Genomic DNA, 56851 nt, shown 5'->3' with positions numbered 1-56851 from the left:
CGCCTTCTGAACCGGGGCATGCGCGTCGGCGGCGGCGCCCGGCCGACGCCGCCGCTCCCTCGTCGTCGAGCGGGTCTGCCCATTGACACCACCGCTCACCCGTGCGTACAACTGATGTCTATATATGCGAACGCTGATTATGTATGAGGACGGTGGCATGGCGGGCATCTCCGAGCGCATCGTCGACGTAGCCGTGACACCCGTGGACGTTCCGCGACCTGCCCCTGCTCAACTCGGTCGGCGTGCACGAGCCCTGAGCGCTGCGCACCATCGTGGACTGCGCGACCGCGACGACACGGGATACATGCGCCGCTTCGACCCGTCCTTCTCGCTCAAGACCCCCCGGTGGTGACCTCCTCGTGCGCATCATGCTCAATCACCGCATCCTGAGCCGGTTCCACGAGCCGCTCAAGGCGCGTACGGAAGGCAGCCACGACTGGCTCGACGCCTGCGGCTGGGACGCGGCGCGCATCTCCGAGGCTCTCCCGGACATCGAGGTCTACGTCGGCTCGACACTGCGGGCCGAGGACGCCCGACGGGCCGCGCGGCTACGGCTCGTCCACGTCGTCGGCGCCGGCTACGACGGCATCCCGCTGGCCGCGCTCGGCCCCGGAGTCACGGTGACCACCACCCACCACCACGGCCGCTCCATCGCCGAGTACGTGCTCATGTCCGTCCTCATGCTCTCCCGCGACGTGCTGGGCGCCGACCGCGCCCTGCGCGAGGGGCGATGGCGCAACGTGGCCCTGGATCCCGGCCTCCCCTTCGGGACGACGCTGCAAGACCGACGTGTGGGGATCATCGGGTTCGGCGAGACCGGCACCGAGGTCGCCCGGCTGTGTCAGGCGGTCGGTCTGCGGGTGCGCGCCGTGCGGCGCGACCCCTCCGCCCCGTTCCCGGCCGACCTGCGGCCCGACTGGGTCGGCGGGATGGACCGGCTGCTCGAACTCCTCACCGAGTCCGACGTCGTGGTGGTCACGGTCCCACTGAGCCCCGCCACCCGCGGACTGATCGGTCCGCCCGAACTGGCGGCCCTGGGGCCCGAGTCACTGCTGGTCAACGTGGCGCGGGGGCCGGTGGTGCAGGAGGAGGCACTGTACGAGGCACTGCGCTCCGGCACCATCGGCGGCGCCGCGCTGGACGTGTGGTGGTGCGGCCCGCCCCAGGCACCGAGCGGGCTGCCCTTCCACGAGCTGCCCAACGTACTCATGACTCCGCACCACTCGGGTCACACCACCGACACCTTCGCCGCGCGTGCGGCGGAGATCTCCGACAACATCGGACGCCTGCGACGCGGAGATCCGCTCGTCAACGTAGTGCACGCCGGTGATCACCAAGCCGTGGACGACGGCCGTTCCACAGCCACCCCCGCCATCTCTGAGACCCGTTAGGAATCCACTCGTGCTCGAAGGCGTTCTCTTCTTCCCCGTCACCCCCTTCACCACCACCGGTGACGTCGACCTCGATGCCCTGCACCAGCACGTCACGGCGGGGGTCGACGCCGGACCGGGCGCCGTGTTCATCGCCTGCGGCACCGGCGAGTTCCACGCCCTGGACCGCGAGGAGTACGCCGCGGTCGTGCGTACCGCCGTCGACGCGGCGGCGGGACGGGTCCCGGTGTACGCCGGAGCCGGGGGCGCGCTGGGCCTGGCCCGGCAGTTCGCCCGTGCCGCAGCCCAGGCCGGCGCGGACGGCCTCCTGCTCATGCCGCCCTACCTCGTCGAGTCACCCGCCGCGGGGCTCGTCGCCTACGCCCGTGCGGTCGGCCAGGAGACGGACCTGCCAATGATCGTCTACAGCCGGGCGAACGCCCGCTTCGACGAGGCTTCGGCGTCGGAGGTGGCCCAGCTGCCGACCGTGACGGGTCTGAAGGACGGCACCGGCGACCTCGACCTCGTCGCGCGGATCGTCCCCGCCGTACGTGACACGCTGAGCGCGTCCGGCAAGAGCTTCCAGTTCTTCAACGGCATGCCCACGGCCGAGGCGAGCCAACTGGCCTACCGGGCACTGGGCGTCGAGCTGTACTCCTCGGCCGCCTTCGCCTTCGCGCCGGACATCTCCCTCGCCTTCCACCGCGCGATCGAGGAGGCCGACCAAGCACGGATCGACGCGCTGCAGCGGACCTTCTTCCACCCCCTGGTCCGACTGCGCCGGCGGGTGCCGGGATACGCCGTGTCGCTGGTGAAGGCGGGCGTGACCCTCTCCGGTGTCAAGGCCGGGCCGGTCCGTCCGCCGCTGACGCCCCTCACCGAAGCGGAGGTAGAGGAACTCGCGGCCATCATTGCCGAGGGACGTGCAGTACTCGACTGACCGGCCGCTACCAGCGGCCGCGCCCGGTGTCGTGGTGGATGCGGTAGGCCACCGCCCGGTTGGCGGTGACCCGGTCACGCCACTCCGCGCCCCGGTGCTGGAACCGTACGACCGCGTCGAGGAGGTAGCGGCCGTGCGGGGCGTTGGCCAGGTGGGCCAGCGGGGCCGGGAGCTTGACCGAGAGCCGGCCGGTGTCGGTGACGCGGATCGTCTCGTTGCCGAACCGCTTACCCGACTCCCCGTCGGCGGCCAGGAACATCCGCTCCGCCCGCCACCGCTGCCGCCACGCCGCTGTATCCAGTCCGGCCGCCTCAAGGTGGTGGCGGGTGTTCGCGAGGCGCCTGCCGCCGCGCACCACCCGCACCCGGCCCGCCACCCGGTCCGCCTCCACCACCACCAGCCGGTCCTTCAAGGTCTGCAGGCGGCGGGACTTGGCATGCCACTCACCCCGCGAGGCATACCCGCGAACCAGCCCCTTGCGCCTGTCGGCCTTGGCACCCAGCGGCCGGGCCAGCCGCGCCTCGATGGAGGCGATCTGCCCGCGCAGCCAGGTGAGGTGGGCGGCCTGGCCGCGGCGGGCCAGCGCCCACTGGTCGTGGGTGGCCTTGGTGATACTGCCCGCCCAGCGCGCCGACGACCTCCCCGTCAGCGCGCGCTTGCGCACCGCCCACGAGGCCGCATCATGCGCCAGCCCCTGCCGGGAACGTACGGCGAGATCACCCGCGGCCAGCGAACCCAGGAACACCCCGACCTCGGCCAGTACGGCCGCGTCCGCCTCCGACACCCGCAGCCGGTCCCGCACCGCCACCCCGGCCGGACCGGGCACCACGAACGACGCCGCCAACTCCCGCAGCCCGCCCACCCGTTCACCCCCGTCCGGCCGAAGATCCCCGTCACGGCAGTCAACGAGCAGCATCCACAAAGGTCACCCATTCGACCCGAGAACTCCCGTTCCCCTGCCGAGTGCGAAGGACCACAGCACAGCCCAGGCCGCAGTCGCCCTGACGTAAAGCGGAACAACCGCATCCAGCCCCGGCACTCACTCACGCTCACCAGAAGGCGCGCATGCTCAGTAAACCGGCAGCAGTTCCCGACCCACCGCCACTCAATGCGTGGTCTTGCCCAGATGGGTCTCGAACCAACGGGCTGCGGCGTCGGTGACAAGATCCCGGGAAAGGTGAGGCCAGTACACCCCGTAGTGTCCCCCGGAGATCATCAGGAGCTCCTTGGGCTCAAGCGCCGCATCGTAGGCTTCCAGAGCGAGCGAAGGTGGAGTGGTCCGGTCGTCGCCGGCGACGATCATCATCAGAGGCGTCGGGCTGATGCGGCGCATAAACGGACGCACGTCGTATGCCAGCGCCCGTCCAGTCGATCGGATGGTCACGCTGTTGATCCATCCTTCGGCGGGGCCTTGGGGGCCACCCACAAGGTACTCGTAGTCCGCCTGGTCCTCGAAGAGGACGACTTGGTCCGCCGGATCGGTCGGCATCCGCACCAGCTGGATACGGCCAGGCTCTTCACCCTTGAGCCTTCCTTGCCTGTCCGCGTTCATGTTGTCGTTGATCGCGGTCAGCGCGCCTTCGCCGTTTCCCAGTACGAATTGATCGTAACCAGAGATGAAGGGCACCTGGCTGACGACAGCTTTCACCCGGCGGTCAATGGCGGCCACGACGAGCACCATTGCCCCGCTGTAGCTTGATCCCCACAGGCCGATGCGGTCGCTGTCGAGCGCTGGATGCTGCTCCACGAAGGACAGGGCCATCTGCATGTCCCGGTCCTGTGCGACAGGATCGACATCCTGGCGCGGCTCCCCGTCGCTGCTGCCGCAGGTCCGCTGGTCGTACAGCAGGACTCCGAACCCCCGAGCGACGAAGGCGTCAGCGACATTTTCGAGGCGGGTGATCGACGAAGAGAATCCAGGGGTCATCACGATGGTGGGATGCGGACCCTCGGAGGCCGGAGTCATCACCCAGCCACGCAAAATGACCCCGTTGTCGGCGCGAAACTCGATGTCTTCCTTCACCGACGTGGCCGCAGCCACATCCTGGTTCTTCAGACTCATTTGTTCATACCTCCGGTATTACAGTCATACTTCAATCGACTCGGCAGCGTCGAGTGCGCTGTCGACGTGTTGGTGGGCGAGAACGACGCCTCGCCGGGGAGGGGACCCGGACGTTCCTGCCTCGAAACTTCGCGGCCTCGACGACTAGTTGTGATGCCGAGGCACGTTGTGTGACCGGCTACGCATGTCGTGGATAGCTGGGTGGAGGCCTCCGGGTGTGGGTGTGTCTGCGCACTTCGTCGCACCGATGCGTTGGGGGGAGTCCGGTTCGGATAGGGGCGTCATGCGGACAGGTCAAGGAGAACTTTGCCGATGATTCCGGACTCCACTGCCCTGTGGGCATCCGCGATTCGCTCCAGCTGATAGTGGTGAATGGCCAACCCTCTGTCTTCACCCACGCCGATCACTCCGGCTGCCAGGGCCCTGTCGATGGATGCGACGGCGTTGTCGAGAACGGCGTCGGTCATCTTGTACAGCAGCACGAATTGCCAGGTGACGCTCTGGGTCATCTGGGATCGGACCGGCATGGTGACGTCGTCGCCGCCGTTGTTGGCGTAGACGACAACCAGCCCGTGCGGCGCGAGGACCGCGAGGTCCAGGCCGACGTTGGTGGACGGCGAGACCTCAACGACGATGTCCACCCCGTCTGGCACGAGTCGCCGTATCTCGGCGGTGGCGTCCTGCGTGCGGTAGTTCACCACCATGCGGGCACCGGCGGCCTTCGCAAGGCGGGCCTTGGGTTCGCTGCTGACGGTCGTGATCACGCTCGCACCGGCCCACGTTGCCAGCTGGATCGCAGCGTTGCCGACGGCACCAGCTCCCCCCGCTACCAGCACGGTGACCCCTGCGAGCACCCCCGGTCCGAGCTGAGTCGGGCCTCCGGCACGGAGTGTCAGCGCATGATGAGCGGTGATGAAGGGGACCCCGAGGCTGGCGCCCAACTCCAGAGAGGCCGTGTCGGGCAGTGGGCGGACCAGTCGGGCCGGAACCGTGGCGTACTCCTGCGCGGTCCCCTCCAAGCGCTTGAAGGCGACGAGCCACAACCACACCCTGTCCCCCGGCACGAGGTCATCGACCCCCGGGCCGACGGCGTCCACGATCCCGGAGCCGTCGAGGTGCGGAACCTGAACCTGCCCGTCGGGGATCGGCATGTGGATGCCGCCGATGCGGGTCTTCCAGTCGGTCGGGTTGACGCCTGAGTAGCGGATCCTCACCCGAACCTCACCTGCGCCCGGATCGCGTATGGGGAGGTCGACAATGCGGAGTACGTCGCGACCTCCTGTGGTTGCGTAACCTGCGGCTCTGATCTTCATCACTCCTTTTCTCGTCAACCTTCAGAGGTCGAACTGACTGACGGTACGGTCCAAGCCCTTGTCGCCGGGACTATCGGGAGACGTAGAAACGATTTGTGCTGGCCCCCCAGATGAATCGAAGTGCGTCCGCTGAACACGGACGCTGGACGATCCGACGGATCGTTGTGCAGGAACGGTCCCGAACCCTGCATGGCATTCTTGAAGTTCGAAAGTCGAGTCTCCGGCGCCGAGTCGTAAACCCAGTCGGAGCCCCGCAGGGTAAAGCTGAGGCGCCAGCCCGGTGGTAGGACCACGCTGGTGGGCCACAGTTCGACATCAAGTTGGTAGATCTCGTAGGGAATGACCTCGGATGCCCGCTCATGCGAATGGACCGGCCGGTATGGCGTACTGAGACGCTCATCGATCTCCCGGTGTGACATTCGCAGCCACCCCTTCGTCACTGCGCTGAAGGGATCGATAGCACCTTGAAACACGTGCTCATTCCCAGCTGGGTCAAAGGCGCGCAGCACTGCGAAGATGTCCGCGTCCGTAGAGGTAGTGGATACGAAGAGCCGGCAGGCAACCGGTCCCGTGATCTCGGTGGTTTCCTCCATCGGTTCGGTGGTCCAGGAAATGCCCTGGCCGTTGGCGTCAAAGGAAACGACCGATTCAGTGGCGGCACCAGGATGCATTCGATCGATATCCAGTTGCAGATCGGTCCAGGTAGTCCCCGGAAGTGGCCATGCGTCTTCGTGTCGCACTTCCGTCGTTCCATCGACGTGCCGAACCTTCATTTGAATGCGGGGCTGTTCATCCCAGCGGTTGTCTTCGCCCTTGAGGAAGTGATCGAAGAACCGGCGCTGGAGGTCTACGCCATAGTCGGTGTAGAACTCCACCCAATGTTCACCGTCATGGATCTCAAGCCATTTCTGCGTCGACGATGCCCTACAGAAACCTTCGATGTTGCCGCGAAGGTGCAGTCCCTGCCCGCCCCAGTTGCCAGCGGACAACAGTGGCACATCAACCTGGGACAGATCAGCCTGGCGCTCACGGTACGCGTCGATGAATTCGTTGTCGCGGTGAAACTTTGGCAGGTCAGCCCGGTTCGCAGCGAGTTCGGATTCACCCAGCGTTTGATCGCCGCAGACCAGTTCACCGGTTGCAGCGCTCCGCGGTCCCGCCTCCCCTCTGCCGTGCTGGACCGACAGCACCTGCATCTCGTACCAGTTCAGCAGCATCATGCTCATAATGCCGCCATGGCGTGCACCCTCTCTGTAGAAGTCGGAGGCGCCCTCCCATACGCAGATCGCTGCGAGAGGCCCCGGCTTCAGTGCGGCCACCCGCCACTGGTTCATCCCGTAATACGAGATTCCGTTCAGGCCGACCTTGCCGTTGCTCCACGCCTGCCGGCCCGCCCATTCGATGCATTCCCGAAAGTCTTCGGTCTCTTGCGCGGAAAAGGGATCCAGAAAGCCTGGCGAGCGGCCGGCACCACGAGAGTCCACGCGAACGATGACGTAGCCATGGGGAACCCACTTCTCTGGGTCCGCCACCTCCCAGCACTGGTGGACGTTGGTCGACCCAGCCACCGTGTCCGGATGTTCCTCAGACATCTTGTTCCATGCCGTTGGGTAGCCGTCGGCGAACGCCAGACCTTTCCCGTAGGGCCCGTAGGTCATGAGCGCTGGATGTGCCAAGCCGTCATTCGGACGGAAGACGTCAGCTCGCAGAACGATGCCATCGTCCATCTCGATCGGCACGTCTCGTTCGATAAGCATCATCTTCGCCACTTCTTCATGCGTGTCCACTTCAGCCTCCAGTCTTGCGCCTGCCACTGAGAACTCGCCCACATCGACGGCTCCAGTTGGTGGGCACCGGTTGCGGACTGGACGAATTCAGCCGTCGACTCGATCTTGGTGTCGAGGTAGAGGGCGAACAAGAGGCGCGAACGAACCCACGAGTACCGCCATCGCGGCGGCAGCCAGGTTGTGAAGCACAGTCGCGATCATCGCCGCGGAGGCGCCGGCCCGGCGGCCGATGCCGTGGCGGTCGAGCCGTAGTAGGCCGCCGAGTTGACAACTTCGCGGCTGACTGCGACACAGCCGACCGTGAAGACGGCGAGAACAATCGTCGCCACTACCATCACGCCGACCGTGCCAGTTCCACCGCCGAAGGCGACACCGAGAGTGAGGTTTGATGCCACGGCAGTCAGCGGTGCGGTGACTGCGATCACCATGAACATCAGTCCGCTGATACCCAGCGAGTCGGTTGCCAGGTGAGTGGTAGGCGTTGAGCTCGTGAGTCTGCTCATCTTCCCTGACCTTCTGAACGGGTCCTTGAAGACATCCGCTTGATGTGGCGGACGCCGCATCAAGGTCAGACCAGGATGCCGAGGTGGAACGACCCGGCGGCATGTGCTCACTCACACTATGAGTCACGTGCAATGTGTCCTCGAACACTGGCGTCCCTCACGCCGCCCTCCGAGGCTGAATGCCCGAGGCATCGAGCACGTGCGCCGATGTCTCCCGCAACTGAGGAGGTCGGCGCATGCGCGAGCCCCAGTCCCGTCGGGTCGTCGTCGTCGGAGGATCGATCGGCGGTCTCACGACTGCGCTGCTGCTGCGCGACCTCGGCTGGGACGTCGACGTCTTCGAGCGATCGACCCGTGACGACGCCCGCGGCGGCGGCATCGTGCTGCAGCCGGACACGATCCGCTGGTTCACTGAACGCAGTACGCAGGCGCTGGAGAGCCTCACTACCTCGACAAATCACGTCCAGTACCTGGGCCTCGACAATCACGTAGCCCACCGCGAGTACGCGCAGTGGTCCTACAGCTCGTGGGCGACCCTCCACTCGGCGCTGCTCCGGGACTTCGGGGCCGAACGTTATAGGCGCGGACACCGCGCCGTGGCGGTCGCTCAGGACGCGTCGACCGCGACCGTCGAGTTCGACAATGGCAGTTTTGCAACCGGCGACCTCGTGGTATTCGCCGACGGGGTGAACTCGGTGGGCCGACAGTACGTCTCACCGAACACACCCATCCGGTACTCCGGCTACATCGGGTGGCGCGGTCTCGTGCCAGAGCGTCTGCTGAGCAGCGAAACGCGTGCGGTTCTTGAGGACTCCGTGACCTATGCGGTTATGCCGGACTCACACATCGTGATGTATCCCGTGCCCGGCCCGATCAAAGACGGCAGAACCGAAAAGCTTATGAACTTCGTCTGGTATCGCAACGTTCCGGCGGGACGCCAACTCGATCAGTTCGTCGGGGGCGCATCCGACGGGGTTCTGTCATTGCATCCAGACCAGGTTCCGCACATCGAGGTCGAACGGATGCAGACTGACGCAGCTCGCGACCTACCGCCCGCAGTGGCCGAGGTTGTTTTGCGCTGCGACGCTCCCTACGTCCAGGTCGTCAGTGACATTCGCGCTGCACAGATGGTCCGAGGCCGGGTCGCGATACTCGGTGACGCCGCATGCGCCGCTCGCCCGCACGCGGCGGCCGGCACCGCCAAGGCCGCTGCCGACGCGTGGAATCTGGCCACGGCAATCGAAAAGACGGCCCGCGACCTGGACCAAGCCCTTCACGTCTGGGAGCCGGTTCAACTCGCCCTGAGCGCTCAGCTCGAGTCGCGCGTCCAGGCCATGGGCGAGCGTGCACAGTTCACCAACTCTTGGCGCCCAGAGGATCCCGAACTCCGGTTCGGTCTCTACGGGCCCCGCATCTAACGGAGGAAGCATCATGAGTGAGAGGTCCCGGGCCAATCGAAACGCGCCCATCGCGAGCAGCCTTGATCTGCCTCTAGCAGGCGAACTGATCGGCAGCGACTTTGCCGGCTGGACTGATGAGCTGGTCGAAGAGTTCCGCGTTCACGCGCAGGACGGACATGTGGGTTCGCGTCTGCTCAGCGAAGACCCCCGTGTCCGGGTTTGGGAGATTCGGCTGGCGCCTGGTGAACGATGGCACGCTCATCGTCACGTGCTCGATTACTTCTGGACAGCTATCATGCCTGGCCGCAGCATTCAGCACACGCACGACGGAACGACTCGCGCAGTGGAGTATGAAGCAGGCGAAACGCGTCATTTCGGATTCGCGCGCGGCGAGTTTTTGCTCCATGACATTGAAAACGTGGGTGAAGCCGATCTCGTATTCACGACCGTCGAACATCTCGACAGCGTGAACTCACCCCTGCCGATCGAGCCCTGATCAGCACACCCTCCAGGACGGCTCCTGTCATACCCTTGAGTCGGGATCACGGGCGACAATCACATGCGAGTCGTCAGGTTGGAGGGCATCTCTTGAGCAAGCCAAGGCCTCACGAAGTGACGTCAACCGCTGTGTGGATCGCAGCGCTTGAGTTGCTGGCCCGTCAGGCCGGGGCAGGGAGTTCGTCCGAAGACTTGCACCAGAGACTGGTCGCGGTTGGGCGCCAGCTCACCGGCTTCGACTTCTGCGCAGTTCTTCTCCCCGACAAGTCGAGAACTCAGCTGCTCATCCGTGCTTGGGCGGGCTTGGATACCTTCTACGTCGAACAGATCAACTCCCGGAACCCGTTGACGCTCGGTAGTACCGCGAGAGAGTCGCCCTCCAGCAGGGCCTATACGTCCGGCGTTTCCGTTTGGGTATCTGACATCACGCAGCACGCTGACTTCACCCAGTGGTCCGGTCCAGCGAGAGCCCAGGGTTATAGGACGCTGCTGGCTGTGCCGCTGCGAGCGGGCGACCAGATTGTCGGAACCTTCAACTGTTACAACAGAGAGGTCATCGACCCGGATCCCCAGCTGCGCCACCTGGTCGAGGCCCTGACGGATTTTGCGAGCGCGGCTCTCGAAATCACGCGGCTCCGCCAGGCAGAGACCGGCCGAATGAACCAGCTCGAGGATCTCAACAAGGAACTACGCGACCGACAGGCGCGGGATGAGCGATCTCAGGAGTTGCATCGTCGCCTTACCGACGTGGCGCTCACCAACTCTGATCTCGCCCACCTTGCAAATGAGTCCGCGCAGATGGTGGGCGCTCGACTCCTGAAGATCGTCGACGACTCGGGTTTCGTGCTGGCACAGGCGGGCTCCGACTCGATCGAAGACCTGACGCCGGAGGACTCGAACTCGGCAGTGGTTCTCCTGCACGGGGAAGTAGCTGCACGAATCGAAGCTTTCGGCGCGACCCTCGACCCCGACATGGCAGCTCGCGCACTGGAGCACGCGGCGACCGTCTGCGCGCTCCTACTTCTGCGCGACCGGACCGCGGCCGAAGCCGAAGCCCGATTCAGAGACGATCTGATCGGGGATCTTTGTTCTGGCGACCCTGAGCGGCGCGCTGCGGCCAGGCAACGCGCACTACGAGCAAACCTGCTCGTCGATGAGGTTCAGGTAGTCGTAATGAAGGATCAAAGCGAAGGCAGTGCCGCGAAAGTCGACAACTCGCCGCTCGGACGCCGGATGCGATCCATTTCAAGCCGACGGCCCCGCCTTGTGTGCGGCCGGCTCGGCGACTATTGGGTCGCTCTCTGGCCGATCAACGAAGGCGCACAGGACATAGCTGCCACCCTGACGCACGGCGCGATCGGCTCTCAGGTACACGCAGTAGTGGCCCCGGCCGGCGGTTCAGAAGACCTGGCCAGGGCGTTCCGGTTGGCACGAGGCGCGCTTGAACTCGGTGGCTCCCAGGCTCCCCTGGTCCGCACCGTCGAGGACCTGGGGGTCGTGGGCTTGTTGCTCCAGCTGGAGGACCACAGGGCCGTCGCGAACTTCAGTGATCGCGTGCTGGGTGCACTGCGCCAGAGCGATCTCGAGCGCTCGACAGACCTGATCCTCACCCTGAGAACCTACTTGGCCAATGATTGCCGCGCCGATGTGTCCGCTCAAGAGCTCTTCGTTCACAAGAACACGATCTCCCAGCGGCTTCGGCGCATCGAGAAGCTGACGGGACTCTCTTTCGCGAGTCCTTCAGACGTTTTGCAGTTCAGTGCGGCCTTGGCAGCTGACGACATCCGGACAGCATCGGCTCCCTCGGCAACCGACTAGTCCGTCCCTCACCGCTGAGCGCTTTGCGCTCGCAGGTTTGTCGTGCGTAGCCCTTCGCTCGGCGCACGGAGGATGGAATTATGCTCGGCAGTCCGTTCTGTGGCGAGGAATGAGTGCGTTGTCGGTTCAAGCGGCGTGACGGCAGGACTGACGGGCGCCCTGCGGCACGGACGGGCGCGTGCTGTGTGGCGAAGTCATTGCCCCCGTGCGGTGCGCGGTTCATCGCCACGACCGCAGAGCGGTGTGTGCGGTGGCGCTCAGTGCGTGGGGGACAGGGCGCCGCGGAAGGTGCGCCGGTAGGCGAGCGGTGAGACGCCGATGACGGCATTCAGGTGTTCTCGGAGCGACGTGCCGCCGGCGAAGCCGACTTGGCCGGCGATCTCGTCCACCGGCAGGTCGGTGGTTTCCAGGAGGTGTCGTGCCCGGTCGACGCGCTGCTGGATCAGCCAGCGTCCCGGGCTCATGCCCACCTCTTCGGTGAAGCGGCGGGCGAAGGTGCGCAGGCTCATGTGGGCGTGCTCGGCGAGGTCGGTCAGGGTCATGGGCTGGTGGAGGTTCTCCAGGGCCCACTGGCGGGTGGTGGCCGTTCCGCTGGTCGTGGCCTCGGGCACCGGGTGCTGGATGTACTGTGCCTGCCCTCCGTCGCGCCATGGGGGGACGATGCACATGCGGGCCACCTGGTTGGCGACTTCACTGCCGTGGTCCTTGCGGATGATGTGCAGGCAGACGTCGAGCCCGGAGGCGGCACCGGCCGAGGTCAGCACGTCTCCGTCGTCGATGAACAGAACGTCCGGATCGAGTGCGACGTGTGGGAAGCGTGCGCGGAAGAGGTCCGCGACCATCCAGTGGGTGGTGGCCCTCCGACCGTCGAGGAGCCCGGCGGCGGCGAGGACGAAGGCGCCGGTGCAGATCGATACGAGGCGGGTGCCTGGAGCCACGGACGCGAGCGCCTGGGCCACGGGTTGCGTCAGTTCCGCCGTGACGTCGGTGGCGGTGAAGGGCGGGATGACGACGGTGTCGGCGGTGCGCAGCGCCTCCGGGCCGTGCTCGACGGTGATCGAGAAGTCGGAGTTGGTGCGTACCGGGCGGCCGTCGACGCTGCAGGTGAGGACCTCGTAGCGGCCGTCGGCCGCCACGAAGACCCGGCTGGGAATACCCAGTTCGAAGGGGTATACCCCGTCTACGGCCAGGACGACGACTCGGTGAAGGGGTGCCATGGCGTGATCCCGTCGAAAATTGGAATTCATGCCATGGTATCGGATGGTGACGGCAACACGCTGGACGCATCACGCGCCCACCTTGTGCGCCCCAGGTCAAGGCCTCCACGTCCTCACCGAGTCCGGAAAGGCCGGGTGCGCCGCGACAGTGTCCGCCGCGGCTGCTAGGGCGTGTATCGAAAGTGGATCTTGAGCGAGAGGTGATCTTGTCTTGTGGCACGTGGAGATCTGACAGATACCCAGTGGGCGGTGCTGGAGCCGCTGTTGCCGAAGGGCAAGAAGCCGGGCCGGCCGCCGATATGGACCCGACGGCAGCTGGTCGACGGCATACGGTGGCGAACCCGGACCGGGACGCCGTGGCGGGATGTCCCAGAGCGGTATGGACCTTGGGGCCGGGTGTACGACCTGTTCCGCCGCTGGCAGCGCAACGGCACCTGGCGCCGGATCTTTACTGAGCTGCAGGCCCAGGCCGACGCCAAGGACCTGATCACCTGGGACATCAACGTAGACTCCACCGTCTGCCGGGCCCACCAGCGTCCGCTACCAAGCAACGGTGCTGGTCGCGGCCATAAATGAGTGGCTGTAACCAACTCGAACGCCATCCATCGCCGCGCAGCGCCGACGAAAGGGAACGTCAATCGGGCGTCACGGACGTGCCGCCCCATTCCTCCGGGGCAACATCCGCGAGCGTCTCCGAGAACGTCCACTGGTGGCCTGCAAAGTCCTCGGCTGCGTACTGCCGTTCGCCATACTCGAAGTCGGTCGGTTCCATGATGATTCGCGCACCGTGCTCCCGAGCCTGCTCGCAGTGGGCGCGAACGTTCTCCACGCGCACCATCACCGAATGAGTGACCTCGCCGGGGCGCGGGGGACGACGATCATGGCGCACATCCCCGACGATCACGGCACCGTCGCCGAATCTGAGCTGTGCACGGTGGTCCTCTCCGATCCGCACCCGCTCGACAAATCCGAAGGCTGCGCCAAGCCAGGCGACCGCTGCGCGCACGTCGGGATAGATCAGGACAGGGATAACCGTCGACGCTGGGATGGAGCGATTCGGCTTCATGTCTGACTCCAGACCGTTTGGACCGTGCCGCAGTGCACGCCACTGAAGGACATGGTCACCAATGCACGCCAGAGTTGCTCTTCAAAGGGTGTCGAGCAGAGAGCAGTCGAAGAGGTACACGGTAGCCGAATGGCTGTGAGCAGCACATTCGATACACGCCCCAGCTGTTGCGGGTCAGGACGTTGGTGACGGCGCATAGTGGTGGGCAAGGTTGGTGGCGAGGTCGCGGAGGTGAGCCCTGGCTTCGGTGGGGCCGTGCACAGTGATGGCGCTCCCGAACGGCAGTAGTGCTCGCACGTCCTCCAGATGCAGGAAGCGGATCGTTACCTTGCGGCCAGTGGCGGATTCTTCATGGTCGTCCGGGACGAGTCGTTGGCCAAAGATCCGTTGCGCTCGCTCGATCTGGGTCTGGTCGATGGTGGCGCTGACCTCTATCGCGTGGTTGTGTTCCCACTGATCAATGAGCGCTGCAGCGACGGTGGCCAGGGTCTGGTTCTCGCGGATCCGTCGTGGCTGGTCGACTTCTTTCCACGTCGTGATCCGTTCGAGTCGGTACATCCGTGGCACTTGGGCACAGTCGGCGACGAGGTACCAGATGCCGGCCTTGGCGAACAGCCCGTAGGGATCAACGACCAGGCATGACTCGCGTGGGCTGTCGTACTCGATCCGTAGTCGGCGACCTCGCCGCACTGAGCCGATCAGCGAAGCCGGAGTCGTGCCGGAAGCTCGTGTCTGGAGCCAGGGGCGGCTGTCCACGTGCACTACGTCGGTGAGCGGCAGGAGCTCATGAACTCGACGTGGCTGTGTAGCGACGATCTTGGAGAGCGCGCGCCGGCTTTCGACCGATGCGTTGAGCTCCGCACGTTGCTTCTCATCCAGCCCGGTGAGCGACAGATGATCACGCTCGCCCGGTGTGAGTCGCGTGAGGTCGAGGCCGGACCCGGGCAGCATGGTCACGCCTCCGAGGCGGCCCCGGTGTGCGGTCACCGGCAGACCGGCGTCGCGGAGCCAGTTCAGGTCCCGGGTGATGGTTCGAAGGGACACCCCGAGCGCTGAGGCAAGTTCCTGTGTGGTCACGGCATCCCTCGATTTGAGGAGCAGCATCAGGGTGAAGAAGCGATCTGGGGTCACACACCAATTTTTTCAGGAATTGCGACACGATGCGGCGCATATCCCGGTCAGGCTGGTGGATGCGTACCTACGACCTGTGAGAAGGAACAACCATGACCACATCCGTCGTGTCCATCGTCTACGTGAACGACGCTCCCGCCGCAGCTCGTTTCTACGGCGACCTCCTCGGCATGAGCCCCTCGTTCGAGACTTCGGGATATATCACCTTCGACCTCGGGCCAGGCGCTGACCTCGCTCTGTGGTCTGGCCAGTTCGAGGATCTGTCACCGGACGTCCCGCGCACCAGTGAGGTTTGCCTGGCCATCGACGGTGGACCCGACGAGCTCAACGCGACCTTTAAGCAGTGGAATTCCAAGGGGGTCACGATCCTGCGCGAGCCTCATGATGCGGGGTTCGGGCTGACCTTCCTCGCAGCCGATCCTGACGGGAACCGTATCCGCGTCGCACCGCAGGACTGAAAGGCCGCAATGCGGCAGGCGCGCACGATAGGTGTCGCGCCTGCCGTCGTCTGACTTCGAGAGGACGACGAGTGCCCCACGCGATGCGCCCCTGAGCGTCGAGGGCCGTAGGCGGCTCGTGAAGCGGTGCCAGACACGTCCCATCGCCCACGTCGCCGCTGAGATGGGCATCTCTCGCGCATGCGCCAGCAAGTGGGTAAATCGCTGGCGGCTACACGGTGATGCGGGATTGCAAGACCGGCCGTCGAGTCCGCACCGGAGTCCGAACGCGACTCCAGCATGGGTCATCGAGCAGATCGAGTCCTGGCGCCGCGAGCACAAGTGGTCCGCGCAACGGATCACCGACGAACTTGTGAGTATCGGGTTTGTGATCAACCGGCGAACTGTCAGCCGACACCTGACCCGGCTCGGCCTCGGCGAACGCCGCTTCATCGACCCAGGCGGTGAGAACAACCGGAAGCCGGGGAAGATCATCGCCCGCTGGCCCGGACACATGGTGCACCTGGATGTGAAGAAGGTCGGCCGGATCCCTGATGGCGGCGGGTGGCGGATCCACGGCCGGGACAGCGATCAGGCCAAGGTCGCTAGTCGGGCGAAGTCGGCCGGGGCGAAGCGTGGCTACGTCTACCTGCACTCCGTCGTCGATGGTTTCTCACGGCTCGCCTACACAGAACCGCTGGGCGATGAGAAGGGCGCGACGGCTGCTGCTTTCCTCGCCCGGGCGAAGGTCTGGTTCGCCGCCCACGGCATCAACCACATCCACCGGGTCGTCACCGACAATGGCGCTTGCTACCGCTCCGGCGACTTCGCCCGCATCATCGGGCAAGGCACCCGGCGTCAGAGAACCAAACCATACACACCTCGGCACAACGGGAAGGTGGAGCGCTACCAGCGCATCATTGCCGAGGAAGTCCTCTACGCCCGCGAGTTCACCAGCGAGGACGCCCGGTCAGCCGCGATCACAGTGTGGAACATCCACTACAACTACCACCGGCCGCATAGTGCTGCCGCCGGAAAGCCGCCAGCAGCACGCCTCCGCGAGAGCGTCACCAACGTCGAGCCCTCATACACCTAGAAGGCCGTCGCCGTCCACGTCCTCAGGGAGGCGTGTTCGAGCGGGGCGACACATCCGTCGTCGATCGTTCCGTGCGGCCGGACTGCATTCGGCACAACCCGCTGCTGGCCCCCGACGGCGCCGAGTGCCGTCAAGAACTTCGGTGGACGACCTCAAGAGGGTCATCGCCGAGTGTGGCCAGGGGGGCCTGAATCTCTGCTCCCTCCAGCGCGGCGAGCCTGGGCGCGGCCGACGCATGAATTGACACACGTACGTCGTGGCATGATCCCGTTGAAAGTTGGCATTCATGCCATCGCGCCAGGAGTGCCAGGCAGCGATGCTGGACGCATGACGAATCCTAATGCTGCCACGATGCGTGCCATCCGCCAGGACACCTACGGTTCCCCCGAGGTGCTCAAGGAAGTCGAACTTCCCAGGCCCGAGCCGGGGTTGAGTGAGATCCTGATCGCCGTGCGCGCGGCCGGTGTCAATCCGACCGACTGGTGGAACCGCGCCCAGCCCATGACCACCACCGGCCTGCCCCTCATCCTCGGCTGGGACGTTTCCGGAGTCGTCGAGGCGGTTGGCACCGGCGTCACCCTGTTCAAGCCGGGTGACGAGGTCTTCGGCATGCTGCCCTACCCCCACGGGGTCGGCTCCCACGCCGAGTACGTGACCGGCCCGGCCCGCGCCTTCGTCCACAAGCCCGCCGGTATCGACCACATCCAGGCCGGTGCCCTCCCGCTCGCGGCCCTGACCGCCTACCAGGCACTCGTCGACACCGCCGATGTCCAGCCCGGGCAGCGCGTCTTCATCCACGCGGCCGCCGGCGGCGTCGGCCATCTCGCCGTCCAGATCGCCAAGTCCCGCGGCGCGTACGTCATCGGCACCGCCAGTGCCGCCAAGCACGACTTCCTGCGGTCCCTGGGAGTGGACGAGGCCATCGACTACCACACCGTCGACTTCACCGAGGCCGTCAAGGACATCGACGTGGTCCTCGACCCGATCTCGCTGGACACCGCCGCCCGCGCCCGCTCCCTGGCCGTGCTGCGCCCGGGCGGCACCCTCGTCTCGATCCTTCCGGTACCCGTCGACCCCGCCGAGCTGGCCGACATCGCCGAGCGGGGCATCCGCTACGAGGCCCTCCTCGTCGAGGCCGACCGCGCCGGCATGCAGGCCATCGCCGACCTGGTCGAAACCGGCGCCCTGCGCGCGCACATCGAGGCCACCTTTCCGCTCGCCGAGGCCGCCAAGGCCCACACCCTGGGCGAGACCGGCCGCACCACCGGCAAGATCGTGCTGACCGTGGAAGGGAAGATCACCCTCTAAACCGTTCCTACAGGCTGAGCGGGAGTGAGTGCTGTTGCCAGACTTCTTGCTCAGCCGGGTGTCCCGAACGGTGTTGGGCACCCTGGTCGCCCGCTTTCGCTCCACTACCGGGCGGCGCGCATCTGGTGCGCGGTCCGGGCGGGTGGGGGCGGGTTTCCTTACCACCGGCGCGCCGTGGACAAGCTCGCCCAGCTCCACGGCAAGGTACGCCGCCAGCGCCTCGACCACGCGCATAAGACCGTGCTCAGCCTGGTCCCGCCCGGCGCTTTCAGCCTTTGCGTTCAGGATCGCGAGGAACACCCCACAACCGGCAAAGCCACCCCGTTCACGGGGTGGAGGAGGAGTCACCAAGCTCAGGACTCGAGGAACCCAAGCACCCTTGTGACGAAATCCTCGTGGTGCTGGAAGACCCCCCCATGGCCGGAATCAGGGTAAAGGGGGACAAGTTCGCTCTTGGGTAGACGGGCAGCCAGGTCGATTGTGTTCCGGCTGGGCACCATCCGGTCGTTCTCACCGTTTGCCACGAGGACTGGTTGGCGAATTGCCGACAGGTCTGACGGTTCCTGGCGGCCCCATCGCTTGACGGCCTTCAGCTGGGCGCGGAGCGACGGCAGTGAGATGTTCTTGTCTCGGTTGTCCGTGCGCTCCTTCAGCCGTCGGAGGAGGGCGCGTCCTGCCCGTCGGCCGCTTGCGGTGTCGGTGAAGAAGAGGGAGAGCAGCGGGTCCTTGCGGGTCAAGGCGCCCTTGATCGTGGCCTGGACGGCCAGCGCTGGGACCTTGTCGATGCCGGGCCCTCCGGCGGGGCCGGTGCCCGCGAGGATGACCTTGCGGACGAGGCGCGGTTCTTCTTCCGCGATGACCTGTGCGATGAAGCCGCCCATCGACAGACCGAACAGATCGACCTGGTCGAAGCCTAGGGCGCGGATGAACCGCACCGCGGCGTGGGCCATCCCTTCGATCGTGTCCGGCGTGGAGCCGCCCGACCCGCCCACCCCGCGGTTGCCGAAGGTGATCACCCGATGTCGTGCGGCGAGTCCGTCGACGACGCGCGGATCCCAGTTGTCGAGGTTACCGGCCATGTGGATCAGGAGGATCAGCGGCACACCGTCCTCGGGGCCGAGCTGCCGATAGACGAAGTCCAGTCCGTCAACGGACACGGAGCGGGTGGGTGCGTCCTTGTACGACGATCGTGAGGGGGGCGGGGAATTTCGCGGTGCGCTCATGTCCAGGTCTTTCATGTAGGGGGTGTCGAGGCGTTCTCGTTGCCGGAGGACCAGAAGGAGACGGGGTCCTCGGGCGCGCTGGGTGCAGTGCCCGACGCTCGCCTCGGTGGCAGAACTCTTCGGAGCGGCCATACCTCGCGTCATAGATGCCGGTCAGGCTGGCACCAGGCTCCCGCCGATTAGATTACGGTCATCATTCTATGCGGCCGGCCGGCGGGCTGCAAGAGGGGCCGTTCTCTCTTGTGTCGCGACATCGAGGGCCTGCCCACGGGGGAGGGGGCGGACTTCCGGCAGAGCCGATTCGCCGCCGCGGCCTTCGTTGTCATCGCGTGCGGCGCGTCTCTTGCGGAACGCATAAAAGTATGGTCCTAATTCAATAGTCGACGTGATGCTGAAGGACTTGGACTTGACCGACCAGGGTTCCGACTCCTACGGGCCTTCCGCCGGCGACCGAACTGACTGCAGCCGCAGTCCAGAAACCCCTGCGGAAGTGCGCGGCCGTGAACGACGCACAAGGAGTACGAGGTGACGCGGTGACCTCGTACAAGAAGGCACCCACTCGCACCCTCACCGCCTGGGAGTGACCTTCGCCTACCGCGACCTCGGTCCGAAGACCGGCGTCCCGGTGGTCTTCATCACCCACCTTGCCGCGGTCCTCGACAAATGGGACCCCCGGGTCGTCGACGGCATCGCCGCCAGGCATCGCGTCATCACCTTCGACAACAGGGGTGTCGGCGCTTCCAGCGGCTCGACACCGAAGACGATCGAGGAGATGGCGAAGGATGCCGTCACCTTCATCCGGGGACTCGGGCTCGAGCAGGTCGACATGCACGGCTTCTCGATGGGCGGCCTGATCGCCCAGGTGATCACGCAGAACGAACCGCAGCTCGTCCGCAAGCTGATCCTCACGGGCACCGGCCCCGCGGGCGGCGAGGGCATCGAGAACGTGAGCCGACTGTCCCATCTCGACACCGTCCGGGCCCTGTTCACCCTCCAGGACCCGAAGCAGTTCCTCTTCTTCACCCGCACCGCGGGCGGGCGCCGAGCTGGAAAGCAGTTCCTGGCCCGTCTCAAGGAGCGCACCCACGACCGGGACAAGGTGATCTCTCTCACGTCGTACTTCGCCCAGCTCAAGGCCATCCACCGCTGGGGGTTCACGCAGTCCCAGGACCTCTCCGTCATCCATCAGCCCGTGCTCGTCGCCAACGGCGAGAGTGACAGGATGGTGCCGACGAAGAACTCATACGACCTGGCGCGGCGACTGCCCCACGCCGACCTGGTCGTCTACCCCGACGCCGGCCACGGAGGCATCTTCCAGTTCCACGAGCAGTTCGTGACGAAAGCCCTCGACTTCCTGGAGGGTAGTGGGCGTGAGGGGCGGGCGGCGGATTGCGCGCTGGGGACGTTGGAGACTTCTCCGGTCCAGGTGGTCGACGCCCGTCGGCCGGTCGGGGTCGAGGTCTGAGAGGTCACTTCACGAGGCCGCGGGTGGCCATGCCCGGACGCGTGGAACGGTTATCGCATCCGGGCTCGGCTCGATGCGCGCGCATCGCCCGGCGGAGGTCAGCCACCACACTGTTGCGGCTCGGTCGTTCCTCTCAGTGCATGAACGTGCGGGCGTTCGCGATTCCCTGCTCGAGGACCTCGTCGGCGAACTTGCGGTCGGCGAGGGCGCGGGACAGTTGCAGCGTCCCCACCATCATGGTGAAGAGTCCGATGGCCCTCCCGCGAGCGGACTGCGGATCCGCAGGCGCCAGACGGGCGGCGATCTCTTCCACGACGGCCGTCGTGCCCTCGGTGTACGCCTGCTTGGTGACGTCCGCGCAGCGGCCGATCTCGTCGAGCAGCGCGGCGGAGGGGCATCCGGTGCCGGGCTGGTCACGGTGCTCGGGCGACAGGTAGCCGCGCACGAAGTCCTCGAGCCCCTGCCGGCCGGGCCGCAGCGTGTCGTACTTCTCCGCCTGCGTGCGCAGTTCCTGGGCGACGACGTTTGCGACGAGGTCGTCCTTGGAGGCGAAATGGGCGTAGAACGCGCCGTTGGTGAGCCCTGCGTCCGCCATCAGTGTCGAGATGCCCGAGCCGTCAATCCCGTCCTGCTTGAATCGGTGGCCGGCCTTCTCGATGATCCGTTGCCGCGTCACCTGCTTGTGCTCCTTGGCGTAGCGCGCCACAACTTCCTCCCGTCGGAATTTGAGCAGTGTAAGACCGCTGCCTTGCAACCTCAGCTTAGCCTATGGCCTGACGCGCGTAATATTATGACGGGTCGAGTAACCGATCGTCGCGCCGATGTCTGAGTATCTAAAAGTAAACTCAAACTCGGTTAGAATCGCTGCCATGGATGCGTGGACCGAAGTTCTCCCAGACACCGGCATGGACCCCCGACTCGACCGGGACACGTCCAACTGCTCGATCGCGCGGACTCTTGAGATCGTGGGCGAGAAGTGGACGATCCTGATTCTGCGCGAGGTTTGGTACGGCTCGTCCCGCTTCGGCGACTTCGAACGCGTCCTCGGCTGTCCTCGCAACCTTCTCGCGGCGCGGCTTCGGATGCTGGTGGAGGAAGGAATCCTGGCGACCGAGACGTACAAGGAGCCTGGTTCGCGGAGTCGGCCGAAGTATGTGATCACCTCTAAGGGCATGGATCTCGTACCGGCCGTGATGGGGTTGCTGCAGTGGGGTGACCGATACCGCGCTGACCCGGAGGGGCCGGCGGTACTGGCGCGACACCGCGAGTGCGGCGCGCGCGTCGACGTCCAGATTCGCTGCGAACTGGGCCACCCGGTGCAAGCGAAGGACATTGAGAGCGTCCCCGGCCCAGCCTTTCGTATGAGATCGCCCAAGTGAGCTGAGGACTCCTCCGTCAGCTTTCCGTGATCCGGCCGCTCTGTCGTGTACGCGCCTGATGCAGGCGGACCTTGGTGCGGTTTCCGCAGCGGGACATGGAGCACCAGCGGCGGTTGCGGGCCGGGGAGCGGTCCAGGAAGCGCAGTGCGCAGCGGTCCGCCCCGCAGACGCGTACGCGCCGGATCTCGGCGGACAGAAGCAAGTCGACGGCGTCCTGGGCGATGAGCGCCAGCGCGAGTGTGGGGTCGGCGGCGAGGGTCGTGGTGCCGGCGGGTTCCAGGCGGTCGTCGGCGATGACGAGTTGCAGGGCGGGTCTGGGGGCCGCCGCTGCCGACTGGTTGAGCAGCGTCACGTCGCCGGATGTGGGCAGTCGGCCGTCGGCGACCGCCAGTACGGCCCGGTCGACGCTCTCGCGCAGCCGTCGGGCGGACATGAGAACGGCTGCCGTGGCGGGCTCGGTGGTCCCTGGTGCGAGCAGACGGGCCTCCCGGAGCCAGCCCATCAGGTCGTCCGGTCCCCGGAGTGACTCCTCCGGATTGGTTCTCCACCGGCTGCGGAGGGTGTTGGCGAAGTCCAGGCAGACCCGTCCGCCATCCCAGATCCACATGTCGTCCGTTGCCACGCCTCCATTCTGCACGCTAGCTTAACCGCCTAAGACGGTTAGCTCGTGCTGGCCGGTGTCAGGAAGGCGCACCCATGGGACAGCCGACAGCGACGACCGGAGTGACGCAGGTGGACGGGGTCCGCCTGCACTACGTCCGAGCCGGGTCCGGACCGCTGCTCGTCCTGCTCCACGGCTGGCCGCAGACCTCCGACTGCTGGCGGCCGGTACTGGCGGATCTCGCCGCGGACCACACGGTTGTGGCCCCGGACCTGCGCGGATACGGGCTGAGTGACAAGCCCACCACTGGTTACGACAAGCGGCGTATGGCCGCCGACATCGCAGGCCTCGTCGAGGCGCTCGGCTTCGAGCGGGCCATGGTCGTTGGCCACGACCGCGGCGCTCGCGTGGGGCACCGCTGGGCGCTGGACCGACCGGACCAGGTGGAGCGGCTGGCCGTGCTCGACATCATTCCCACCCGGGAGATGTTCCGCCGCCTGGACGCCTCGCTCGCCTCCGGGTACTGGCACTGGCTGTTCCACATGCAGCCCGATCTGCCCGAGCGCTTGGTGGGGCACGACATCCGTGGGTATCTCGAGTACTTCTTCGAGCGGTGGACGTACAACCGCCACGGACTGACCCCCGAAGCGGTCGACGGCTATGTCCGTGCGTTCTCCCGCCCGGGCGCCCTGCGGGCGAGCCTCGACGACTACCGCGCGATGGAGGAGGACACCGCGCTCGACGACATCGACGCCGCCGAAGGCCGCCGCCTCACCATGCCGCTGCTGGCGCTGTGGGGCTCCGCGGGGCTGCCTTCCCGCCTGCCGACACTGGAGATCTGGCAGGCCTACGCGGACGACGTCACCGGTGCCGAGATCCCGGAGTGCGGCCACTTCATCCCGGAGGAGCAGCCGGAGGCTCTGTTGGCGCATCTGAGGTCTTTCCTCGTCGGCAAGACGAGCTGGTGAGCCCCGAGATGAGGGAAGCGGTCCCCCTCAGCCGGTCGAGCGCCGGTCCGAGGGGCGCGCTGTCCGAGGGGTCCTCGACCTCGGTGTGATGACCCCGCACGGCGAGCGAACCTGGAAGGCAGGACAGGCTGAGGGGCGGCCCAGCCGTGACCGGCTGGGCCGCCCCTCGGTGCGGGCTTCAGGTCGCGACCGCGATGCCGGCCGGAGCATCTCCCGTGGCAAGGCCGGGGGCCGGGGCGTCGGCCTTGCGCTGCCGGGGCATCAGCAAGGCCAGGGCCGCTGCCAGGGCGACCGCGCCGGCCCCGACCCAGAGCGCCGGGACCAGCCCGTCGACGAACCGTGAGGCGGACTCGTAGCCGCCCTGGGCGGAGAAGACGGCGGCCAGTGTGGCGACGCCGATGGCCCCGCCGACCTCGCGGATGGCGTTGTTGGCGCCGGAGGCGATGCCCTGCTCCTCCGGGCGGACCGTGCTCATGACGAGGTTCGCGCTGGGTGCGAAGAACATCCCCATGCCGATTCCGCAGACGATCAGCGCCGGCAGCAGGGCGGTGTACGACACCTGCGGCTCGACCGCCAGTGCCCAGAGCCCGAGGCCCACCGCGTTCAGGGCCATGCCCACGGTGACGACAGGAGCGCCGCCGATGCGGTCGGACAGTGCTCCGGCCAGCGGCCCGGCGATCATGGGCATGGCGGTCCAGGGCAGCATCCGCACGCCGGCTTCCATCGGGGAGTAGCCGCCGACGGTCTGCAGGTACTGGCTGAGCAGGAAGATCGCCCCGAACATGCCCAGCAACATCAGCAGACTGGCCGCGTTGATGGCGCTGAAGGAACGGTTGCGGAACAGGCGCATCGGCAACATCGGGTGCTTGGCGCGCAGTTCGTAAAGGACAAAGCCGACGAGCAGGGCCGTACCCACGATGAAGCCGCCCAGCACCGACGTGCTGGTCCAGCCGTCGTCGTTGCCGCGTATCAGGGCGTAGACGATGCCGAACAGGCCGCCGCTGGCCAGGACTGTTCCGACCAGGTCGAGGCTCGGGTTCGGGCCGTGGCTCTCGTCCAGCCGCAGCAGGGCGAGCGGGATCAGCGCCAGGCCGAGCGGGACGTTGACCCAGAAGATCCACTGCCAGGAGAGGTGCTCGGTGAGCGTGCCGCCGATGAGCGGTCCCATGGCGACGGCGATGCCGCTGGCCGCGCCCCAGACACCCAGGGCCGCGCCGCGCCGTTCGGCGGGGACGGCGGCCGCCAGCAGGGTGAGCGTCAGGGGCGTCACGATCGCGGCTCCGACGCCCTGCGCTGCTCGGGCGGCGATCAGTTCATTCATTCCCGGTGCGAGTGCGGCCGCGGCGGAGGAGGCGGTGAAGATGCCGAGCCCGATGGCGAACAGTCTCCGGCGGCCGAACCGGTCGCCGAGGGAGGCGCCGAACATGAGCAGGACCGCGAAGGTGAGGGTGTAGGCGCTCACCGTCCATTCGAGGTCTTCGAGGCCACCGCCGAGGTCCTCGCGGATGGAGGGGAGGGCGGTGGTGACGATCAGGTTGTCGAGCGCGGTGATGAATCCGGCCATGCTGGTGATGGCCACGGCCCAGAAGGCGCTGCCGCGCCGGGCCGGTTGCTTGCGTTGCTGTTTCATTGGTGCTCCCTGCGCAGACGTACTGGGCGACGGATCAATGGACGTGCCGCGGGCGACGGCATGGCGTGCGGCAGCGAGCACCGGCATCCGGCTCGGTGCGGATTGTTCGGAGCTCTTAGGGGAGCTGCGGGTAGAGCACGGAGACGCCTCCGGCCAGTGCGGCCTGGGCCTGGCGGGCGGCGTTGTCCGCGAGGATCTCGTAGGCGCCGGCGGCGATGCCGTCGATGGCGATCCGCGCGATGTCGGCGGGGTCGGACTTGGCCGAGGTGACGGCCCTGACCATGTCGGTGTCCATGTAGCCGACGTGCAGGCCGGCCACGCGGATGCCCTGGTCGGCGAGCTGGAGACGCAGGGCGTTGGTGAGCGACCACTCCGCGGACTTGGCGGCGCAGTAGGCACCGAGCTCTGGGAAGCTGACCCAGGACAGGCCGGACAGGACGTTCAGGATCGCGCCGCCGCCGTTGGCCGCGATCTGGGGTGCGAAGGCGCGGGTCACCGAGAGGGTGCCGAAGTAGTGGGTGTCCATCTCCACTCGGACGTCGTTCAGGTCGGCGGTCAGCAGGTCGGCGCCGGTGGAGGACCCCGCGTTGTTGATGAGGATGGTCACGTCGCCGGTGGCCTGAGCGGCGGCCGCGACGGAGGCGGGGTCGGTGATGTCGAGCGCGATCGGCTTGGCGCCGGGCAGGTCGACCTGGTCGGGGTTGCGGGCGCCGGCGTAGACGGTGGCGCCGCGGCTGAGCAGCTCGGCGGCGAGGGCCCGGCCGAAGCCCCGGTTGGCTCCGGTGACAAGGGCGGTGCTGGTGGAGAGGTCCATGGAGGTTCCTGACGAAGCGGGCGATTGAAGTATGACCGTAATGTTAAGCGGGGTGAGTCGGTGAGCGCAAGCGCTCTGCGCGAAAGGGTGCGCCCCGCCCCTGGCGCGCCGACTGTGCCCACGGCCACCGAAAGGGGCCTGCCGTGCGCACGGCAGGCCCCTTTCGGTGGTCCTTCGAAGGTGGACTCAGAGCTTGACGATCATCTTTCCGACGTTCTCGCCCCGCATCATCGCGAAGAAGGCGTCCAGGGTGTTGTCGAGGCCGTTCCGCACCGTTTCGCGGTAGCGGAGCTTGCCCCCGGCGAGCCAGCCGCCGACCTAACGGACGAAGTCCGGCTGGAGGTCCAGCTCTTCGCTGAACATGAACGCCAGGATGTCGGAACGCGTCACCGACAGGTTCCACAGGTTCCGCGGCCCCACAACCTTCTCGTCGTTGTACTGGGAGACCATCCCGCACAGGACGATCCGTGCGTGCAGCTTGAGGGAGCCGATCGCCGCCTCCAGATGCTCGCCCCCGACGTTGTCGAAGAAGACGTCGATGCCGTCCGGCGCCGCCTGCGCCAGTTGCTCGGCGACCGGCCCGTTCTTGTAGTTGAACGCCGCGTCGTAGCCGTACTCCTCGACCAGCAGCTTGACCTTCTCGTCCGAGCCCGCACTGCCGATCACCCGGCCGGCGCCCTTCAGCTTGGCTATCTGGCCGACCTGGGTGCCGATGGCGCCTGCCGCACCGGAGACGAAGACCGTGTCGCCCTCCTTGATCTTCGCGAATCGCTCCAGCCCGATGTAGGCGGTGAGGCCGGGGACGCCGAGCACACCGAGGTAGGCGGTGAGCGGAGCGAGATTCGGGTCCACCTTCTGAGCGCCCGCCGCGTCGAGGATCGCGTAGTCACGCCAGCCGAGAACGTGCACCACGTAGTCACCGGGAGCGAAGCCCTCGGCATTGGAGGCCAAGACGCGGCCGACGGCGGGGCCGTCCAGCGGCGCGCGCTCGAGTTCCTGAACCGACTCGCGTATCAGCGCCGCCGGTTGGACCTCGAAGTCGAAGGTGTAGACGCCGAACGTCCCGAGATCCAGGCCATCAATGCTGCCCATCGAACTCTCCTCGCGGATGAAAGAGCGGCCCCTGTGAACAGGGCTGGCGGGCGTTGTGGATTCCCGAGCTCCTCGGGCGCGACGCGCTCACGCACGCCGGCTATCTGCTCTCCAGCACCGATCAGATGCGTGTCGTCAACGGCATCGCACAGATCTGGTCACGCGGGGCCCGCTGGGCGTACGGCGCAGCCCTCCTGCTGGCCGACGCCTACCCCGACCGGCATGTGCTCGGTCTGGGATTCGGCGGCGGGCAGGGGCCGGGAACCAAGCCCCTGGCGGCCATGACGGCGTACCTGGACGAGATGGATGCGGTCGAGACTCCCAACCCCCTGCCGAAGACTCCGATGCGCCGCATCATGGCCGCGTACGGGCCCAAAATGCTCGAGTTGGCTCGCCAACGCACGGCCGGCGCGCAGACCTACCACGTCAGCGTGGCGCACACCGCGCAGGCGCGCGAGATCCTCGGACCGGACGCGTTCCAAGTTCCGTCGGCTGGGCTACTCGCAGGAGGAGATCGCCGGTGGCAGCGACCGCATTGTCGACGACCTCGTGTTCTGGGGCGATCTGGACACCATCGTCGAGAAGTTCACTGCGCATGTAGGGGCCGGAGCCGATCATGTCGCGGTGCAGGTGATCGGGATCGAGCCGGGCGAGTCCGCGATGCCGTACTGGCGCATGCTCGGCGAGGCACTCCTGCCCCCGGGCGGGAACACCTGATGCGGTTTGTGCAGGGCGCCGCGCCTATGACGGGGCGCGGCGCCGGTGGCCGGGGTGGCCTGCCGAAGAAGCCGTGCGGCCTTGTGTCACGCGGCCGCGGAGCGGAGATCCTTGCGGAGGATCTTGCCCGATGCGGACTTGGGGATGTCAAGGCCGGGCAGAGAGGGCGGCGTGGCCAGTACGCAACGAGGTTTTGTCGATCTTGCCGACCGCGTTCTTCGGTATGGCTTCCACCACGAAGAACGCTGTCGGGCGCTTGTAGCCGGTGAGGCTGCGCGCGCAGAGGGCTTTCAGCGCCGACGGATCGACAGTCGACCCCGGTCGCGGCTGGACGTAGGCGACAACCACCTCTCCCCACTTTTCGTCGGGTACGCCGATCACGGCGGCGTCGAGCACCGACGGGTCGCCTGCGAGCACGTCCTCGATCTCCTTGGGGTAGATGTTCTCCCCGCCACGGATGATCATGTCTTTCGAGCGCCCGACCAGGGTCAGATAGCCCTCGGCGTCGAGATGGCCCACATCGCCTGTGTGCAACCAGCCGTCGAGGATGACTTTGGCCGTTTCGTCCGGACGGCCGAGATAGCCACGCATGACGTTGGCGCCCCTCACGACGACTTCACCGTCCGTGCCCGGCGCCACCTCGCTGCCGCTGGCGTCGACGATCCGGATCTCCTGGCCGGGGAAGGGAAGTCCCACGGTCCCGGCGCGTCGAGGGCCGGCGACGGGGTTGATGGTGGAGCCGCAGGTTCCTTCGGACAGGCCGTACCCCTCGAGGAGCGGAAACCCGTACCGGGCCTCGAACCGGGTCAGTAGCTCGGCGGAGGCGGGTGCGGCGCCGCAGACTGCGAATCGCAGTGACGACGTGTCGGGCCGGACGCCGTCCGGGAGTGCCGCGAGCATGCTGTAGATCGTCGGCACCGCGCTGAAGAAGCTGGGGCGCTCACGCTCGACGAGATCGAAGAAGGTGCGGGGATCGAACCGGCCCGCGATGACGACGCTCGCGCCCACGAGCAGCGGCAGAAGGACGCTGACCACGATGCCGTTGACGTGGAAGAGCGGCAGGATCAGCAGGCACCGATCGGCCGGGCCGACCTCCAACGCCTGGCGCCCCATCTCCACCATGGCGTCGATGTTGGCGTGGTCGAGCATCACACCTTTGGGCACCCCGGTCGTACCGCTGGTGTAGATGAGCAGGGCCAGGGTGGCCGGATTGAGAAGCGGTGCTTGATCCGGCCCTGCCGTTCCTTCGTACAGCTGGCCGACGGCGAGTACGGCAACACCGTCCGGCACCGGGGCCGCCCCGTCCTCGACCACCAGCAGGCGCGCAACGGAGTCCTTGAGCTGTCGAACCACTTCGACGTCGGTCATGCTCGGGTTGACCGGTGTGATGGTGGCGCCGAACCGCCAGGCGGCGAACAGCAGGATCACGAACTCGACGCGGTTCGTCAGCTTGAGGGCGACGACGTCACCGGGACCGATTCCGAGGTCCTGGAGCTGGCGCGCTGCCGTTCGGACCCGGCTCAGCAACTGCGTGTTGGTGAGGGAGTGGTGCCCGTCGGAGACCGCGGCCCCGTGGGGGTCGAGCTCGGCGCGGCGGTCGGGCAGAGAAGCGAAGTTCATGGCGGGCGTACCTGTCTCGGTGTGATGCGGTCCGGTCAAGGAGTCGATGCGGCGGGTGCCGGGTGCAGCTGGCGGGCGAGGAACTCGATCTGGTCGCGTACCAGTTCCTCGAAGGTCTCGCCGGTGTAGAAGTCGAAGTGGCCGGCGTCGTACCTCTTGATCTCTCCGCGGGGCGCGGTACCCGCGTACCGGAGGGTCTGGGCGGGGGGCGTGACCGAGTCGGTGTTGCTGACGCAGAAGAGGATCGGGATGGTGGCCTTCTTCGCCGCACGCCCGGGGCGGTAGGCGGCGATGGTCGGGATCACCCGTGCCGCCACCTCGTTGCGGAACGTCGTCCCGGGCGGCTGCAGCGCCTGGTATCCGGGCAGGGCGTCCGGAGCGTTCATGAGGGCCGGTGAACCGGGGGCGGCGGCGATGGGAACCATCGCGGGCGCCCTGCCGCGGAGTCTGGTCGCCAGATCCCGGGCGAGCACGGGGGTCACCCTGAGTGAGGCGACCGGGCCCAGCGCGAGCGCGGAGGCGAGACCGTCGGTGAACGGGCACTGCGCCACGGCCGCGCGCAGTTCTGGATGGCGTGAGGCGACGGTGATGGCGTGGCCGCCGCCGAAGGAGGTGCCCCAGACCGCGACACGGGAGCGGTCGACGTCGGGGCGGGATGTGACGTAGGCGAGGGCGGCATCCCAGTCGGCGAGCTGACGCTTGATCGACAGGAGCTGGCGTGGGTGGCCGCCGCTGTCGCCGAAGTGCCGGTAGGTGAAGGCCACGGCGGCGATGCCGGCCTGTGCGAAACGCTCGGCGAAGGCGTCCAGGCGCATCTCGCGGGTGGCGCCCAGGCCGTGCCCGAGGACGACGACGGGCGGGGAGGTGACGCCCGTGGGGAGGTAGAACCACCCGGCGCAGGTGCTGTCGCCGGAGGGGAACGTGATGTCGTGACGGGTGAAGGAGTGTGCAGTGGTCATCGTCTGCTCACCGTCCGTTCGCCGAGCGGCGCCCGGGCACACTGCCCGAGGTGAGCGCCTGCGCGTAGGTGTTCGGCCGGTAGAGCGGGAGCTCGCCGGTGGCGTCCGTCGTCTCCATGTAGTCGAGCATCAGTTCCTGTCCCTCCTTCGACATGACTCTGGTGAAGAACTCGGCGCGTTCGACGTGCAGGCCGTCCTCCAACGACATCGAGCCGCCGAAGTACACCGACCTCTTGGCGGCCGCGACCGAACCCCTGGACCGCCTGCCGAAGCGTTCCGCCAGTTCGACCGCCTGCGCGAGCACCTTGTGCTGCGCAACGACCTGGTCGACCGCCCCGTTGGCGAGAGCCTCCGCGGGCGTGAACGGCTTGCCTTCGAGGATCGCGGCCAGGGACCGGTGGGTGCCGATCAGGCGGGTCAGCCGCTGGGTGCCGCCTCCACCCGGGATGATGCCGAGGAGGATTTCCGGCTGGCCGATGAAGTAGTCCCCGTCGGCCATGACCCGCAGATCGCACGCCCAGGCGAACTCGGCCCCGAGGCCGAGGGCCGAACCGTTGAGGGCGGCGACGAAGAGGACACCGCTGGCGTTCATCCGGAGGAAGGTCGTGTGCAGACGCTCCAACTGGAGGGCTCCCCGCATCGGGGTCCTGCGCATCACGGCCCCGAGGACACGGGACCGGTCCACGTGCTTCGCCGCGCGTACGACGGCGGCGGCACCGCGCCGGCCGACCGTAGGGCTCGCGGCGCCCTCTTCCTGCAGCCACCGAACCGCGGCATGGCTGACGAACCGCTCGGGATGCGCCCCGGTGAAGACGACGGCACGAATGCTCGGATCGCGGTCGGCCCGGGCTACCAGCTTGTCCAGCTGCTTGGCGATATCGAGGCCGAACTCCTGGTGCCGGCCGCCGTCGACCCGGACGATCAGAACGGCCCCGCGATCTTCGATCTCCAGATGGCCCTTGTCTTTGTACGACATGAATTCTGCTCCCGTGCTGAGTTCATGGGGGTGGAAAATGCGTGGCGACGGCCGGGGATGCGTGTCGCAGCGATGGGTCGGGTTGGCCCCGACGGGCTGTGGCCGCACCGGCGGCAGGAGACTGGAACAGCGCGTGATGACGTGTCCGAGGACGGACGCGTGTATCCGAGACGGCAGGTCACATGCGATGTGTACTATTGTCGTGATCGATTACATAACCAAGTTATTTTGGACGTGTCAACAGTGGAGGCGTGCGCGACATGGCAGGGCGGGCGAGGCTTGATGACGCACCGGAACGGCTTGTGCAGGCGGCCATCGGTCTGCTGGCCGAGCAGGGGCCATCGGCCTTGAAAGCGCGCACGGTGGCTTCCGCGAGCGGACTGTCGACGATGGTGCTCTACAGCCACTTCGGTGGGATCCCCGAGCTCATGAGCGCTGTTGCCGACCATGGGTTCAAGGAACTCGGCAGAACGTTCGCCCGGGTACCGGTGACGGAGGACCCGATCGCGGATCTCTTTGCCATGGCCTTGACCTGCCGTCGGCTGGCCTGCGAGAACCCTCACCTCTACGACCTGATGTTCGGGCTGTCCACTCGGGCGACGTACCGGCCTCTGTCGGATGCGGACCTTCGCCTGAGTGGGCGTTCCCCGGCCTTTCGGGAAGCCCACGCTCATGTCACTGCGGCCTGCGAACGGCTCGTGCGCTCCAGCAGGGTCGAGCCCCAGGAACCCGAAGTCATCGCCGCCCAGTTGTGGAGCTTCGTGCACGGCTACATCACCCTTGAACTGGCTGAGCATTTCGTCGAGTTCGACGACGCCGTGGCGCAGGTGCTCCTGCCGATGGGCGTGAACTTCTCTGTCGGCTTGGGTGACAGGCGGGAACGTGCCGCGGCCTCGCACGAGGCCGGCGCGCGACTGTACGACTCGATCGTCCAAGATGACTGAGAAATCGTCCAAGTCCACTGAGGAGCCGGGTGGTTGGGCGCAGCTTCGTGTGCGGCTAGGACGACCTGGTCTCCGCAGCAGGGGCATCGGTACCCGGCGCGAGTTGGTCATGCCTCCCCAGCGCTGCGACCTCCCGTTCGAGGGACGGAACCGCCCGGGCCGCGAAGCGCCTCGCCCAGGGCCAGGCCAGCGGTGAATTCAGCGCTCCCTTCGCCCAGTTGGCCACGACGACCGCGCGCGGCACGTACACGCGGCTGCGTCGGCGCACGAGCCCGTCGACGATCGCGGCAGCCGCCCGGTCGGCGCTCGTCGTGACGTTGCCCGGATAGGGCAGCCGCCGGCGCAGCCCCTGGAAGGAGGGGAGGTCCGCCTCGGCGCCCCGCACGAGGTCCGTGTCGATCCAGGAGGGGTGCACAAGGCCGACCGTGACCCCGAGATGCGCCACCTCCTGGCGGTAGGTCAGGGCGAGCAGCTCGGCCGCCGCCTTGCTCGCGCCGTACGAGGCCATCGCGGCCAGCGGCATGAACGACAGCGCGGACGCCACGACCAGCACGTGACCCCGGCTGCGCTCCAGGTGGGGCGTCGCGTACTTGAGCGTGCGGAACACGCCGTTCAGGTTGATGTCCATCACCCGCTCGAACGACGCCTCGTCCGTCTGCCGCACCGTCCCGTACGCCACCACGCCGGCGTTGGCGACGACGAGGTCGATGCCGCCCATCACCTCCGCCGCCGCGTCGATCGCCGACCGGAGGGCGGCACCGTCGCACACATCGGCCTCACGCCACGAAGCGGCGGGGCCCAGGTCCTCGGCGAGGTCGCGCAACCGATCGGGTTCCAGTCCGATCACGGTCACACGAGCACCGCGGGCGGCGGCCAGTCGGGCCACCTTCTCGCCGATGCCGCGTGCCGCTCCGGTGACAACCAGCCTTCTGCCCAGCAAGTCACGTTTCATGGCGGCAACATAACTTCGTTATTGATGGAACACAAGAGGCCGCGCACCGGTCGCTGCTCGGTTCACCTGCTGGGTCTCACGACTGGACGAACCTATGCTGGCTGTCATGAGGCGGACATCCTTTGCGCAGTGGCCCTGCTCGATCGCGCGGACCATGGACTTGCTCGGGGACTGGTGGACGCCGCTGGTGCTGCGTGAGGCTTTCTACGGGATCCAGCGCTTCGACGCGTTCCAGGAGTCGCTGGGGATCGCCCGCAATACGCTGACGGACCGGCTGCGCCGGCTGGTGGGGGAGGGGCTGCTCGAGAAGCGGCCCTACCAGACCGAGCCGGTCCGGTACGACTACGTGCTCACCGAGAAGGGGCGCGACTTCTTTGGCGTGCTGCTGGTGATGAACCGGTGGGGAGACCGCTGGCTGGCCGGTGAGGCGGGCCCGCCGGTGGCGATGAGCCACGAGGTGTGCGGGCAGGAGACCCATGCCGAGGTGGTGTGCGCCGCTTGCGGCGAACCCATGACAGCGGACAACACCCGCCCCCGGATGGGCCCCGGGTATCCACCGCATTTGGCCGAACGGCCGGATGTGCGGGAGCGATTCGAGGGCTGAATCGGCAGCCCTGTGGTGGCCATGCCACCCTTGACAAGTAAGTCTATCTACGCAACTTTACTGGTCAGTGCTCATGTGAGCGTTCTTGGCGGGCAGGGAGGCTGCGGGATCATGGAGTGGACGGGCGCGCGCTATGCGGACAAGCCGACGGCTGAGGTCCACACCTGGATCGCCGCCGCGCCGGCGCAAGTGTGGGCGCTGGTGTCGGACATCGAGCTGATGCCGCGCATGAGCCCCGAGCTGCAGTCGGTGGAATGGCTGGACGGCAGGAGCGGACCCGCTCCAGGGGCCCGATTCGTCGGCCGGAGCAAGCATGAAGCGTTGGGGGAGTGGGCCACCACGTCCCACATCGTCGAGTACGAGCCGCCGAGCGTGCTCGCCTGGGCGGTCGAGGATCCACAACACCCGACGGCCCTCTGGCGGTTCACCCTGAAGCCGGAGGACGGCGGCACACTGCTGCGGCAGTGGATGCAGATGGGGCCGGCCCGCTCGGGCCTCTCCTTCGCCATCGATCGCATGCCGGAGAAGGAGCAGAAGATCGTCTTCGTACGCATGCGGGAGTTCGAGGCCAACATGACGGCCACCCTTGAAGCGATCAAGAAGCTGGCCGAGAGTGCCCAGAGCTCAGGAGAGGCGAGTCTCTGATGCGTACGTCCACCACGATCGAAGCCTCCGGGGGCGACTGGCGTGAGATCGTCGCATACGTCACCGAGGCGGAGAAACTCGGCCTGGACATCTGCTGGGTCGCGGAGGCCTGGGGTTCCGAGGCGCCGTCACCGTTGGGCTACCTCGCCGCGAAGACCGAGCGCATGCTGCTCGGCTCCGGAATCATCCAACTCGGCACCCGTACGCCGATGGCCATCGCCCGCGCCGCGATCACGCTGTCGCAGATTTCCCAGGGGCGCTTCCTCCTCGGGCTCGGCCCTTCCGGACCGCAGGTGATCGAGGGGCTGCACGGTGTGCCGTTCTCCCGGCCGTTGTCGCGGATGCGCGAGAACGTCGAGATCGTGCGAGAGGCCGCGACCGGAGAGAAGGTCTCCTACGCGGGGCGGGAGTTCCAGATCCCACTGCCGGGCGAGGCGAAACCCATGCGGCTGTCGATGCGCGCCGAGCACGACATCCCCGTATACCTGGCGACACTTTCGCCGAAGATGCTGCACCTGACCGGCGAGATCGCCGACGGCTGGCTGGGTACCAGCTTCGTTCCGGAGGGTGCCGAGGAGGCGTACTTCGACCACCTGGACCAGGGGCTCGCCGCCGCCGGTCGCAAGCGCGCCGACCTCGACATCTGCCAGGGCGCCGAGGTCGCCTTCGCGGACGACGAGGACGCGCTGCGCGCGATGGTGGCCGGACGCAAGAAGGAATTGGCCTTCAGCCTCGGCGGCATGGGCTCCGCGACCACGAACTTCTACAACAGCGCCTACAGTCGCCAGGGTTGGGCCGAGGTCGCGGCCGAGGTCCGGACACACTGGCAGGCCGGTGACCGGGACGGCGCGGCCGGCCTGATCACCGACGAAATGGTGCTGGCGACCACACTGATCGGAACCGAGGACATGGTGCGCGAGCGGCTGCGCGTGTGGCGCGATGTCGGTGTCGACACCGTTCGTTTCTATCCCGCCGGCGAGACCCTCGACGCCCGACTCGCCACCCTGGGCCGGGCGATCGACCTGGTCCGCGACATCGAGGACGAGGCGGCACGGTAGCCACAGGCCATGGCGGCCGAGGGCGGTCGTCAGGCGCCGACACCGTCCACCGGGCCCCGGTTCAGGTCGACCATCCGAGGCGTGACGCTCCTTCATGGCATCTCTCGCTACGGTCTTGCGGGCAGGGGGACCACCGCTCAGGCCGCGGGCACTGCGGGCTGGCTGACGAGGGAAGCGTCACCGCCCTGGACGGCGTCTCGGGCACGAGCGGTCGCCTCGTGGGGCACTCCGAGGGGGATTGCGCTGACGTCCGACAGGCGCGCGAACTGCTTCGGGGCGAGCTGGACGTCCAGGGCGCCCAGGTAGTCGTCGAGTTGGGTGAGGTTGCGCGGGCCGATGATCGGCACGAACGAGGTGGACGCCTGTGCGGCACGCTCACGGAGCCAGGCCACCGACACCTGGGCGGGCGTCGCGCCGGTCTCCTCGGCGATGGCCAGGACGGTGTCGACGACGGCGGTCTTCTGGTCGGTGCTCTCGGTGTGCACGAGCGTCTTGAGATCGCTCAGCCGTCCCTCGGTGCCGCGGCGGTACTTGCCGGTGAGCAGTCCGCCGCCGAGCGGGGACCACAGGGCGGCGCCGAGGCCCAGGCTTTCGGCCATCGGCAGCAGTTCACGGTCGGGGGTCCTCTCGACGAGGCTGTACTCGATCTGGATGCCCGTGACCGGTGCCCAGTTCTTCAGGTCCGCGAGGGTGGCGGCGCGGGAGACGCGCCATGCGGGGAAGTTGGACAGGGCGGCGTGGAGAATCTTGCCGGAGCTGACCAGGTCGTCCAGTCCGCGCAGGATCTCCTCCATGGGGGTGAGGTTGTCGGGGAAGTGGACCCAGTACAGGTCGATGTAGTCGGTGCCGAGGCGCTTCAGGCTCGCCTCCAGCGAAGCGACCATGTTCTTGCGGCTGTTGCCCGTCCTGGAGATGCCGGGCTGCGGGCCGGCCCCATTGGTGAACTTGGTGGCCAGGACGAAGTGGTCCCGGTCGGCGGCGACGAACTTGCCCACGAGTTCTTCGGACTCGCCGAACTGGTAGCCGTCCGCGGTATCGAGAAACGTTCCGCCGGCCTCGGCGAACCTGTCGAACATCCGGCGCGCTTCGTCCGGCTCGGCGCCGGCACCCCAGCCGGTGCCGAAGTTCCCCGTACCGAGTGCGTACTCGGAAACGCGCAGTCCGGTCCGTCGTCCGAAGGTCGTGTAACGCATCAGGTCTCCTTGGTGCTGATTTCGCATTGATGAGCTGGGGCGGGCGGTGGCGGGTCAGGTGGCGGTCTGGACGTGGGCCCGGCAAGGCGTGAAGGGGGCGCCGAGCGGGCCCTGGACGGGTGCGCCGCCGACGAACCACCCATCCGTATGCAGCGCGATGCGAGGCGTGGCTAAGTAAGACGATCGGTCTACTTGAGTCCCCACCGTAGCTGGCCCACTGGCTTATGTAAAACGATCGGTATGCTTAAGGATGTGACCGAATCTCACCCCGTGCGTCGGCGTCGTGGGCGTGGCGCCCGGGAGCGGATCCTCAAAGCGGCGACCGAGCTGTTCACGGCGCAGGGGATCAACGCGACCGGGATGGACCAGCTGTCGACCGTCGCCGAAGTATCAAAACGCACCCTCTACACGCACTTCCCCAGCAAGGACGAGCTCATTGCGGCATACCTGCAGTCCCTGGTGGGCGATCTCCTGCCCGTCTCCCTGTCGCCCGCCCAACCGGCGCCGAGCCCGCGTGAGCAACTCCTCGCCATCTACGACTGGAAGCTGCCGGAAACCCCCGCTCCGTTCCGGGGCTGCCCGTTCCTGAACGTGAGCGTCGAGGTACCCGACCCCGGTCACTCCGTCCACCAGCTGGCCGCGGCATACAAGAGGGAGTTCGCCCGCCGACTCACGGACATCGCACGGCAGGCCGGGGCCGCCGACCCGGAAACCCTGGGTGAGCAACTGGCACTGCTCTTCGACGGCGCGGCCGCACGCGGAACCGCACTCAACAGCAGTCACACTGGCGCGTACGCGCGATCCATCGCAGAGTCGTTGATCGATGCCGCCCTTGCCGACGTCGGCCCGGCATCCCTGTGATGAGGTCGGCAACCTCTCTTGGGCCGGCAGTGGCTGGGCCGGGGCGGCAAGACGGACAACGACATCGTCACGGTGACCACGGTGGTGGACCGACGGCCGCGTGTACTGCGTAACCGCTGCACGCGACTCCCCACACCCCCGCCCACCACTTCGCCCGCGGCCGGTCCGCCCGGTCTTCCGCACGAAACCGCAGCTCGCCGCTGCGCCCGCGGCCCGCGGGAAGGAGGCGGGCTTGTCCTGCCGGGCGGTGGTCGCCGACTGCGCCTGCTCAAGGACCGTGCCCGGCCGGCGAAGGCTCAGCGAAGGCTGCCAAGAAGGTGAAGGTCTCGGCGAACCGGGCCAAGGCCCGGCTGAGGGTCGCCAAGGCCCATGTCCACATCGTCGGCACAGGCGGGGGCCGTCACGGAGACGTCCGAGCAGCGGTGTGCAGGCGGGCGACGGAGTCGGCGAGCGTGCGGCGGTGATCGCGCCCAGTTCGCGGCGCGCGGCCGCCTCGGCCGGGTGGGTCAGGCGGCAGGCGGCCTTGTCCCACGTGGTGCCCTCGACGACCGAGAGGACGAGGAACTCGCTCCCCGCGGACAGGAGTCGGCACCCCGCCGCCGGGAAGACCTGCGATCCGCCGGTAGACCATGGCCGGCGTCGGCGAGCGGAGGCACCATGCGGTCGGCTTCATGGCGTGCCTGCCGGCGGTCCACCGATTCCAGACGTGTGGGGAGCCGCCGGCGGTCTTGGACGGGCCGTGGGATCAGTGTCGGGCGAACTGGACCTGGGTGGGTTGCACGACGTTCGGCCGCACCGCGATTCCAGTGACGGTCAGCTGTTCGCCGTAGATGTCGGTGAGCCTGATCGCGCTGCCGCACCCGCTGCCGTCGGCGGAGATGAAGTAGTTGTAGGTGGTGCGGGGCAGTTGCCGCCAGCCGCCTGTGGTGCGGATTTCCAGCCTGGCGAGTGGGTTGCGGTGGCCGATCGCCTGGATGGCGCACCAGTAGGGGCTGGAGCCGGTCTTGTACCGGATGGAGATCGTGTCGGAGGTGCTGGGGCTCACCAGACTCCAGGTGATGGGGATCCGGCCCACCTTGAGGTCGGCGAGTTTGGCGAAGGCCTGTTGACTGAGATCGAGTTGCCCGGGTGCGCAGGGCAGGGGGCATTCGTTGGTGATCCGCACCGTGATGGATTTGCCATTGGCCGCGCGGACGAGCACGTATGCGCCGCATGCCTTGGACGTCTCGTAGTCGGTGGTGTTCATGGCCGCGATCATGAGGTCGGGGCTCGGGCCGAACAGGCAGGCGCCGTCTCCGTCCCCGGCCTCGTAGGCGGTGGCGACGCCCTGGTAGGTGGTGTGGGGCTGAAGCCGTCCTGCCTGCGAGGTCGTGGCGGACTTTCGCTGGGGCCGCGGGGTGTCAGTGGGTGACGGTCGTGCTGACGCGGTGGTCGCGACACCCGTCGGGGTGGGGGAGCCAGTCGGGCTCGCCGTCGCGGTCGGGGTGCCTGTCTCGCCGGCGGCGGTGGCTTTCACTTGGGTGGTGGCGAGGGGTGTGGCCGCGGCAGGCCCTGCATCGGCGTTGCGGTCGGGGAGCAGCGCCATGACCAGGTAGGCGAGAACGCCCACGGCGATCAGCGCCGACGTGCCGCCCAGCATGAGCTTGCGTCTTTGTCTGCGCTGCCGCGCGGCCTGCCTCGGTGTGTACATTCCCTGTCCGTTCAGATCGAGCCGATGGTGCACTGCTGAGTGACCGCGGGAAGCGCAAAGGTTGCCAACGATTTCTCACAGGGAGAGGCCGAGTCTCGCGGGAGGACGGTCACGGGCGGCTTGGCACAGTCGCGCGCGCGGCCATGAGCTGCGGGCTACCGGTGGTGAGTAAGAGCTCCGAACAAAGGTGGAGCCCGGCTCCCGACGCCTGGCACGCAGGCTCGCCGCGTTGCCGAAAGCCCCTAGTAGCTCCGCTACGAGGAGCTTCCGGCGCCTTGCGATCGCACGCACCGGACGCCGCGAGCTGGTCGGACTCCACTTTTGTTCGGAGCTCTAAGGACTGCGACCATGGGACCCGCGAGCTGATCACGCATGGCCGGGACAGACGTACCGGCGTGGTGCGCGCGCCGTATGGCCGAGTTGGCGGCAGCCGCCACCGAGCCGGCCCCTAGCGCTCAGCCGGGGTGAGCAATTGCCGCAGGTGGGGTTGGAGATCGCCACCACCCTGACCGTCCGGGAGAGCACGGCTCCGCCGAATGCGGAGTGAGGCGGCGCGGAGACTTGGGTCTGCCCTGGCTGCCGGGGAGGCCGGCAACCAGGGCAGGGGCCGATCGGTCAGGATGTCGTGCCGGTGACCGAGCTTCCGGACTTTGTGACGTGGTACGTGATGGTGACGCCGCTCCAGAAGTGGAAGGTCAGCGTCGCCGCCTCGCCGTCGCGGAGCGCGTTCAGGAAGGCGGGGGTCAGGATGATCGTGCCGTTCGGGTAGTCCGGCGAGAAGGCCATGTTGAACTCCTGGAACGGAGTCCAGCTGGTCTGGCCGGCGTTGCTGCCGTCGGCGTACTTGGCCTCCATGGTCGCCAGCACGTCACCCCGGAACTGCGTGGGAACGGTGAACGAATCAGTGGTGCCGGCGGTGTTCGACAGAACCGGGGAGTCGTAGGTGACGACGTCGATCTGCCAGGGCAGCCCACTGGAGAACCGGGCCTGGAGAGTGGCGTTGACCCCGTAGGCGCGGCTGCCGACCAGCCGGGTCAGTGTCTTGGCGGTGAGGGTGAGCTGATTGCCGGAGACGTTGTAGTCCTGCCCTGCGTACAGCTTGGTGCCGCCCTGCCAGAGCCCCCGGAAGCTGGTGCCGTTGAGGTTGAGGGTGAGTGCCTGGGCGGTGATCGGGCTCGATTTCGAAACGAAGACCTTGTCGAAGGATGCCGTACCTGAGCGGGTGGTCCAGTTGGACTTGATGGCGAAGAGGCCGGGGTCACGCCACTGCAGGGTCTCGCGGTTCAGGTAGGCGAAGCCGGGGTCCCACAGGGCGGTGGTGACACCGGCGACGCGTGCCGCATATCCGATGTGTTCGTAGTACTTCAGCGCCTCGCCCCGCTCGATGCGGGAGGGGTGGTTGTCGTCGGGATATCCGAGCAGGCCGTACTCGCCGAGGTAGACGGGGATGCCCTTGGCGACGAACGTGTCGTGCATGCGGGCGAAGGCCTCGTTCAGGTCCTTCTGGGCGTTCTCGTCATAGCGGGTGCCGCCCGCGACGTTCACGCTGAAGGGATACCAGCTGTAGTAGTGCACGGTGGCGACCAGATTGCTGTCGTGCAGTGCGCCGATCGTGGTGGACAGGTCGTCCATGAAGGGTTGGGACGGGGTGCAGGCCGGTGTGGGCAGGGCCAGCAGGCGGTTGGTGTTCCCGCCGCCCGAGGAGCGGACGACCTTGTGGAATGAGGTGTTGAGCTCGTTCAGGAGCTGCATCTTCTGCGCGTCCGTGGCGTTGTCGAAGGATGGTTCGTTGACGCTCTCGAAGAGGAGGGTGCGCGGCTCGTCCCGGAACGTCGAGGAGATCTGGGTCCAGCCGGCGTTGAAGCGGGCGAGTACGTTGTCATGGTCGGTGGGCATCTTCGATATCCACTGCCACGAGTCGTGGTGGACGTTGAGCACGACGTAGAGGCCGTCGGCGAGTGCCCAGTCCACCACCTGTTTGACGCGGCTCATGTATGTGGCGTCGATGGTGTATGGGGCGGTGGCGGACTGGTGGTCGGTCCAGGTCACCGGGATGCGGACGCTGCGGTAGCCCTGCGCCCGGACGGTTTCGAACAGTTCCCTCGTGGCCTTGGGGTTGCCCCAGGACGTCTCGTCCGGAATCGCGTCCAGGGTGTTGCCCAGGTTCCAGCTGGGCTGCATCGCGGCGACGGCGTCCATGGCGCGGGCCGGGACTCTGACCGTCGTCGACTGCGACGGTTCGGCCGCGGCGTCGGGCGCGGCGGTCGCCGTACCGGCACACAGCCCCAGCAGGACGACCAGCGCCAGCAGCAGGCCGGCCAGGCGTCCGGGGCCGCGGCTGCGGTGGTGCGCGGGTTGCCGTATGTCCGTCATGTGTTGCCTTTCTGTCGGTCGTACGGGTGATCCGATCCGTGATCGGGCAGCGGCAGGCGCCACCGCCGGCCACTCCTTCAGCTGCAGGTTGAATGCGTGCCCTCGTCGCCGCATGGCAGATCCCTGTCCCTGTCAGCAGAGGGGGGAGCCTGGTTCAGTCGTCGAGGGGCTGGTAGTCGAACCAGTCGAAGTGGACGGTGCCTACCGCGGCGTACATGCCGATGACCCGGCCGGTGAAGCCGCCGGCGACCTCGGTCGACAGGTAGCGGCCGTCGAGGGCCGCGAGCTCGGTGAACGTGCCGTCGGGCTGCTCGACGCCGAGTGAGACGACGTCGGGTCCTGTGCACGGCCCGTGGGGAGACGGCGGTTTTGTGATCGTGGCGGCGAGGACCACCGGCCCGGCGGGCACGGACTGTGCGGCTACGACCGTGCGCAGGGAGCCGACGCGTGCGACCACCCGCACCCGCGTGCCGGTCACCTCGATTTCGTAGTGGTGCCGCTCGTCGAGCCGGACGGCGAGGCCACCGGCTCCCTCCGCGGCATCGACCAGAGTGCGCCCCCGGCACGACATGTGCTGCTGGCGCCGGCCGGTGAACACCACGTCGGGTTCGTCCAGGGAGCCGCCCCGCGCCCGGAGCGTCAGCCATCCGGGGCGCTCCTTGGTGGTGCAGTGTTCAGCGGGCCGGTCGCGCAGGGAGATCCAGGACGGTCGCAGTTCGGCGAGCTCGAAGTCGTCCCGGTGCTCCTCGACAGGGCTGGGGGAGAGCGGCCAGGGGAGCTCGGGCAGGTCCAGGGCGACCTCGCCGACGACCGGCCAGTCGTCCACCCAGGTCACGGGGGCCAGGAAGGTCTCCCGGCCGAGCACGTGCCAGCCCGGCGTGCCGCCGCCCGGTCGGACGCCGAGCAGCACCATCCACCAGGAGCCGTCGGGGCCTTGGACCAGGTCGGCGTGCCCGGTGTTCTGGACGGGGTGGTCGGTGCCGCGATGGGTGAGGATCGGGTTGGCCGGGCACGGCTCGAACGGGCCGGCGGGCGTACGGCCGGCCGCGGGCGATCGAGACACCGTGGCCGCGCTCGGTGCCGCCCTCGGCGATGAGCAGATACCAGTAGTCGCCGATCCGGTACAGGTGCGGCGCCTCCGGGGCTTTGGCGCCAGGTGCGCCGGACCAGAGCCTGTGCGGTGTTCCGTACGTCTGCCCGGTGGACGGGTCGATACGGACCTGCGAGACGCCGGCGACCGTGCACCAGCAGGTGCCGTCCTCGTCCCAGACCAGGTCCGGATCGATGCCGGGGACACCCGGCGCCCAGATGGGGTCCGACCACGGTCCGGCGGGGTCGGTGGCCGTGACGATCAGGTTGCCGCCGCCCTCGCTGCAGTTGGTGACGATCAGCCAGAAGCGGCCGTCGTGGTGGCGCAGGGTGGGGGCGTAGATCCCGCCGGAGGACGACATGGAGACGGGCAGACGCAGTTGGGCCGGCCGGTCCAGGGCGTTGCCGATCTGCGTCCAGTGCACCAGGTCACGGCTGTGGAAGAGGGGCACCCCGGGGAAGTACTCGAAGCTGGAGCAGGCCAGATAGTAGTCGTCGCCGACGCGGCAGACGCTGGGGTCGGGGTGGAAGCCGGGGATCACCGGGTTGGCGAAGCGTCCGTCCGGCTGGCGCGGAGGGGGCACCCGACAGGTCCTCTCGTCGATTCATGATGCGGGCTGGGGGTTGACAACTGCTCGATGTGGAACGCGTATGAGGGTGATTTAGCTCGATCGTGTGATGGTCGGCTTTCGGGCTTGCGAGGTGTGGTGCGGGCCCGGGTAGCGCGATCTGGGACGCCGGGTGCGGTGCCGGCGTGCGGGGCCCCTGCTCCACCAGCGTGATGGTTCAGGGCCTCCCCGTCGCCTCTGGCTGCATCCACATGGCCAGGTCGTAAGGGACTCCGCCCTTCCGGGATCGGACCACGGACAGGATCCGTGTCGCCGCCCGGAGGCGAAAGCGGACGACCTGGGGGTGCCCCCTCTGGGGGAGCGCCCAAGACCGTTCGGGGCGTGCCAGTGCGTGGACTCACTCCCGCTCGCTGTCCAGGAACGGTGGTTCGGAGAGCGTCGGCGTCCGTGGGGGTGGGCAGGGTCAGGCTCAGCTCGGCCGTGTCGGGGCGTCGCCCTCCTTCCATACCGGCTCGTCGCACTGCTCGGGGTTGTAGTCGCCGCCGAAGGCCAGGCCACTCATGACTCATGGCGGCGGCCCTCCTGCGGCGCCTGTCGAAGCGCTTCACTTGCAGGCGCAAGGTAACGGACAAGTTTCGTGTGAAACAAGAGCCTCAACCACGAGACGCTTTCTTTTGCTGGTACCTTGACGGCCCGTCAAGGAGACAGACTGGCGTCGAAGCGCTTCGACACATGCTTCGGGGTCAGCTCCACACTCGGCTTCCGAGGAGTGTGCGCCGTGGGCTCGGCGTCCTTTCCGCCACTGACCGACTCTCCTTCTGCGACCCCGGATTGCAGGGGCGCGGAGCGTCACCGGCCTGCTCGAACGGCTCACGTGCGACAAGCGGTTCGCGTGCGACGAGCGGTTCGCGTGCGACGAGCGGTTCGCGATGCCGCACCAGTACGAGCCGGCCGTCGCCGCGCTCGGGGACACGCTGGGCTCCCGCTGCCGACGAGCCGCCGCACGTGGCCGCTTGGCGCGGGATGTCCACGAAACCTTCCTCCGCCGCTCGGCGGAACACGGGACTTGAGGGCCTCAGCGGGTCAGCGCACCTGCCTTGACATGGTCCACTTCTGGTTGGAGCCGCCGTTCTACGTCAGCGGGCTCGAAGCACATCAAGTGCCGCGAGGGCCGTGTGGAGTTCGGTGCGCTGTTCGCCGGACTCCAGGTCGCGGTCGAGGAGACGCTCGATGGTGCGCAGGCGTTGGTACATGGTTTCGCGGGAGAGGCCGCCCCGACGTGCGGCGGTGGTCTTGTTGCCGGCCGCTTCGAGGTAGTGCCGCAGGGTCGTCAGCAGATCGGTGCCGTGCTGGGTGTCGTAGTCGATGAGTCGTCCGAGCTGCTGTTCGGCGTACTCCTGGATCCGGGTGTCCTCGCGGAGGGCGTACAGCAGGCGGTGCAGGCCGATGTCGGACAGCTCGTGGAAGGACCGGTCCGGCGGGAGGGGCTGGCCGGGCGGGGTGGCCTCGGCGACGCGGGCCGCCTCGCGGAACGAGCGGGCGGTGTCGGAGAGGTCCGTGATCTCCGAACCGACGCTCACCACTGCTTGCGGAGCCAGGCTCAGTGCGGTGCTGCACAGTCGTTCGACGATGGGGCGCCAGGGTTGGGAGGGACGCAGAGCCAGCAGGATGCCGAGGCGGTCGGGGGCCAGCTCGCCGACGAGGGCCGGGATGCCTGCCGCGTGGAGCTCCTGGAACAGGCGGGTCTCCGGCTCGGTTCCCCCGCTGCCGGTGCGGAGGTGCACCAGGGTCGCGACGAACCGGCTTCGGTCGGTCGGCAGGCCCAGTGCGGCGCAGCGGGCGCGGGCGTCTTCGGCGGAGCGGTGGCGCTGGTCGACCAGATCGCGCAGGGCGTTTCGGTGTGCGGTGCGTTCCCAGGGGGTGGGATGGATGAGGCGGGCGACGGTCAGAGCCATCGCGGTCCTCTCCAGCACGGTGATGTCCTCCGGCCCGAAGGCAGGGCCGTCGGTGCGGGACGGGAGCATGACCACACGGCCCCAGCGCTCGCCCTGGTACTCGACGGGTGCGGTGAGCCAGCCCGTCGGGCCGCATGTCGCCGTGTGGTCGTCGGTTCCGGCGGCTCTGGAGCGCTGCTCCCAACCGGTGAGCGCCTCTTCCACCGTGCCTCCCGACGGTTCGCAGATCAGTGCCTGATGCACCAGGTTCTCCAGGACGACCGTGCGGCCGCACATCTCCGCCGCCGCACGCACCACGTCCTCCGGGCCGGCACCGCGCAGGGTCAGGGCGGTGAACGCCTCGTGGATGCGCTGGGTGCGGCGCATCGCGTCCGCCTGGTTGCCGAGCAGGAGGGCGTGCACGACCTGGGTGACCTCCATGAAGTTGACGTCCTTGGCGAGCGTGACGAGGGGAAGGCCACGCAGGCGGCAGGCGTCGACGAGTGCGTCCGGCGGGCGGTGATAGCGACGTACGAGTTCGATGACCAGCGCCGCGGCCCCGATGTCGGCGAGTTCGTCGACGTACCGGCGCACGCCGGCCACGTCTTCCGGGAGCGGCATCCCGGTGGTCAGGACGAGTTCGCCGCCCTTGAGGAAGGACGCGGGGTCGGTCAGTTCGGTGATGTGGACCCACCTGACCGGCCGGTCCAGGTGGGGCACACCGGTGACGACCTGGGGTTGTCCGGCGGCCAGGACGGGAAGGGCCAGGACGTCGGCGACGGTGAGTGCGCGGGTGGGCCCATGGCCGGCCGGGTGGTTGTCGTTCACGGTGTCTCCATGGGTCCCCTGCTCGAGCACGGCTCAGTGCCCGGGAGTGCCCGGCCACTGTGACAAGCGTCGCTGACCTGCGCAAGAGCAGTCCGTGAGAGATCGGCACCCGGCATGCCCCGATGAGGCTGACACAACGTCCGGAAGTCGCGGCCCGGCCGGACAGATCGCAGGTTGGCGCACCCCTGATCCACGGAGATGCTCGGGACAGCGCAGCAGACCGAACACCGAGGCCGGGAGACGAACATGACCGCACTGTCGCCGCACCTTCGCCAGGCCACGCCCGTGGTGGCGGCTCGGGGCGAGGGCGTCCACCTCTTCGACCAGGACGGCCGCCGCTATCTCGACTTCACCGCCGGCATCGGCGTCACCAGCACCGGGCACTGCCACCCCAAGGTCGTGGCGGCGGCGCAGGAGCAGGTCGGCACGCTGATCCACGGCCAGTACACGACGGTCATGCACCAGCCCCTGCGCCGCCTCGTCGACAAGCTCGGCGAGGTACTGCCGGCCGGTCTGGACAGCCTGTTCTTCACCAACTCCGGCAGCGAGGCCGTCGAGGCCGCGCTCCGGCTCGCCCGCCAGGCCACCGGTCGCCCCAACGTCATCGTCTGCCACGGCGGCTTCCACGGGCGTACGGTCGCCGCCGCCGCCATGACCACCTCCGGCACCCGCTTCCGCTCCGGCTTCTCCCCGCTGATGAGCGGCGTGGTGGTCACCCCCTTCCCCTCGGCCTACCGCTACGGCTGGGACGAGGAGACCGCCACCCGCTTCGCCCTGAAGGAGCTCGACTACACGCTCCAGACGATCTCCTCGCCCGCCGACACGGCCGCGATCATCGTAGAGCCGGTGCTCGGTGAGGGCGGGTACGTGCCTGCAAACCGGGCCTTCATGGAGGGGCTGCGGGAGCGGGCGGACCGCCACGGGTTCCTCCTCGTCCTGGACGAGGTGCAGACGGGTGTCGGCCGCACCGGACGCTTCTGGGGCCACGACCACTTCGGTGTCACGCCCGACATCCTGGTCACCGCCAAGGGGCTGGCCAGTGGCTTCCCGCTGTCCGGCATCGCCGCCTCCGAGGAGCTGATGACCAAGGCGTGGCCGGGCTCGCAGGGTGGCACGTACGGCGCCAACGCCGTGGCCTGTGCCGCGGCCTGCGCCACCCTCGACGTCGTGCGGGACGAGAAGCTCGTCGAGAACGCCGAGGCGATGGGCGCGCGGCTGCGCCAAGGGCTGGAGGCGGTGGCCGACCGGACGCCGGGCATCGGCGACGTGCGGGGCCTCGGGCTCATGCTGGCCACCGAGTTCGTCACCGAGGACGGCGGCCCCGACCCCGAGACCGCCGCGCGCGTGCAGCGCGCCGCCGTCGACGAGGGCCTGCTCCTGCTGCTGTGCGGCGCCTGGAATCAGGTCGTACGGATGATTCCGGCGCTCGTCATCGACGAGACGGCGGTGGACGAGGGCCTCCAGGCGTGGGCGACCGCGGTCGAGGTCGGCACGTCGGGGGTGTCGCAGCGATGACGGACTCCCTCTCGCGCCTGGTCGACGAGCTCGCCCGTACCGCTCCCGGCCTGCGGATCGAGACCGGTGCGGGAGGGACCGGCGCGTACGCCTACGACGCCTCCAACTACCGGGTCCCGCCACAGGCGGTGGCCTTCCCCCGCGGCGCCGACGACGTGGTCGCGGTGCTGCGGGCCTGCCACGGGGCCGACGTCCCGCTCACCGCCCGCGGCGGCGGCACCAGCATGGCGGGCAACGCCGTCGGACCCGGCGTTGTCCTGGACTTCTCCCGGTACATGAACCGGATCCTGGACATCGACCCGCAGGCCCGTACCGCGCGCGTCGAGGCGGGTGTGGTCCTCGACGCCCTTCAGAGCGCGACGAGCCGGCACGGGCTTGCTTTCGGCCCCGACCCCTCCTCGCACAGCCGCTGCACCCTCGGCGGCATGATCGGCAACGACGCGTGCGGGAACCGGTCGGTGCGGCATGGGCGTACCAGCGGTCACATCGAGGACCTGGAGATCGTGACGGCCGACGGCGTGCGGGCCGTTGCCGACCGCACCGGACTGCGGGCCGCCGACCCGGACGACACGGACGCGGTCCGCCGTGTCGCCCGCCTCGAAGCGGACCTGCGGCACCTGATCGAGGGCAACCTGGCGCCGATCCGTACCGAGCTGGGCCGTGTTCCGCGCCAGGTCTCCGGCTACCAGTTGCACCACCTGCTGCCCGAGCACGGCTTCGACATGGCCCGCGCCCTGGTGGGCACCGAGGGCTCCTGTGCGGTCGTCACCGCCGCGACGGTCCGCCTGGTGGCGACCGCACAGGCTTCCACCCTCCTCACCCTCGGCTATGACGACGTGGTCGACGCCGCCGAGGACGTCCCCGAGATCCTGCGCCGGCACCCCACCGCGGTGGAGGGCATGGACGAGGCGATCGTCGCCACCATGCGTGCCAGGCGTGGTCCCGACTCCGTCACCGGGCTGCCCGAGGGGCGGGCTTGGCTGTACGTCGAGCTCGACGGCGACGACCAGGCGGTCGTCGACACCCGCGCCGCCGAACTGCTGGACGTACTCAAGGCCCGCGGCCGGCTGACCGGCGGGCGGGTCGTGCACAGCCCGGCCGAGCGGCGTTCGCTGTGGCGGGTGCGGGAGGACGGGGCGGGGCTCGCCGCGCGGCTCGTCGACGGCGGGGAGTCCTGGCCCGGCTGGGAGGACGCGGCGGTCGCGCCCGAGAACCTGGCCGCCTACCTGCGCGGCTTCCGCAAGCTGCTGACCGCGCACGGCCTGACCGGCGTGCTGTACGGGCACTTCGGCGCGGGCTGCGTCCACGTGCGCATCGACTTCGACCTCGCCACGGACACGGGGCGGGCCGCCACCCGCCGGTTCCTGTCGGAAGCCGCCGCCCTGGTCGTGGAGCACGGCGGAAGCCTGTCGGGCGAACACGGCGACGGGCGGGCCCGGGGCGAGCTGCTGGAGGTCATGTACAGCCACCGGATGATCCGGACGTTCGCCGCCTTCAAGGAGATATTCGACCCCGAGGGGCTGCTCAACCCCGGGATCATCGTGGCCCCGGCCCGCCTCGACGCCGACCTCGCGCTGCACACGCCCTCCGAGGTGCTGCCCGTCGACACGTTGTTCTCCTTCCCGCACGACGAGGACGGCTTCGCGGGCGCCGTGCGCCGCTGCGTCGGGGTTGGCCGCTGCCGCAGTGACACGGGCGGCGTGATGTGTCCCAGCTACCGGGCCACGGGGGAGGAGAACGACTCCACCCGGGGCCGGGCCCGCCTGCTCCAGGAGATGGTGCGGGGCGGAACCGTCCAGGACGGCTGGCGCTCCACGGAGGTTCGTGACGCCCTCGACCTGTGCCTGTCCTGCAAGGCCTGTTCCAGCGACTGTCCGGTCGGCGTCGACATGGCCACGTACAAGGCGGAGTTCCTGCACCAGCACTACAAGGGCAGAGTCAGACCCCGCTCCCACTACTCCCTGGGCTGGCTGCCGCTGACCTCCGCCCTCGCGGGTTTCGCGGCCCGCCCGGTCAACGCGCTGCTGCGCGGGCCGGTCGGCAGGCTGCTCGCCCGCCTCGGGGGCGTGACCACGAAGCGAAGGATCCCGGCGTTCGCCTCCCGGCGCAGCCTGCGCCAGGTGCTTCGTGCGTCGAAGCCGGAAGAACCGGCGAACGCCCTGCTCTTCGTCGACAGCTTCACCCGTGCCTTCCGCCCGCACGTGGCGGGTGCCGCCAGTCGCGTCCTCGCCGACGCGGGTATCTGCAGCACGGCCGAGGACGGCCTGTGCTGCGGCCTGACCTGGGTCAGCACCGGCCAGCTGTCGGTGGCCCGCCGCATCATGACCCGCACGGTCGCCCGCCTGGACAACGGCGACGACCGGCCCATCGTGGTGGCCGAGCCCAGCTGCGCCGCCGCCCTCAAGCGTGACGTGCCCGAACTCCTCGGCACCGACGCCGCCCGGCGCGTCGCGGACCGCGTCCACACCTTCGCCGGAGCCCTCACCGACCTCGCGGAACCGGGCTGGACCCCGCCGCCGCTGCCCGAGAACGTCGTCCTGCAGACCCACTGCCACGAGTACGCCACCTTCAAGGGCCGTCATCCCCGAGACCTGCTCGGCCGCCTCGGCGTACGCAAGGTCGACGAGGCCGAGGGCTGCTGCGGACTCGCCGGCAACTTCGGCTTCGAGGAACAGCACTACGACACCTCCATGGCCGTCGCCGACCTGGCCCTGAAACCCCGCCTCGACGGCATCTACGCCATCGACGGGGCCACCCCGACCGTCGTCGTGGCCGACGGCTTCAGCTGCGCCACTCAGATCGACCACCTCGCCGGAGACCGGGGCGTCCGCGCCGTGCACCTCGCGGAACTGCTCGACCCCGCCGCCGATCGACCCGATCAACCAGGAGAGACCTCATGACCGACACACCCACGCAGTTGTTCATCGGCGGTGCCTGGGTGGACGCCGCGGACGGCGCCACCCTGCCCGTCGACGACCCCGCGACCGGCGAGGTCCTCTGCCACGTCGCCGACGCCGGCCCCAAGGACGCCAAGCTCGCCGAGGAAGCGGCCGTGCAGGCACAGCAGGAGTGGGCCCGTACGGCACCCCGCGCGCGCAGCGAGATCCTGCGCCGCGCCTACGAGATCATCATCCAGCGCACCGACGAGCTCGCCCACCTGATGACGGCCGAGATGGGCAAGCCGCTCGCCGAGGCCAGGGGAGAGGTGGCGTACGCGGCCGAGTTCTTCCGCTGGTTCTCCGAGGAGGCCGTCCGCATCGACGGCGGCCTCGCCACCCTGCCCGACGGCCGCAACCGCATGCTGCTCTCCCGCCGCCCGGTCGGCCCCTGCTTGCTGATCACCCCGTGGAACTTCCCGCTGGCCATGGGCACGCGGAAGATCGGCCCGGCGATCGCGGCCGGCTGCACGATGGTGCTCAAGCCGGCCCCGCAAACCCCGCTGTCCAGCCTGGCTCTCGCCGCGATCCTCAAGGAGGCCGGGCTGCCGGACGGCGTGCTGAACGTCGTCACCACTTCCCGTGCGGGGGAGGTGTGCGAACCGCTCCTGCGCGGCGGGCGGATTCGCAAGCTGTCCTTCACCGGTTCCACGGCCGTCGGGCAGTTGCTGCTGGCCCAGAGCGCGGAGGCCGTGGTCCGGACGTCGATGGAGCTGGGCGGCAACGCGCCGTTCATCGTCTTCGAGGACGCCGACCTGGACAAGGCGGTGGACGGGGCGATGGTCGCCAAGATGCGCAACATGGGCGAGGCGTGCACGGCGGCCAACCGCTTCTTCGTGCACCGGTCGGTGGCGGAGGAGTTCGGGCGGCGTCTGGCCGAGCGGATGGGCGCGCTCGTCGTGGGCCCCGGCACCCGGGACGGCGTCGATGTCGGCCCGCTGATCGACAGGACGGGGCGTGCCAAGGTCGAGGAACTGGTCGCCGACGCGGTGGAGCATGGTGCGCGCGTCCTCGTCGGCGGCCGTACGCTGGAGGGTCCGGGCTGTTTCTACCCGCCGACCGTGCTCGCCGACGTCGACCCCGGCAGCCGTCTGATGGACACGGAGATCTTCGGCCCGGTGGCCGCGATCCTCACCTTCGACGACGAGGACGAGGTGATCCGCCGGGCCAACAACACCCCCTGGGGCCTGGTCGGTTACGTCTTCACCGAGGGCCTCGACCGTGCCTTGCGGGTGAGCGAGCGGCTGGAGGTGGGCATGGTGGGGCTGAACACGGGTCTCGTCTCCAACCCGGCCGCACCCTTCGGCGGGGTCAAGCAGTCCGGGCTGGGCCGCGAGGGCGGCCGGGTGGGGATCGACGAGTTCCTGGAGTACCAGTACCTCGCGGTGCCCGTGAGCTGACCGCGGTCTCTCTGTTCGACCCTGCCTCGGTGCAGCCTCAACGCAGGTGACGTGTGGTGATCTCCGCCGCGGTGTCGGTCACCAGTTGGCCCAGCTCGGCGAGCCGGCCGGGCTCGAAGCGGGAGTCGGGCAGGGAGACGGCCACGGCTGCCAGCGGTACGCCCTCACCGTCCAGCACGGGTGCCGCGATGGCGCAGACACCCTGAAGGTACTGGTTGTGGTTGACGGCGTAGCCACGTTCTCTCACGCGGCGGAGTTCCCCTCGCAGTTGTCCTGTGCCTGGGTCCCGGTCCAGTACCTCGTGGTCCAGACGGTGGGTGGTGCTGGGGGCGAGAGCCGCATCTTCCGAGCCGTCCACCTCGGCGAACCCGGGTACATTCCGCTGCTGCGGCTCGCGGACGTGCTGGGGGAGCAGCTCCCCGCCACCCGGGCCGGACACATCGGCCGCGCCCTGAGCGCCGCCGCGATCCTGCTGGCCCTGCGTCGGGCTCTGCTCGGCCGGTCCGGCGGGACGGGGCCCTGCCCGCCCTGCACACACCGTCCCTGTCACGAGGGCGCTTCACCCGCCGGGCCGCCACGGTCTGTGCCCTCGCACTGCTCACGCTGGTAACCGCCGGACTGCTCCGCGATCCCCTTCACGTGGACTCGGCGGCCCGACTGTTGGCGCCCTCGGCCGCTCACCCGTTGGGTACGGACGCGCTCGGCCGCGATCTGCTGGCCCGGTTGGGTCACGGGGCGCTGCGCACGACGGGCGTAGCCCTCGCAGGGACCGTGGTGTGCACGCTCAACGGGCTGTTGCTCGGCATGGCGGCGCGGTTCGGCGCGGGCCTCACGGAAGTGGCGTCGACGATGCCGCGGTCCTGCTCTCCGTTCTCGCCGTATCCGTACTGCCTCAGGTCGGAGGGCGTACGGCGACGCGTGACGGTCCCGGCTTTCAGCTGAATATTCGTAATTGGCGCGTGGCGCACGTTGACACTCAGCGGGGCGCGAAGCCCCTAAGGAAGCGCGTGGCCGGTTCCCTCGCGCCCGGCCCCGCGTACGTCACGCGGGCTCGCGCCGAGCTCACGGCGGCAGGCCTTGTTGAAGGCCTGGAGGTCGGCGATGCCCACTGCCGCGGCGATGGCGGTGACGGACAGGGTGGACGACAGCAGGAGGTGGCGGGCGCGTTGAACGCGTCGCTGCCGGATGTACGACACGACCGTGCGGCCGGTCTCGGCACGGAACACACGCGTCAGGTGCGTGTGGGAGATTCCGACGGCGCGAGCGACGTCCGGTACGGACAGCGGGCCCGTCAGGTGTACCTCGACGTAGGCCTGCGCGGCGGCCACGAGGGGATGGGGGCGCCCGGCCCCGTTGCTCCTCGGCAACTCGGCGACGCGCCACAGTGCGGCCCAGATCTCGGCGGTGGCGCGCGGGGCAGAAGTCGGCATGGCCGTGACGGCGTGCCGAAGCAGATCGGCGAGGCGTGTGCTCTCGGCCGCGGCGTCCTGCATCACCGGGACCACCCGTGCGGTTCCGCCGTCGTGCAGCCGTAGATGGACGTAGAAATGCTCCGACCTGCCCCGGTAGTGGAAGCGCACCTCCGTGTCCGGTGGCACGAGGCTGACATGGCCGGGTCGGATGGGGTGGACCGACCGCCCGAGGGACAGAGCGCCCTCGTAGTTGTAGAGGTGCAGCTGCCACAGGTCGGGCAGCCGGAAGACGTCGTGGTCGGTGGAGACGCCGTGTACCCCGATGCCGGCGTCGACCACGGTGGGCGGCTCGTCGAGCCGTAGTGTCACGAGTTTCACGATGATGGAAAATTACCAGCACTGGACGATTTCAGCCCATGACTGAGTCAGGCAGGGCACGTACGTTCGTCGCATGCCAACCAGCAAGCAACTCCTGACATCGGTTCAGGCAGCGCGCTTCGTCGCGCAGGGATTTCTGCGCCTGGACGGAGTGGTGCCGCAGGAGATCAATGAACGGGCCATCGCGACCATGACCGAGGGACTGCCGGACGTGCCCTACGGCACTTTGCTGAGCAAGGCGTTCGCGCAGGACACCTTCGTCCACGAGCTGCTCGCCCTGCCGGTCGTCGCGGGCGCTGTCGAGAGCCTGGTCGGCTCCGAGCCGACCGTCGACCACCATGCGGTACATGTGCGCGAGCCGCACGAGGGGCAGGCGCAGCCCCTCCACGGAGACGCGATCATCGACGTACGGCCGGACGCGTTCGACATCCAGCTCATGTACTACCCGCACGAGGTGACCGCCGAGATGGGCGGCACGCTCAGTGTGCCCGGAAGCCATCTACGCAGGATCAACGAGACGGACGTCGGCCGCGTCCAGAACCTCAGGGGACAGACGCGTCTGACCTGCCCGGCGGGCACGGTCGTGCTTCTGCACCACGGTATCTGGCACGGCGGTCGCCGCAACGACACCGCGCGCCGTCGCTATATGTACAAACTCCGCCTCAACCCGACCGTGCCGCAGGTGCGGCTCTGGGACACCACCGACCTGCACGACCCGGCGGTGACCGCAGAACTCGACACCTACTTCCCCTGGTGCGAGCAGGCCACCGCCCGACTGGAGATCTACAACCGGGTCCTGCTCTGGCGGGCCCTGACCGGCGACGAGTCGTTCGACGTCGACTACTGGGTCACGCGCGTCAGCAACCGGCCGGCCCTGAGGAGTCACGCATGAGACAGCAGGTTCTGGTCCTCTACCTCTCGACGTCGGCACTCGACTCCGACGTCGTGGGCTGGTCCCGGTACGACGGGACCAGCCGATCCCGTCCGACGACCGGTGACAGCGACGAGCCGCCCTACCCCACCGGACTCGCCGCACTGCACGACGGGTGGCGCCTGTTCCAGGCGTCCCAATTGCTGCCGCCGCAGTCCGGCCACGAGTACGACGTCTCCTTCCTCAAGCACGAGTTCTTCTTCGAGAAGCTGGAGGAAGACTCTCGCCCGTCAAGTACCCGTCGCTAAAGCCAAGGCCGCGTGGTTAGGGCCCGTAAAGAATCAACACGTTGGTTTGGTCTCTGTCGTGAGGGTCGCGCCGTGTGCGGCGGCGTGGACGAGGAGTCCTGCCAGGGTGTTGAGGTGTGCTGCTGGGGGCCGGGGTGTGTGTGCGTGCTGGTCCATCAGTCGCCGGATCTCGCTGGTGGTGTGGCGGATGGTGTCCTTGCTGACGGCGAAGAGGTGGGCCAGCACGGTAGGCGGCAGGGCGAGGTTTTGTTGCAGCACGGTGACCAGGACCCGGTCGGCCAGGTCGAGTTTGGCTTTGCGGCCGCCGCCCGGGGCCCTGCGTCGCTCGCCGCCGTCGCGTCGGGCGGCGGGGTCCTGTTTCTGCAGCGTCTGCCAGTCGGCGGTCAGGGTCTCGGTCAGCTCGGTCAGTGCGGTGCAGGTCATACCGGTCAGCGCGGGATGTGACAGAGCACCGCGGTGGAAGACCGCCGTCGGTCCGGGTGTTGGTCCGGTGGGGCCTGCCGGGCTGGCGGGGTGGGGGTGCACGGTGTAGTTCCATTCGCCGTGGAAGGCATGTCCGGTGACCGGCACTGCGTTCAGCTCGGCATCGCTGACCTTCACACCGGTGGGATAGGCGCCGGTGTCGAGTTCGGCGTGGACGGTGAGACCGGTGCGGGTGGTGGTCGCGGCGATGGACTGCACGACGACCTCGTGGCTGTTCAGCGGTCTGCCGCGCCAGTTCATGGTGATCGCGGAGAACAGCCGATGTTCCACCTTGTTCCACTTTGATGTGCCCGGCGGCATGTGGCAGACCGTGACGGCCAGGCCGGTCCGGGCGGCGAACGCAGCCAGCTCGGTCTTGAAGGCACGGGTGCGGTAGCCGTTGGAGCCGCCGGCATCGGCGGTGATCAGCAGACGTCTGGCTTGCGGATAGTCGAGACGTCCTTGCCCGTTCCACCAACGGCTGATCGATTCGACCGCGAAGGCTGCGGTGTCGTGATCCGTACCGACGTTCACCCAGCCGGTGTCCGCCGCCAGGTCATAGATGCCGTAGGGCAGGGCCTTGCCCAGTGCATCACCGGGGAAGTCATGGACGTCAACCTGCACGGGTTCACCGGCCGGCCGCCATTGACGTCCCGCATTCTTGAACTCCCCGACGACTTCCTTCTTTTTCGTGTCCACACTGACCACCGGCTCGCCGTCCGCCTGGTGGTCCTTGACCTGGTCATTGATGTACCGGAACTGCGCGTCCCGGTCGGGGTGTTGAGCGCCCTCAAGGGTCTTGGCATTGGCCTGCAGACTGAAACCGTTCTCCCGCAGCAGCCTGCCCACGGTCGGCGCCGAGGCGGCATGGCCCTGCCGCGTCAGCTCCCCGGCCAGAGACCGCAGCGACCTGGTCGTCCACCGCAGCGGCGACATCGGATCGCCCCGCTCATCCGGCTCGACCAGCGCCAGCAGCGCCGGAACGAGCAGCGGGTCAAGCTCCTCGGCGCTCTTGCGACCGCCGCCGTCCCTGCGGACACGGCCATCGGGCAGTGGGTCCTCACCGCCCTCCAGCTCGAAGACCCCCTTCCGCACCGTCGTCTCGCTCACCCCTGCGGCACGCGCGACGGCCCGGACCCCGCCGTGCCCCAGCAGCCGGGCCTCGGCGGCCAGCGCCAGCCGCTGCTGCCGCTCATTCAGATGAGGTAACAACACCCCGAGTCTCAGGGCAAGTTGGTCACGAACCTCGTTCGGTATGGACATACCACACCAACGACAGGCAGACCGTGAAGCAACGTGTTGATTCTTTACGGGCCCTTAGTACTCCAGCAGTACTTTGATGTTTGACCTGGGGAAACGTCGAGCGGTGGGAGTGTAGAGGCCGATCGGCGGTCACGGGCGGGTTCCGTGCACTCGTCCCTCGAACGAGTGCCCCCGCC

General features: G+C 68.1%; 49 protein-coding genes and 3 pseudogenes (1 of these 52 cut by a window edge). 26 read left to right on the top strand and 26 right to left on the bottom strand.

The genetic code is table 11. The features are described from left to right. The 4 genes from ACFYO2_RS40415 to ACFYO2_RS40400 form a co-directional block, all read left to right on the top strand. Positions 1 to 10 carry the end of a hypothetical protein gene (locus tag ACFYO2_RS40415; RefSeq protein ID WP_388359897.1) on the top strand. 125 nt of this gene lie to the left of the window's left edge, so 10 of the gene's 135 nt are visible here — the last part of the coding sequence; its start codon lies off the left edge, out of view; it ends in the stop codon at positions 8 to 10. Between the two features lie 147 nt (positions 11 to 157). Further along, a complete protein-coding gene (locus ACFYO2_RS40410) occupies positions 158 to 352 on the top strand; it encodes a hypothetical protein (RefSeq protein ID WP_388359894.1) in 195 nt (64 codons plus the stop codon). Between the two features lie 16 nt (positions 353 to 368). Further along, positions 369 to 1391 (top strand): 2-hydroxyacid dehydrogenase, encoded by a 1023-nt coding sequence (locus tag ACFYO2_RS40405; protein WP_388359950.1) that lies wholly within the window; start codon positions 369 to 371, stop codon positions 1389 to 1391. A gap of 10 nt (positions 1392 to 1401) precedes the next feature. After that, entirely contained in the window at positions 1402 to 2310 is a 909-nt protein-coding gene (locus ACFYO2_RS40400; protein ID WP_388359892.1) for a 5-dehydro-4-deoxyglucarate dehydratase, read from the top strand. A 10-nt stretch (positions 2311 to 2320) separates the two neighbouring features. Here ACFYO2_RS40400 and ACFYO2_RS40395 read toward each other — a convergent pair. The 5 genes and pseudogenes from ACFYO2_RS40395 to ACFYO2_RS40375 form a co-directional block, all read right to left on the bottom strand. Continuing rightward, positions 2321 to 3172: pseudogene (locus tag ACFYO2_RS40395) on the bottom strand (IS200/IS605 family accessory protein TnpB-related protein); the annotation flags it as partial. A 243-nt stretch (positions 3173 to 3415) separates the two neighbouring features. Next, positions 3416 to 4372, bottom strand: a complete 957-nt coding sequence (locus ACFYO2_RS40390) for an alpha/beta hydrolase (RefSeq protein ID WP_388359889.1) — start codon at positions 4370 to 4372, stop codon at positions 3416 to 3418. Between the two features lie 281 nt (positions 4373 to 4653). After that, complete coding sequence (locus ACFYO2_RS40385) at positions 4654 to 5685, bottom strand: NADPH:quinone reductase (RefSeq protein ID WP_388359886.1); 1032 nt, start codon at positions 5683 to 5685, stop codon at positions 4654 to 4656. Positions 5686 to 5699: 14 nt separating this feature from the next. Continuing rightward, the gene (locus tag ACFYO2_RS40380) at positions 5700 to 7472 is read right to left on the bottom strand and encodes a CocE/NonD family hydrolase (protein ID WP_388359883.1); all 1773 of its coding nucleotides are present in this window, start codon (positions 7470 to 7472) and stop codon (positions 5700 to 5702) included. A 197-nt stretch (positions 7473 to 7669) separates the two neighbouring features. Next, a complete protein-coding gene (locus ACFYO2_RS40375; protein ID WP_388359880.1) occupies positions 7670 to 7975 on the bottom strand; it encodes a hypothetical protein in 306 nt (101 codons plus the stop codon). A 236-nt stretch (positions 7976 to 8211) separates the two neighbouring features. Here ACFYO2_RS40375 and ACFYO2_RS40370 point away from each other — a divergent pair, with 236 nt between their 5' ends. The 3 genes from ACFYO2_RS40370 (at position 8212) to ACFYO2_RS40360 (ending at position 11691) form a co-directional block, all read left to right on the top strand. Beyond that, complete coding sequence (locus ACFYO2_RS40370; protein WP_388359877.1) at positions 8212 to 9393, top strand: FAD-dependent monooxygenase; 1182 nt, start codon at positions 8212 to 8214, stop codon at positions 9391 to 9393. A gap of 13 nt (positions 9394 to 9406) precedes the next feature. Next, positions 9407 to 9871, top strand: a complete 465-nt coding sequence (locus ACFYO2_RS40365; protein ID WP_388359874.1) for a hypothetical protein — start codon at positions 9407 to 9409, stop codon at positions 9869 to 9871. Between the two features lie 131 nt (positions 9872 to 10002). Then, positions 10003 to 11691 (top strand): helix-turn-helix domain-containing protein, encoded by a 1689-nt coding sequence (locus ACFYO2_RS40360; RefSeq protein ID WP_388359872.1) that lies wholly within the window; start codon positions 10003 to 10005, stop codon positions 11689 to 11691. Positions 11692 to 11948: 257 nt separating this feature from the next. Here the strand turns inward: ACFYO2_RS40360 and ACFYO2_RS40355 are convergent, their stop codons facing one another. Further along, positions 11949 to 12908, bottom strand: coding sequence for a GlxA family transcriptional regulator (locus ACFYO2_RS40355; RefSeq protein WP_388359870.1), 960 nt, complete (start codon positions 12906 to 12908; stop codon positions 11949 to 11951). 213 nt (positions 12909 to 13121) lie between these two features. On the opposite strand from ACFYO2_RS40355, the gene ACFYO2_RS40350 reads away from it, so the two are divergent. Then, the gene (locus ACFYO2_RS40350; RefSeq protein WP_388359867.1) at positions 13122 to 13484 is read left to right on the top strand and encodes an IS5 family transposase; all 363 of its coding nucleotides are present in this window, start codon (positions 13122 to 13124) and stop codon (positions 13482 to 13484) included. 58 nt (positions 13485 to 13542) lie between these two features. Here the strand turns inward: ACFYO2_RS40350 and ACFYO2_RS40345 are convergent, their stop codons facing one another. Together ACFYO2_RS40345 and ACFYO2_RS40340 are read right to left on the bottom strand one after the other, a co-directional pair. After that, positions 13543 to 13974: a VOC family protein gene (locus ACFYO2_RS40345; protein ID WP_388359865.1), complete on the bottom strand. Its 432-nt coding sequence runs from the start codon at positions 13972 to 13974 to the stop codon at positions 13543 to 13545. 174 nt (positions 13975 to 14148) lie between these two features. Continuing rightward, complete coding sequence (locus ACFYO2_RS40340) at positions 14149 to 15105, bottom strand: helix-turn-helix transcriptional regulator (RefSeq protein WP_388359862.1); 957 nt, start codon at positions 15103 to 15105, stop codon at positions 14149 to 14151. Positions 15106 to 15197: 92 nt separating this feature from the next. On the opposite strand from ACFYO2_RS40340, the gene ACFYO2_RS40335 reads away from it, so the two are divergent. From ACFYO2_RS40335 to ACFYO2_RS40325, 3 genes are all read left to right on the top strand, one after another. Continuing rightward, a complete protein-coding gene (locus tag ACFYO2_RS40335; RefSeq protein WP_329538112.1) occupies positions 15198 to 15563 on the top strand; it encodes a VOC family protein in 366 nt (121 codons plus the stop codon). Between the two features lie 40 nt (positions 15564 to 15603). Beyond that, a complete protein-coding gene (locus tag ACFYO2_RS40330) occupies positions 15604 to 16638 on the top strand; it encodes an IS481 family transposase (RefSeq protein WP_388359947.1) in 1035 nt (344 codons plus the stop codon). A 351-nt stretch (positions 16639 to 16989) separates the two neighbouring features. Continuing rightward, positions 16990 to 17946, top strand: a complete 957-nt coding sequence (locus tag ACFYO2_RS40325) for an NADP-dependent oxidoreductase (RefSeq protein WP_388359860.1) — start codon at positions 16990 to 16992, stop codon at positions 17944 to 17946. A 353-nt stretch (positions 17947 to 18299) separates the two neighbouring features. Here the strand turns inward: ACFYO2_RS40325 and ACFYO2_RS40320 are convergent, their stop codons facing one another. After that, complete coding sequence (locus ACFYO2_RS40320) at positions 18300 to 19049, bottom strand: alpha/beta fold hydrolase (protein WP_388359857.1); 750 nt, start codon at positions 19047 to 19049, stop codon at positions 18300 to 18302. A gap of 700 nt (positions 19050 to 19749) precedes the next feature. Between ACFYO2_RS40320 and ACFYO2_RS40315 the strand changes: the two genes are divergently transcribed. Beyond that, complete coding sequence (locus ACFYO2_RS40315; protein ID WP_388359854.1) at positions 19750 to 20634, top strand: alpha/beta fold hydrolase; 885 nt, start codon at positions 19750 to 19752, stop codon at positions 20632 to 20634. A 133-nt stretch (positions 20635 to 20767) separates the two neighbouring features. On the opposite strand, the gene ACFYO2_RS40310 is transcribed toward ACFYO2_RS40315, so the two are convergent. Next, a complete protein-coding gene (locus ACFYO2_RS40310) occupies positions 20768 to 21340 on the bottom strand; it encodes a TetR/AcrR family transcriptional regulator (protein WP_388359851.1) in 573 nt (190 codons plus the stop codon). A gap of 199 nt (positions 21341 to 21539) precedes the next feature. On the opposite strand from ACFYO2_RS40310, the gene ACFYO2_RS40305 reads away from it, so the two are divergent. Then, positions 21540 to 22013 carry a winged helix-turn-helix transcriptional regulator gene (locus tag ACFYO2_RS40305; RefSeq protein WP_388359945.1) on the top strand — a complete coding sequence of 158 codons (474 nt, stop codon included), beginning with the start codon at positions 21540 to 21542 and terminating at the stop codon, positions 22011 to 22013. A 16-nt stretch (positions 22014 to 22029) separates the two neighbouring features. Here ACFYO2_RS40305 and ACFYO2_RS40300 read toward each other — a convergent pair whose 3' ends face one another. Continuing rightward, a complete protein-coding gene (locus ACFYO2_RS40300; protein WP_388359849.1) occupies positions 22030 to 22635 on the bottom strand; it encodes a CGNR zinc finger domain-containing protein in 606 nt (201 codons plus the stop codon). A 74-nt stretch (positions 22636 to 22709) separates the two neighbouring features. Between ACFYO2_RS40300 and ACFYO2_RS40295 the strand changes: the two genes are divergently transcribed. Then, positions 22710 to 23582 (top strand): alpha/beta fold hydrolase, encoded by an 873-nt coding sequence (locus tag ACFYO2_RS40295; RefSeq protein WP_388359847.1) that lies wholly within the window; start codon positions 22710 to 22712, stop codon positions 23580 to 23582. Between the two features lie 178 nt (positions 23583 to 23760). Here the strand turns inward: ACFYO2_RS40295 and ACFYO2_RS40290 are convergent, their stop codons facing one another. The 3 genes and pseudogenes from ACFYO2_RS40290 to ACFYO2_RS40280 all read right to left on the bottom strand — a co-directional run. Further along, on the bottom strand, positions 23761 to 25212 hold the full coding sequence (locus ACFYO2_RS40290) for a DHA2 family efflux MFS transporter permease subunit (protein WP_388359844.1): 1452 nt from the start codon (positions 25210 to 25212) through the stop codon (positions 23761 to 23763). Positions 25213 to 25327: 115 nt separating this feature from the next. Next, the gene (locus ACFYO2_RS40285; RefSeq protein ID WP_388359842.1) at positions 25328 to 26026 is read right to left on the bottom strand and encodes an SDR family oxidoreductase; all 699 of its coding nucleotides are present in this window, start codon (positions 26024 to 26026) and stop codon (positions 25328 to 25330) included. Between the two features lie 186 nt (positions 26027 to 26212). Continuing rightward, positions 26213 to 27004, bottom strand: a pseudogene (locus ACFYO2_RS40280) (NADP-dependent oxidoreductase); the annotation flags it as partial. 663 nt (positions 27005 to 27667) lie between these two features. Here ACFYO2_RS40280 and ACFYO2_RS40275 point away from each other — a divergent pair. Beyond that, entirely contained in the window at positions 27668 to 27835 is a 168-nt protein-coding gene (locus tag ACFYO2_RS40275) for a hypothetical protein (RefSeq protein ID WP_388359839.1), read from the top strand. A 147-nt stretch (positions 27836 to 27982) separates the two neighbouring features. Here ACFYO2_RS40275 and ACFYO2_RS40270 read toward each other — a convergent pair whose 3' ends face one another. From ACFYO2_RS40270 to ACFYO2_RS40260, 3 genes are read right to left on the bottom strand one after another with little or no spacing between them, the layout of a single operon-like run. Continuing rightward, on the bottom strand, positions 27983 to 29455 hold the full coding sequence (locus ACFYO2_RS40270; protein ID WP_388359837.1) for a class I adenylate-forming enzyme family protein: 1473 nt from the start codon (positions 29453 to 29455) through the stop codon (positions 27983 to 27985). A 35-nt stretch (positions 29456 to 29490) separates the two neighbouring features. After that, positions 29491 to 30414 (bottom strand): alpha/beta hydrolase, encoded by a 924-nt coding sequence (locus ACFYO2_RS40265; RefSeq protein WP_388359834.1) that lies wholly within the window; start codon positions 30412 to 30414, stop codon positions 29491 to 29493. 7 nt (positions 30415 to 30421) lie between these two features. Beyond that, complete coding sequence (locus ACFYO2_RS40260; RefSeq protein ID WP_388359832.1) at positions 30422 to 31390, bottom strand: enoyl-CoA hydratase/isomerase family protein; 969 nt, start codon at positions 31388 to 31390, stop codon at positions 30422 to 30424. Positions 31391 to 31650: 260 nt separating this feature from the next. On the opposite strand from ACFYO2_RS40260, the gene ACFYO2_RS40255 reads away from it, so the two are divergent. Next, on the top strand, positions 31651 to 32334 hold the full coding sequence (locus ACFYO2_RS40255; protein ID WP_388359942.1) for a TetR/AcrR family transcriptional regulator: 684 nt from the start codon (positions 31651 to 31653) through the stop codon (positions 32332 to 32334). A gap of 55 nt (positions 32335 to 32389) precedes the next feature. On the opposite strand, the gene ACFYO2_RS40250 is transcribed toward ACFYO2_RS40255, so the two are convergent. Further along, positions 32390 to 33286 (bottom strand): short-chain dehydrogenase/reductase, encoded by an 897-nt coding sequence (locus tag ACFYO2_RS40250; protein ID WP_388359831.1) that lies wholly within the window; start codon positions 33284 to 33286, stop codon positions 32390 to 32392. A 106-nt stretch (positions 33287 to 33392) separates the two neighbouring features. On the opposite strand from ACFYO2_RS40250, the gene ACFYO2_RS40245 reads away from it, so the two are divergent. The 3 genes from ACFYO2_RS40245 to ACFYO2_RS40235 all read left to right on the top strand — a co-directional run bounded on the left by ACFYO2_RS40245 (position 33393) and on the right by ACFYO2_RS40235 (position 35593). Then, complete coding sequence (locus ACFYO2_RS40245) at positions 33393 to 33890, top strand: winged helix-turn-helix transcriptional regulator (RefSeq protein WP_388359829.1); 498 nt, start codon at positions 33393 to 33395, stop codon at positions 33888 to 33890. Between the two features lie 111 nt (positions 33891 to 34001). Further along, on the top strand, positions 34002 to 34535 hold the full coding sequence (locus ACFYO2_RS40240) for an SRPBCC family protein (RefSeq protein ID WP_388359827.1): 534 nt from the start codon (positions 34002 to 34004) through the stop codon (positions 34533 to 34535). Then, a complete protein-coding gene (locus ACFYO2_RS40235; protein ID WP_388359824.1) occupies positions 34535 to 35593 on the top strand; it encodes an LLM class flavin-dependent oxidoreductase in 1059 nt (352 codons plus the stop codon). The genes ACFYO2_RS40240 and ACFYO2_RS40235 overlap by 1 nt, the downstream gene beginning before the upstream one ends. 137 nt (positions 35594 to 35730) lie before the next feature. Here ACFYO2_RS40235 and ACFYO2_RS40230 read toward each other — a convergent pair whose 3' ends face one another. Further along, positions 35731 to 36786 carry an aldo/keto reductase gene (locus ACFYO2_RS40230; RefSeq protein ID WP_388359821.1) on the bottom strand — a complete coding sequence of 352 codons (1056 nt, stop codon included), beginning with the start codon at positions 36784 to 36786 and terminating at the stop codon, positions 35731 to 35733. 252 nt (positions 36787 to 37038) lie between these two features. On the opposite strand from ACFYO2_RS40230, the gene ACFYO2_RS40225 reads away from it, so the two are divergent. Next, positions 37039 to 37647: a TetR/AcrR family transcriptional regulator gene (locus tag ACFYO2_RS40225; protein WP_388359818.1), complete on the top strand. Its 609-nt coding sequence runs from the start codon at positions 37039 to 37041 to the stop codon at positions 37645 to 37647. A gap of 745 nt (positions 37648 to 38392) precedes the next feature. Here ACFYO2_RS40225 and ACFYO2_RS40220 read toward each other — a convergent pair. The 4 genes and pseudogenes from ACFYO2_RS40220 to ACFYO2_RS40205 all read right to left on the bottom strand — a co-directional run bounded on the left by ACFYO2_RS40220 (position 38393) and on the right by ACFYO2_RS40205 (position 46130). Continuing rightward, on the bottom strand, positions 38393 to 39337 hold the full coding sequence (locus ACFYO2_RS40220) for an expansin EXLX1 family cellulose-binding protein (protein WP_388359815.1): 945 nt from the start codon (positions 39335 to 39337) through the stop codon (positions 38393 to 38395). A gap of 615 nt (positions 39338 to 39952) precedes the next feature. Beyond that, positions 39953 to 41710, bottom strand: a complete 1758-nt coding sequence (locus tag ACFYO2_RS40215; protein WP_388359813.1) for a cellulase family glycosylhydrolase — start codon at positions 41708 to 41710, stop codon at positions 39953 to 39955. A gap of 154 nt (positions 41711 to 41864) precedes the next feature. Continuing rightward, positions 41865 to 43383: pseudogene (locus tag ACFYO2_RS40210) on the bottom strand (glycoside hydrolase family 43 protein). Between the two features lie 1121 nt (positions 43384 to 44504). After that, the gene (locus ACFYO2_RS40205; RefSeq protein ID WP_388359812.1) at positions 44505 to 46130 is read right to left on the bottom strand and encodes a PucR family transcriptional regulator; all 1626 of its coding nucleotides are present in this window, start codon (positions 46128 to 46130) and stop codon (positions 44505 to 44507) included. Positions 46131 to 46376: 246 nt separating this feature from the next. Between ACFYO2_RS40205 and ACFYO2_RS40200 the strand changes: the two genes are divergently transcribed. From ACFYO2_RS40200 to ACFYO2_RS40190, 3 genes are read left to right on the top strand one after another with little or no spacing between them, the layout of a single operon-like run. Then, positions 46377 to 47645: an aspartate aminotransferase family protein gene (locus ACFYO2_RS40200; RefSeq protein ID WP_388359810.1), complete on the top strand. Its 1269-nt coding sequence runs from the start codon at positions 46377 to 46379 to the stop codon at positions 47643 to 47645. Beyond that, positions 47642 to 50545, top strand: coding sequence for an FAD-binding and (Fe-S)-binding domain-containing protein (locus tag ACFYO2_RS40195; protein ID WP_388359807.1), 2904 nt, complete (start codon positions 47642 to 47644; stop codon positions 50543 to 50545). Before ACFYO2_RS40200 ends, ACFYO2_RS40195 begins: the two co-directional genes overlap by 4 nt. Next, positions 50542 to 51981 (top strand): NAD-dependent succinate-semialdehyde dehydrogenase, encoded by a 1440-nt coding sequence (locus tag ACFYO2_RS40190; RefSeq protein ID WP_388359804.1) that lies wholly within the window; start codon positions 50542 to 50544, stop codon positions 51979 to 51981. The genes ACFYO2_RS40195 and ACFYO2_RS40190 overlap by 4 nt, the downstream gene beginning before the upstream one ends. 37 nt (positions 51982 to 52018) lie before the next feature. Here ACFYO2_RS40190 and ACFYO2_RS40185 read toward each other — a convergent pair whose 3' ends face one another. Continuing rightward, positions 52019 to 52228, bottom strand: coding sequence for an IclR family transcriptional regulator C-terminal domain-containing protein (locus tag ACFYO2_RS40185; protein ID WP_388359801.1), 210 nt, complete (start codon positions 52226 to 52228; stop codon positions 52019 to 52021). A gap of 392 nt (positions 52229 to 52620) precedes the next feature. Here ACFYO2_RS40185 and ACFYO2_RS40180 point away from each other — a divergent pair, with 392 nt between their 5' ends. Continuing rightward, positions 52621 to 52923, top strand: a complete 303-nt coding sequence (locus ACFYO2_RS40180) for a hypothetical protein (protein ID WP_388359798.1) — start codon at positions 52621 to 52623, stop codon at positions 52921 to 52923. A 53-nt stretch (positions 52924 to 52976) separates the two neighbouring features. Here ACFYO2_RS40180 and ACFYO2_RS40175 read toward each other — a convergent pair whose 3' ends face one another. Continuing rightward, positions 52977 to 53762, bottom strand: coding sequence for a helix-turn-helix domain-containing protein (locus ACFYO2_RS40175; protein ID WP_388359796.1), 786 nt, complete (start codon positions 53760 to 53762; stop codon positions 52977 to 52979). An 82-nt stretch (positions 53763 to 53844) separates the two neighbouring features. Here ACFYO2_RS40175 and ACFYO2_RS40170 point away from each other — a divergent pair, with 82 nt between their 5' ends. Together ACFYO2_RS40170 and ACFYO2_RS40165 are read left to right on the top strand one after the other, a co-directional pair. Continuing rightward, the gene (locus ACFYO2_RS40170) at positions 53845 to 54663 is read left to right on the top strand and encodes a phytanoyl-CoA dioxygenase family protein (protein ID WP_388359793.1); all 819 of its coding nucleotides are present in this window, start codon (positions 53845 to 53847) and stop codon (positions 54661 to 54663) included. Next, complete coding sequence (locus ACFYO2_RS40165) at positions 54660 to 54950, top strand: hypothetical protein (RefSeq protein ID WP_388359791.1); 291 nt, start codon at positions 54660 to 54662, stop codon at positions 54948 to 54950. Before ACFYO2_RS40170 ends, ACFYO2_RS40165 begins: the two co-directional genes overlap by 4 nt. A 33-nt stretch (positions 54951 to 54983) precedes the next feature. Here ACFYO2_RS40165 and ACFYO2_RS40160 read toward each other — a convergent pair whose 3' ends face one another. After that, entirely contained in the window at positions 54984 to 56675 is a 1692-nt protein-coding gene (locus ACFYO2_RS40160) for an ISAzo13 family transposase (RefSeq protein WP_388359788.1), read from the bottom strand. Positions 56676 to 56851: the final 176 nt, after the last annotated feature.

It is taken from the genome of Streptomyces sp. NPDC006602 (assembly GCF_042870385.1).
Classification (GTDB): Bacteria; Actinomycetota; Actinomycetes; order Streptomycetales; family Streptomycetaceae; genus Streptomyces.
This window is presented reverse-complemented; position numbering and strand designations above follow the sequence as displayed.

Bases quoted from the DNA above. Each gene is read 5' to 3' on its own strand.
- ACFYO2_RS40195 (WP_388359807.1), top strand. From the start codon at position 47,642: ATGACGGACTCCCTCTCGCGCCTGGTCGACGAGCTCGCCCGTACCGCT.
- ACFYO2_RS40410 (WP_388359894.1), top strand. From the start codon at position 158: ATGGCGGGCATCTCCGAGCGCATCGTCGACGTAGCCGTGACACCCGTG.
- ACFYO2_RS40220 (WP_388359815.1), bottom strand. From the start codon at position 39,337: ATGTACACACCGAGGCAGGCCGCGCGGCAGCGCAGACAAAGACGCAAG.
- ACFYO2_RS40215 (WP_388359813.1), bottom strand. From the start codon at position 41,710: ATGACGGACATACGGCAACCCGCGCACCACCGCAGCCGCGGCCCCGGA.
- ACFYO2_RS40260 (WP_388359832.1), bottom strand. From the start codon at position 31,390: ATGTCGTACAAAGACAAGGGCCATCTGGAGATCGAAGATCGCGGGGCC.
- ACFYO2_RS40385 (WP_388359886.1), bottom strand. From the start codon at position 5,685: ATGAAGATCAGAGCCGCAGGTTACGCAACCACAGGAGGTCGCGACGTA.
- ACFYO2_RS40170 (WP_388359793.1), top strand. From the start codon at position 53,845: ATGCCAACCAGCAAGCAACTCCTGACATCGGTTCAGGCAGCGCGCTTC.
- ACFYO2_RS40290 (WP_388359844.1), bottom strand. From the start codon at position 25,212: ATGAAACAGCAACGCAAGCAACCGGCCCGGCGCGGCAGCGCCTTCTGG.
- ACFYO2_RS40250 (WP_388359831.1), bottom strand. From the start codon at position 33,286: ATGAAACGTGACTTGCTGGGCAGAAGGCTGGTTGTCACCGGAGCGGCA.
- ACFYO2_RS40160 (WP_388359788.1), bottom strand. From the start codon at position 56,675: ATGTCCATACCGAACGAGGTTCGTGACCAACTTGCCCTGAGACTCGGG.
- ACFYO2_RS40270 (WP_388359837.1), bottom strand. From the start codon at position 29,455: ATGAACTTCGCTTCTCTGCCCGACCGCCGCGCCGAGCTCGACCCCCAC.
- ACFYO2_RS40200 (WP_388359810.1), top strand. From the start codon at position 46,377: ATGACCGCACTGTCGCCGCACCTTCGCCAGGCCACGCCCGTGGTGGCG.
- ACFYO2_RS40240 (WP_388359827.1), top strand. From the start codon at position 34,002: ATGGAGTGGACGGGCGCGCGCTATGCGGACAAGCCGACGGCTGAGGTC.
- ACFYO2_RS40265 (WP_388359834.1), bottom strand. From the start codon at position 30,414: ATGACCACTGCACACTCCTTCACCCGTCACGACATCACGTTCCCCTCC.
- ACFYO2_RS40345 (WP_388359865.1), bottom strand. From the start codon at position 13,974: ATGAAGCCGAATCGCTCCATCCCAGCGTCGACGGTTATCCCTGTCCTG.
- ACFYO2_RS40370 (WP_388359877.1), top strand. From the start codon at position 8,212: ATGCGCGAGCCCCAGTCCCGTCGGGTCGTCGTCGTCGGAGGATCGATC.
- ACFYO2_RS40355 (WP_388359870.1), bottom strand. From the start codon at position 12,908: ATGGCACCCCTTCACCGAGTCGTCGTCCTGGCCGTAGACGGGGTATAC.
- ACFYO2_RS40295 (WP_388359847.1), top strand. From the start codon at position 22,710: ATGGGACAGCCGACAGCGACGACCGGAGTGACGCAGGTGGACGGGGTC.
- ACFYO2_RS40190 (WP_388359804.1), top strand. From the start codon at position 50,542: ATGACCGACACACCCACGCAGTTGTTCATCGGCGGTGCCTGGGTGGAC.
- ACFYO2_RS40365 (WP_388359874.1), top strand. From the start codon at position 9,407: ATGAGTGAGAGGTCCCGGGCCAATCGAAACGCGCCCATCGCGAGCAGC.
- ACFYO2_RS40285 (WP_388359842.1), bottom strand. From the start codon at position 26,026: ATGGACCTCTCCACCAGCACCGCCCTTGTCACCGGAGCCAACCGGGGC.
- ACFYO2_RS40335 (WP_329538112.1), top strand. From the start codon at position 15,198: ATGACCACATCCGTCGTGTCCATCGTCTACGTGAACGACGCTCCCGCC.
- ACFYO2_RS40255 (WP_388359942.1), top strand. From the start codon at position 31,651: ATGGCAGGGCGGGCGAGGCTTGATGACGCACCGGAACGGCTTGTGCAG.
- ACFYO2_RS40375 (WP_388359880.1), bottom strand. From the start codon at position 7,975: ATGAGCAGACTCACGAGCTCAACGCCTACCACTCACCTGGCAACCGAC.
- ACFYO2_RS40165 (WP_388359791.1), top strand. From the start codon at position 54,660: ATGAGACAGCAGGTTCTGGTCCTCTACCTCTCGACGTCGGCACTCGAC.
- ACFYO2_RS40405 (WP_388359950.1), top strand. From the start codon at position 369: ATGCTCAATCACCGCATCCTGAGCCGGTTCCACGAGCCGCTCAAGGCG.
- ACFYO2_RS40245 (WP_388359829.1), top strand. From the start codon at position 33,393: ATGAGGCGGACATCCTTTGCGCAGTGGCCCTGCTCGATCGCGCGGACC.
- ACFYO2_RS40235 (WP_388359824.1), top strand. From the start codon at position 34,535: ATGCGTACGTCCACCACGATCGAAGCCTCCGGGGGCGACTGGCGTGAG.
- ACFYO2_RS40305 (WP_388359945.1), top strand. From the start codon at position 21,540: ATGGACCCCCGACTCGACCGGGACACGTCCAACTGCTCGATCGCGCGG.
- ACFYO2_RS40230 (WP_388359821.1), bottom strand. From the start codon at position 36,786: ATGCGTTACACGACCTTCGGACGACGGACCGGACTGCGCGTTTCCGAG.
- ACFYO2_RS40325 (WP_388359860.1), top strand. From the start codon at position 16,990: ATGCGTGCCATCCGCCAGGACACCTACGGTTCCCCCGAGGTGCTCAAG.
- ACFYO2_RS40390 (WP_388359889.1), bottom strand. From the start codon at position 4,372: ATGAGTCTGAAGAACCAGGATGTGGCTGCGGCCACGTCGGTGAAGGAA.